We start from the raw sequence: 57,671 nt of genomic DNA, 5'->3' as shown, positions 1-57,671 counted from the left end.
CTTTCAGTATATCTTGCTCTTTATTGCCTCCTATAGCCAAGTTTGATGCTGAAACGACAACTGATATGGAAGATATGTCTCCCATTCCCAGATTACCACTTATATCAACATTCCCATGTTTTCCCTGGCGGAAGGCCAGTTTGTCAATAGACATAATCCCCTCTTTCAAGGCTGATAGTAGGGAAAAGTCCGATATAGTTGCATCCCCAAATAATATCTTTTTTATCTTGATGTTTATGCTACCATCCATTCCTTCGAAACATGACAAATCTATAGGAGACTTTGACCACGTGAATTTCTGAGACTGAGAAGTCTTATCCTTCTTGTTACTCGCGCCCTTAGACTCGTAATTAACAAACTTAGGAATCCACAAAAATTCAGAACTGTATTGCTCGCTGTCCAGATTTAACAACAGCCTTGGTCTAACCCCTTGACTACTCAACGTAAGCGCTGCGTAACCCCTAACTTCCGAAGGGCTATCCTTACTATCTACCGCAGAAAATCTTATTCTTTCTATACCAATCTTTCGATTCGATACATCTGCCACAAAGCTTAACTCTCCTATGCGCCTATTAGCAACGGTGAAATCTCGAAACTTTACAGCCAACTGCATAGGAAAAACTATATTCCTGAGCCATGTAAACTCTTTCATCTTGCTCTTGAAGTCAAAATTTTCGTCAAAGTTGTAGACATCTGCAGTAAAGTTGCTGACAACTACCTTCCCTATTACAGTTCCTCCTCTCCTACCGTATTTGTACTTTAGATCTCCCATCGCATTCGCGCGTCCGGACCTCATTGTTATGTTTCTCAGTGCAATGACGCGTGGAGCTATGTACAAGTCACTATCTAGAACGAAATTGCCTCTTACGCTTCCCACCTTGCTGTACTGTATGGGAAATATCCATTCCAAAATCTCATCTACGTCCTCCCCCTCGGCATTAAATTTCCCCGTGAACCTGGGGACTATGTCTCCTTCTTCCTTATGTGTGCCACCACTTATGTACAACTTGTTGTTTACTCCAGGCAAATCAAGCAACAACCTATCTATCGCCAATTTTCCTTCCTTTATGTATGCATCTGCAACTAGGTTTTTAGAAGTATTACCCTTGTAGCGTATCTCTTTGACATCTAAGCCAAATCTTATATCCAGATTTGATAGAACTCCCGCGACACGCCTACCCGTAGCAGATCCGATAGACGCACGGTATGTGTCCCCACTGTCCACAACCCCTTTGCCGAATAGGTCATCTATGTCTATCAACGAAAAGGCAAGTCTGGCGTCACAGGACAGGCCCTTATCACAGTTTGCATTGGCATTTCCTTCGATACTTGCGCTTTTTACATCAAAGTTACTTATTTCCCACGCGCCATTATCCTTACTTTTCACGTCCGCGGTTAAAGAGAGCCCTTCCCTTGAAGTAATGTACGAAAGTATATCAACATCACCAGCAACACCCAGCGCCTCAGCAAGTTCAGACATGTTACTCGTCTTAGCACTAACTGACCAAGCAAAGCTACTAGGTGTCTGATTATTTTCTCCCTCTGAAAGAGGAAAACTTTGATCCCCATGCAGCACTATACTCGTGTTTGCAGATGTCAGTTCAATATCTGCAACTTTATTCCCAGCATTGGTCTTGAGCTTAGAAACAAATTTGTATTTATTACCCCCTATCATAAGCTCTGCATCAGCAAAGAAATTCCCGCTGTTAGATTTTATTTCTCCACTCCTAATGTAAACAGCATTTCGATTTGAACCACTAATTGCCGAACTATCTGCAACAATTGAAGAATCAAAAACTCGTATCTTATACGCAGCACCCAAAGTACTCGACAGAAGCATATTGCTCAAGCTGTGCACATCAGTACGCACTCCGTGCATGTCCATGGACTTCACTTCCAAAGTGCCAAATATTAGGGATCCCAAGCTCAGATTCAGTTCTAACTTTTCGATAGAAACCGCCCCAGAACAGCTACGAAGTTCTTCTCCACATTCAAAGTACAGGTTGTTAACTGTGAGTTTAGGGGTAAGGAACCGCCCCTCCATCTTCCCTAAAGCTCTAACGGAAGCTCCACTTCCACTGGCAGCAGCTCCTAATTGCTCAAATACATATCCCCCGTATCTGGCATTCCAGTCAATAACATACGGTGCAACCACTATTGCAAGTAACGCAACAAGAGCTACAACAAAACATCCCCGCCAAAGTTTCATTTTACACCACGAACACTTGCCTCACTATATTCAGCAACAATTTAAGAATATATAAAACAGTATTGAAGGGAACGAGAATTATTAAACCATGCAAATCAAGACTCTACCAACATCTCCCCTAATTACAGGGAATTGTATAGCGTAGAAGAAAGCAGCGATAAACTCAGAATATCCGAAACCGAAGCACTCATGTGCACAATCTGCGCTGGTTTACTCATGCCCATGAGCAAGGGACCGACAACCGTTGCGCCACCAACCTCTTTCAGTAACTTGGTTGATATGCTGGCACTATGCAAACCAGGCATCACAAGAATATTGGCAATGCCGCTAAGCCTACAAAATTTGTACAACGCAAGAGATTCAGGTTTTAGCGCAACATCTATAGCCATCTCACCGTCGTACTCAAAGTCTAGGCCCATTTTATCCATAATAGCCATACACTCCTTAATCCTGCCCGACTCTTCGAGAGTCCTGCTGCCGAAATTGGAGAACGAAATGAACGCGACTCTAGGCTCGTGACCCATACGCCTCACGGCTGTGGCAGATTTCACCGCTATATCCGCTAATTGCTTTGCTGTAGGAAATTCGTTCACAGAAGTGTCAGCAACAAAAAGCGTCCTGTCACCTTTTGTAACTATCGATAATCCAAAAACTTCCCCTGTTGCATCTATAGCTTTTCTTATGTCAGAAAGAGATTCTGCATATCCTCTGGTAACCCCCGTGACTAGCGAATCACCGTCTCCACAGGCTAACATGCATGCAGCAAAAACATTCCTATCGGTCTTTACTGCTCTAACACAACCCCTATGTAGATATCCATCACGCTGCAACCTGCCATATAGATGATCTATGTAGACATCGTTACGCGAAGAAATAGCAGCATTCACCACCTCGACGCCATTCAGGCTGTCGACTCCTATGCATTCTAATCCCTCTTTAATTTTGTCAACTCTTCCCACGAGTATAGGGGTACCGTAACCTTGCCTGTGCCATTCAAGAGCTGCTTTTATTACTTTGACTTCTTCTCCCTCAGAAAATATGACTCTCTTTTCTGTGCCCTTTATGGAGCTATACATCAAGTTCAATACATTGGATGTGGGCGAAATACGAGAATTCAACTCTCGTGCATATCCGTCCCAATCATCTATAATCTTCCTAGCAACGCCAGACTCTATAGCTGCCTTCGCTACAGCCGGAGACACGACAGATATTAGCCTTGGATCAAACGGTGTGGGAATAATGTACTCCTTCCCATAACGCATCCTGTTTTTACCATAAGCCTCTAAGACCTCATCACTAACCACCTCACGTGCTAGCATCGCTATTGCTTTAGAAACCGCAAGTTTCATTTCGTTGGTCACGGACCTAGCACGAACATCAAGCGCTCCACGGAAAATATAAGGGAATCCCATAACGTTATTGATCTGATTGCAGTAATCAGACCTACCCGTCGCTATTATAGCGTCAGGACGAACCTCGCGAGCAAATTCCGGATTAACTTCTGGATACGGATTTGCTAAAGCAAATATAATAGGTTCCTTGTTCATAGACAGAAGCATCTCTTTGCTCAATACGTCCCGCACTGACAACCCAATAAATATGTCAGCTCCCTTAATCGCGTCTTTAAGATCCCTGTCCTTGGTTTCTATGGCATGTTTTAACTTCCACTCATTCATGCCGAGTTGCCTACCTTTGTAGATAACTCCATTCTGATCACAGACAACTATATTAGACTCAGGCACACCGAAAAACTTCAGCATCTCAACACACGCTATGCCGGCAGCGCCTGCGCCATTTACAACAATTTTGGTATTTCTTATGACACGACCCGTGATATCCAGGGCATTTATTATCCCCGCGAGAGCTATTATAGCGGTGCCATGCTGATCATCGTGGAATACGGGAATGTCCATCAATTCCCCGAGACGCTTTTCCACTACAAAACACTCAGGTGCTTTTATGTCTTCCAGGTTTATTCCTCCCCAGCTTAGACCTAAGTACCTGACAGCATTGATAAACTCGTCTACATTCTCGGTGTTCACTTCTATATCAACCGCATCGATATCAGCAAAGCGTTTGAAGAGAACTGCTTTACCCTCCATTACAGGCTTCGATGCTAAAGGTCCAATATTCCCCAATCCAAGCACAGCCGTGCCATTTGATATGACAGCAACGTAATTACCTTTAGCGGTGTACTCGTAGACGGCATCTGGATCTGCGGATATTTTCAGACAAGGAGCAGCTACCCCGGGTGAATACGCGAGCGACAAATCACTCTGTGTTACAAGTGGCTTAGTAGGAAGCAGAGAAACTTTTCCAGGTCTTCTTCTACGATGGAACTCAAGCGCTTCCTTGTCATTACCTTCCAAAAAATCACCCATACAAACTCCAGAGCCACACAGAATATACTCATTGTAAAATATCTGCAACCATTTAGAATTGCGCCCTTTTTCGCATCATATGACGGCACTAAAGCTCGACACTTTACAACCTGATAGCTGTGAGTAGTTTACTTTCCGAATATTTACCATGCCTTTTACGGTGTTTGTATGCACTACAACACTCTAGGTTAATCAACAATAAACAAATCGAAATTAAACGTGGATTTTTTCCCGTTCCCGCCTTATCTAAGAACTTATTACCTTACAGTTAGCTGGTTGTGAATTCAGTTCTAGAACTGCAAAACATAGTAAAGCAATATAAGGAAAAAAGAGTTCCCATCTTGGATAACATCAACCTGACAATAGAACGTGGAGAGTTTGTTGCACTAGTAGGTAGTTCAGGTTCAGGTAAAAGCACGTTGTTACACATAGCTGGTTTATTGGATACACCAACTTCTGGCACAGTGCTAATAAACGGAGAAAGATGCTCTCCTGCAAGCGATGCTCAGCGTACTAAGGCACGTAGAAAGTACTTAGGGTTCGTATACCAATTTCATCATTTGCTTCAGGAGCTTTCTGTAGTTGAGAATGTGATGCTTTCTAGGAAAATTTCCGGTTTTGATCTGGAATCTTCGAGGCCTGCAGCAATTTCGCTCCTGCAAGAGATGGGGTTAGGCGACAAAATAACACACAAGATCTCCAGCTTATCAGGGGGAGAACGTCAAAGAGTCGCTATTTCAAGAGCCCTTGTAAAGTGTCCACATCTATTACTTGCAGATGAGCCCACAGGCAGCTTAGATCCAGAAGTATCTCATGCCATTTTTTCAATCATGTACGACGCCATAAAATCCAAAAACTTAGCGGCCTTGATAGCTACCCACAATTACAGTTTAGCAAAAAGAGCTGACAAAATTTACCTACTAAATGACGGGAAGCTCGTAGTCCAATAGCCTACTGTGCAAAATTCGTCATTCATCTTGGTGCAGCTTGGAAAACTGATGAAATTCCTGCAAAACTTCCCGAAATTTGTTATTCGCAACATGCGTGTAGATCTGCGTAGCAGACAAGTTTGTATGCCCTAACATTTTTTGAATGAATACTATGTTAGACCCGTTGTTTAACAAGTGTGTCGCAAAGGAATGTCTGAATTTATGCGGTGAAACTCTCCTATGGTCAATACCCGCAGCCTTGGCAAGCTGTTTGAGCAGTTGCCCCACCCTCTGTCGGGTTATACACTGATCAAACTTTGCCCCGGGAAATAACCATTTAGATTCAGAATCTTCTTTTGCTATGAACTCCTTTCGCACCGAAAGATAAGCTTTAATACTGCCCATAGCAACGCCATTAAACAACACTAGGCGTTCTCTGCTACCCTTACCTTTTATTATAAGGTGCTCTATATCTCGTGTGCGCTCACGTAACATGGATGAAACTTCGTGGAATCCTAGACGCACCAACTCTGATACCCTTATTCCAGATGAGTACAATACATTAGCTATTGCGGCGATCCTTTTACCTTCTGCAGACTCATCTAATCTCGCAGTTTCCAGCATTTTAGACATTTCTTCTACACTTATTACTTTCGGAAGTGCGCGATGCAGCCTACACGTGTCTAGATCAACTGACGGATCAGTATCTAATATGTTATCGTTCCGTAAAAATTTGTATAATCCCCTTATGGATGACACTCTACGAGCTATGGTTGCGGAGCTGTACTTTTTCCAACTCATGTGCCTAACATAATCGCGCAAATCATCGATGGTAGCTTCAAGAATCGTTGACTTTCGCAGTTTTAAGAACTTTTCTAGATCGTACAAATCGTATTTGTAACCCTCGCTCGTATTGGTAGATACCCCTCTTTCCGATATCAATAACTCTAGAAACGCATCTATATTGTCATTGCGAGTCATAATAACAGGTTACCCTACTAGCATTACACATATATACCCTTTATTGAGGTTTTCACTAAAACTTCTAGCAATTATGTATCTACCTTATTAGCAAACTTCTTACTGCGAATGAATAACTGGTAAATGTGCCCTGGCATGCGGAAATTGTTCTTATCAACTGCCTAAAATAACTGCCTGAGCACTTACTATATTGGTAGCAATATGTTGACCTGAGGTGACAAATGTTATAGCCTTGCGGCAGTGTTGTTGGTCTGCTAGCCCCATGTTTCTGATAGTTGCGCAGGTTTTTCTTGCGCTTTTACTGGTGTTATTAGTTTTGATACAGTCTCCGGAGTCCGATGGGCTTAGTGCGCTCGGTGGCTCGCAGTACAACTTGGGATCTGTCTTCGGCAAAGGTTCGCCCTCCAGTTTTGTTGCTAAGCTAACAGCGGTGGTAGCGGCTGTTTTTATAGTGAATACCCTGCTTCTCGTAGGCACGGGGTCGAGGGATATGCGTAGTGTTGACGTTGTGGGCAAGGCGGCGACGACTAGTGAGCTGAGCAACGACTTCAATGGAGTTCCTTCTGAATAGCTAGTTTATGAAAAAAAGCTCCCCTACTCGCTTTATATTCATCACGGGTGGCGTGGTGTCTTCTTTGGGCAAGGGTCTTACCTCTGCTACAATGGGAGCGCTATTGCAGGCGCGTGGATTCAGCGTGCGTCTCAGAAAATTAGACCCATACTTAAATGTAGACCCCGGTACAATGAGCCCAGCTCAGCATGGTGAAGTCTTTGTGACCGAAGATGGAGGAGAAACAGATTTAGACCTTGGGCACTACGAACGTTTTACAGAGGTTTACACTACGCGTTCGGATAACATAACTGCAGGAAGTGTATACCACCAACTTCTTACAAAAGAACGGCGGGGTGACTACTTGGGTCAGACTGTTCAGGTAATACCGCACGTCATAGATTTGATAATTTCCTTTATCATGAATAACAGCGACGCGGTTGACTTTGTTATTTGCGAAATAGGCGGTACTGTGGGTGACATAGAGAGTCAGCCATTTCTAGAGTCAATACGGCAGGTAGGATATAAGTTGGGCAAGGAGCTAGTTATTTTCCTCCACTTAACTTTAGTCCCCTACATAGGCACTGTCGGAGAATTAAAGACTAAGCCTACTCAGCATTCCGTGAAAGAGCTGAGTTCTTTGGGCATTCAACCCGACATCGTACTCTACAGGAGCAAGGCGATGCTGCCTGCATATCAGACTGCAAAGATAGCGAATTTTTGCAACGTACCGGAAGATAACATAATTCCCGCTTTGGATGTGGATAACATATACACCTTGCCGACCATGCACCATGCACACGGGTTGGATATACAGGTGTTAAAACATTTTGGCATACAGAGTGCTGAACCTGACTTGTCCAAGTGGCTTAGAGTGCTAGACATGTTTGCTGAGGTAGGTGAAGAAGTTACCGTGGCGGTAGTTGGTAAGTATGTCACTTCTTTAGATGCCTACACTTCTCTCATGGAAGCGTTGAAGCATGCAGGAATTCATGCGGGAATAAAGGTTAATATTGAACTACTCTCTTCACGTTCCCCAATTTCGGAATTAGATTTATCTTGTGCAGACGGAGTACTTATTCCTGGTGGATTTGGAGATGGGGGAACTCAAACTAAACTTGCAGCAATAACGTACGCACGGGAAAATAACATCCCAATGTTTGGGATTTGCCTAGGAATGCAGCTTGCAGTTATAGAATTTGCGTCAAATGTAGCGCACTTGGATAATCCGGGGTCTACAGAATTTGACCCAAATTGCAAAAACCCAGTAGTTATAGAGCTTGAACGAGACAGTGAAGACTATCAGGTAGGTGGCAGCATGCGCTTGGGTGCTTACACGTGTTCACTGAGAAAAGGCTCAAAAATTTTCGACATATACGGTGTGCCAGAAGCAGCAGAACGTTGTCGCCACAGGTATGGCATTAACCCCATGTTCAGGGATGTCCTTGAACAACACGGCCTATTGGTCACTGGAGTTGCGAAAGCGGACAATCTTTTAGAGGTTGTGGAACTTGCAGATCACCCTTGGTTCATTGGAGTGCAGTTTCATCCTGAATTCAAGTCCAGTCCGTTCAAATCACATCCACTGTTTCTCTCATTCATTAAGGGATGTCTGGCCTCTAAGCATGCAAGACGTCAAACTCAAACTCGTGGCCAGTTCCTGTAATATATCTTGACGTTGGTGCTGTGTTTCATCTCACAACTTGGACTCCACCTTGTTTGGGCACTGAGCCTCCAACTCTTTGCTGCTAGCGCCTCAATGGTAACATGCCTTCACCCATACACTACTCGAAATATGTCTGCGGTATCATCGTGAAATGACATACTATCAGTCTTTATCAGCTTGTACCCCCCTGCCCCATTATTCCCTATATCTAGTATAGAATCTGTGCCAACCGTACCTGAAAGTTTGCCTGCTCGGGTCCATATTAGTCTGTCAACCAACCTTTTTTTCAAAAGCTCAGTGACCAATATACTGCCCCCTTCTACAAACAACCTCGTTATACCAAGTTCGCTAGAGAGGGCACACATTGCATCGTGCAGGAATTGCTCTCCAGCATTTACCTTTACATATTTTACTCCTTCAAGGTCGCACTTACTGGTACTTTCAACAATGACATATGTAGGAATAAGGTTGGAGGTTTGCACAACCTTGTGGCGTTGCTTCAGCTTCCCAGTTCTGTCAATGACTACCCTAACAGGTGAGTATTGACTCAGCCCCGGAAGCCTGCAATCTAGCATTGGGTCATCACATAAAACTGTATTACTTCCTACCATTATTGCATCGTACATGGCACGCTGCCTATGAATCCATCTCCTGGTAAGATCGTTGGTGATCCACCTTTCCTTCTCCTGTGGACCAAACGATATCTTACCGTCCAGCGTAGTTGCTAGTTTTACAGTTATCAATGGTCTAGCTAGCGTCTTACTATTGAAGAAGCCCGCATTAAGTTCCTCACATTCACGTATCATGACTCCATATTTGACGTGAATTCCAGCTTTTTTCAAGATCTCTACCCCCTTGCCAGAAACCCTAGGATCTGGATCCAGAACTCCAATTACAGCCCTTTTTATCCCAGCTTGTATAAGTGCGGCTGTACATGGACCGGTTACCCTTTCATGACAGCATGGTTCCAATGTAACGTACGCGGTTCCGCCATCTGCTGCGCCACGTGCTTGTTCCAGCGCCACGACTTCCGCATGTGGCCTACCTCCTACTCCGGTACATCCACGACCCACAACAACTTTGTTCCGCACTATTACACATCCAACAGCAGGATTCGGGTATACATTGCCTAGGCCCCTACGAGCCAACCTCAAGGCAAGGGACATGAATCTTTCGTCACCAAACATATGAAATGCTTTTACTCTTGAAATCTACCTACAAAATCACTATATATCTAGACGTTCGTGTGTAAAAGTTTTTGAGCTATGGTGGAAGAAAAACACGGGGCCCCACACAAGTCTGGTGGTTCTCCTACAGAAGAAGGTAGTATGCGAGACTGTGGTGTCAAGAGTGAGGGTTCTGGTGCTTCTGACGCTAAAAAGAAATCCTTAGAAGGTGGTGGAAAATTCACCGCAGGCTTGGGAAGAACTCACAGTAAAATTGCTTCAAATCTCGAGGAGCTGGAAAAAGCCAAAGCGGAAGTTGAGCGCTTGAAAAACCAGCTGCGCTTAGCAGTAGCAGACAGCAAAAATCTAGAGCGGCTAATGCAAAAGGAAATCTCAGATGCAAAGGTCTTTTCCATTTCGGGCTTTGCGCGCGACTTGGTTTCCTCTTGCGATAACCTTGAGGCCTCTATAAAGAACTTGAATCCCGAAGATGCTGTGCATGCTGGTGTTAAGATGACATGGGATGGCTTAGTTGCAACGCTAGAAAAACACGGCGTAACAAGGGTCGAACCCATAGGCGAAGTTTTTGATGCAAGGTTTCATGCAGCAGTAACTCAGGTTGTTGATAACAGTAAGCCTGCGGGCACGGTATTGGAAGTAATACAGATTGGATATATGCTGCACGGAAAGGTTCTTAGGCCGGCGTCTGTAGTTGTTTCTAAGCAGTCAGATTCGTGATAACGTCGTGGTTATATTTTCTGCTGCACAACCAAGCAATGCTTCGCTACATTTAGGTAACTATCTTGGTGCTGTACGCAGATGGGTTGCCCTTCAACAGACCGGACAGTGCCTATTTTGCATAGTGGATCTTCACGCACTAACGTCTTTTCGTCCTGAAGCTGGTGAGTCCTTACGTAGTAGATCTGAAAATTTATTAGCGAATTACATAGCCTGCGGCTTAGAGCCTGCAAAAGCTACGTTGTTTTTACAATCCGACATACCTGAGCATACAGAGCTGTGCTGGATACTGGGCTGTCTTACTTCCGTAGGATGGCTGAATAGAATGACGCAGTTTAAGGACAAGATGAGTGAAAAGTCGGCTTCTATGGGACTGTACTGCTACCCAGTACTCATGGCTGCAGACATTTTGCTATATCACGCCGATACCGTTCCCGTGGGAAATGATCAGAAACAGCATGTTGAATTAGCGCAAGCTATAGCTAAAGCCTTTAATGCGGCTTATAATGTTGAGTATTTTCGTGCACCAGTAGTGCAACCCTTCGATACAACTTCAAGGGTGATGAGTCTGAAAAACGCACAGAAAAAAATGAGTAAATCTGATCCGTCTGATTTTTCCAGGATAAATTTAGATGACTCAGACGATTTAATAGTGAAGAAAATTAGAAAAGCTACTACAGATAGCATAATAGGCTTCAATTTTGAAGAACTGTTGGAAAGACCCGAGTTAAATAACTTAGTTAACATATTTGCCTCGTTATCGGCTTCGGATCCAGAAACAGTGTGCAAACAATTCGAAACGAGTACTATAAGTGAATTTAAAACTGCACTGTCGGATTTATTGATAAAAGAAATTGCCCCCATAAGATCTAGAATAAAAGAGTTATCTTCTGAGAAGTCATATATTTCTAGCATTCTTTCAGAAGGGCGTGACGCTGCCCGTGAGATTGCAAGTGCTAATATAAAGGAGATAAGAAAGATTATAGGGCTGACCTAGGAGACGACACCTTGGATGCGCGGACGGAGTGGGATTCGAACCCACGGTACGCGTTAACGTACGTCAGTTTTCAAGACTGGTGCCTTAAACCGCTCGGCCATCCGTCCGGATCACTTCTAGCATAATAATGCGGTATTCGCAATTTGTATGTTCCAGCTTAGCAGAATTTAGGATTTGCTGTGTAATAACAAACCGTATGGATGTATCACAATTGCGTTAACCTTTTCTATCGTATGTTAATCTAAAGTTAATACTACGAACTTTATACTCCAGCGATTTCGGTTTTATAGGCATAACGCAATGACAAATTATGACAAGGTCCGTGTAAGTGTTCAAGTTAGTAGTAACAACATCTTAGAACACTTGGATGTAGATGATGGGTACATAACCATCGAAGACAACAACGGAATGTTGTTCAGGAGTCATATGGGCTGTAAACCTGAGCCATTAATGGAAGAAGAACATCAGTGCTGCCAGTGCCTAACCGTACTGCATGGCCAAGAATCCCTTGGTGAACTGCAGGGATCTTCACTAGAAAGCCTCAACTTGGACTTCGAAGATAATTACATGACGGCACACTTTTATCTCACTCCCGAGCACGCATTGACTTTAGTAGATATGGTAAGCCCGAACATTGGTATAGATATTCTTCATTAAGAATATTGGTATACAGATTCTCTAACTTATAGGTAGCGTGGTGCCTAAGGCTAGGCATCGCGAGAGAGGGAGGGGTGTTGTCCCTGCGGTTTGCGCTCCTCTGTGACACCTTGCCGCACCTATTGTTCTGCAAGTAAAAGACCATTTTGCAACGTATTATGGAGCAACCTATGTTTGATTACAACGACCAGCACAATGACCACCACGATAGCCTTACCGCTGTTATTACTGCATCAAATCTTGATTTTGATACTGACATTAGGTTTGATAACGACACTTTCTCAATAGATAACGGAAATTTGCTCGCTCAGTTCAGTACAATGCATCAGGACGAAGATCTTCGAAATGTTAGCTTTATTAAGTATGACGAGTCTTTTTACGCTAATTTCCCGCAATCTTATGTAAACAAAATTCATGTAGATTTCTTGGAAAATTTTATGAAAGCCTCAGTTGTGATAAAAGCTCCTTCTGCAGAGGAAGAAACACGTCTGATGGATGAAATTACAAAGATATTTGACACAAAAGTAGTGAGTACCGATTCTCAAGTTTCCGAACCGCAAGATGAGCCACAAGAAGTTGATAACGAACCAACCCCTGTAACCAACAAGTTCGTAGATCCTGAAGCTCCCAACCCCACCACTGCAGATGATATAGCAGATGACGTGGCAGATGTTGCTTTTCGCGGTCTGATGACTCTTACCGATGCTGCTCTAGGCATTTTTGATGAGCCAAAAGAAGTTGATGGCGAACCAACTTCTGTGGCTAACAGTTTTGTGGATCCTGAAGCTTTCAAACCCACCGCTGCAGTTGATATAGCAGATGACGTGGCAGATGTTGCTTTTCGTGGCCTGATGACTCTTGCCGATGCTGCCTTAGGCATTTTTGATGAGCCACAAGAAGTTGATGGCGAATCAGCACCTGTAGCTAACAGTTTCGTAGATCCTGAAGCTCCAAGTATCACTATTGCAGACTCTTCAGCTGCAGATGCGGCTTTTCATGATCTGATAACACTTTCCGATTTTAATCCAAGTGCTTCGGATGAAACTGCAGACAAAGCAGCGCAGTATGATCTTCCTGCTCCAGACATAACTGATAAGCCAGCAAATGCAGACGCTCACACTGATAACGTTTCAGCGCAGTATGATCTTCCTGCTCCAGACATAACTGATAAGCCAGCAAACGCAGACGAGTACACTGATAACGTTTCAGCGCAGTATGATCTTCCTGCACCAGACATTAGTGCATCTGATGAGGTGAAGAAGGGCGAAGATGCTAAAACTGAAGACAATAAGGATGAAACAGAAGCCCTCGATGACGACATTCATTTAGACGCTCTGTACGACAGTCTGTTCTTGTGGTAGTCCTCCACAGCGCTTAATGAATAATACGCTACTGCGGCCTATGGAATGGTGAATTTTTCCTGGGCCGTGGTAAGCGGCAGCAAGTGGCTTACCATCCCACCTGGTCGGAATGACGGGATTCGAACCCATGACCTCCAGTCCCCCAGACTGACGCGCTAACCTGGCTGCGCTACATTCCGTCACCCAGTTTCTCGGCAATCATATCACGAATTTCCACCATACCGCCAATCAAATCCGACAGAACGCTCTCCGATTTTGTACTCTGCTCGGGTAACTCTCTGTTGGCGTCGCGCAAAGCCAATTTAGCGCCTTTTATTGTGTATCCCATGTCGTACAGCATGTGCTTAATATGGAAGATTACTTCTATGTCCTTCTTGCTGTACAGCCTCCTACCTCTTCGTTTGACAGGGTTTATTTGAGGAAATTTACTTTCCCAGAACCTCAACACGTACTGCTTGACCCCCACGGTAGCGGCAACATCCCCTATCGTGTAGAACATCTTATCCTTGCATTCCAGAGAGTCAGAATACTGGGAGTCACGCATTATAGCTCTTCTCTATTTATCATCTTTTTTACGGTAACAGACGGGCAAAAAGTGACCGTACTGTGTTCGGCTACAACAAATTTCTCTAAAGTCTTTGGATTTCTACCAATCCTCTCTTTCTTTCTTAGCACTTTGAAAATTCCAAAAGAAGATATTTTCAGTATACCAGACTTCACTAACGCAGACTCCATCTCATCCAATATTTCGCCTACAATTACAAGCGCATCTTCCCTAGACAACCCTATCTCCCTGTTTATCTTGCAGGCTAATCCAGCTTTTGTAAGTGTTTTAACCATAAATACCCCACTCAGCGCGCCAACCAGTACAGTCTACCCAATCACACCAAAGTATCAAGTCTGTATCTCCGGTGCTTCTTGGGCAAGTACTAACACTGAAACGCTACCTGCGTCAACACGTATTGAGCGCATCTACACTTAACGATATTTGTCAGCGTTTCTATCTTTTGTGTGTGTACCGCTAGCATATTAAAGGGAAGCTTACAAAAAATCTTGTGAGTTACTCAATGCACATCCATAATTGCATCATATATATCGGTACCGAGAATGCTTATGGCCTTAAAAGCGTTGTACAACAAATATTTCATAGCCATTTTCTGTATCTTGGCAGTAGCTTCTTTCGCTCTTATAGGTAGTATAGACAATTCAGAACAAGATCTGGAGAAATCAGATATAAGAATCCACGAAATGGATTCAGACGAGTCACTATATAAAGTTGTCTCAACAATCGGCTCTTCTCCCACACTTTTAGTGCTGTATACCTCATGGTGTAGCAATTGCGTAGAAAAAATGCCGAAGATCGTCAAGATTATAAGCAAGTACAAGGATGTAAACCCCGTGATCATATCCCTAGATACTAACAGAAGTAAGTTGATTTCCTTTCTGCTGGATCTTTCCACAGTAAATTTCACACCGTATAGAATTTCTCCTGAGTATCACGGCAAATTAGCTTATGCATTGACAGGTAAGGGCGTATATTTCAACGGGAAAATACCGTTTGTGGCCGTGTTGGGTGGTAGGAATCCACCGGTAACTGGTATAACGAGTACAGGAGCGCTGCTCACCGCTATAGAATCGGCACTAATGGAATAAGAAATGGAACACTCAGACAAAGCACTCCGCGTATCAGTTATAATGGGAAGTAAGTCAGACTTTCCGGTTATGAGCGCTGCAACAGCAATTCTGGATGAGCTTTCTATAAAACATGAGGTAATGGTAGTTTCTGCACATAGGACTCCAGAACGTTTGTACGATTTTGCCAAATCTGCCAACACTCGAGGAATAAAAGTTATTATTGCTGGTGCAGGAGGTGCTGCTCACCTACCTGGTATGGTTGCTTCCCTAACAACTATACCTGTTATTGGCGTGCCCATACCTGGAAAGTGTCTTGACGGTATGGATAGTTTGCTTTCCATATCACAAATGCCAAAAGGCACTCCAGTTGCTACCATGGCTATAGGCGAGCCAGGAGCTGGCAATGCAGCTATCATGGCTGCATCTATACTGGGGCTATTCGACGCTGACATCGCTGATAGGTTACTTGTGTGGAAGCAAAATCTATCCTCCTCTGTACCTTTATCACCAACTCAATAGTGTCTATCGACGCAGCTCGCGCTATATCTCCTGTGTTGCTTCTCTTTCTGTATCTCCCCTTACGGGCTCTACCTCTGCCGTCAGTTCAATATTTGACCCAACCGTTTGCTGCGTTTGCAAAAATGCAGATACCTGCTCAAGATTGCACTGCACACTAGAAAATCCTTCGTACATATCCTGAGAAGATTCATGCATCTGTGCGATATTTTCCGCAATTTGCAGTACGTGAGAAAAAACCATTAGTGAAGGGACGCAAGCCTTTATGGCGTTTATTGCCTCATCAGTTTCTGGTGCTTCAGGAAACTGCAAGGTCATGATCGTTGCCAGCTTAGTTTTCATTGCGCTGTATTTTTTCTTATTGAGTATACCGCTGGAACCAAGCAGTTTTTTACAACAATTCGCAATAACATTTCTGCATTTTTCACCGTGTTGTTCCAGATATGTGCGCGTACTCATTGCCTCCTTCAATTCTGGCACTACGGAGCTTATACTTCTAAGTTCAGTAGCCAGGTTATCGTATAAGATAACTATTGTTTCATTGACTAAGTGCGCATTGAAAAAGTCCATCAGCGCCACACTTGGTGACCCGCTGTATGCCAACTTTTTCTTTATGCCATCATACTTATGGGCAACATGGTAATTTTTGACCTTCTTCATATTTTCACACATATCATACAGTGTTATACACGCTGCAGCTGCTGCTGCATGTCTATTACTAAGCATGTACGAAATAGTTTCCATGTTCTCGCATCTGCGTTTTATCACATCTTCCATAAGTGTTTTTGCATCAGATAGGTTACTCCTCAAAATAGCTTCCACGTTAGAATTTGTATGAGCAGCGTGCGTTTGCATAGCTTCGCAGCCTGCATTAATTTTCTCTAGTGCATCTGAGAGTGCATTACGTATCATATCTAAGTGCGTGCTGGAGCGCTTCATTACTTCCTCATGCGATCGCTTATAGCCCAGCTCATTGGAGTTAATGCGCTCTTCAAGCGCGCCTACAGTGCTTTTTGTTTCATCCACAGTGGCTTGCAATAGTCTCTCCAACTGACCGGCAATATCTCTTACGTGTTGATTGAATTGCGTCAAATGTTTTGCAAAACTTGCATCAAGCATTCCCATTCTCTCCCGGTAGTACCTTTGCATATCTTCAACATCATTAATGGCACTGTCCTGTTCATATTCCCTATTTTCCAAAAAGCTAACCCTTCTATCTAGGTCATGTTGGACCCTTTGGATGTTTGTGTATACGGAAAGCACTCTCTTATCTATGCCAGACATGGTATTTACGCGGTGCATTGCATCTTCTAGCAACCAATGCAATAGCTTACTCTTTCTTTCCCTTTCTGCATTTCTCAATACAATCAAACCCACACCAGCAATGATTCCCAGCGCTATGGCTACTAATAATGTTGTAAGTACTATTCCCTGAATAGTTGGTGTATCAAAGATTTTCGGTAAGCGTCTACGTAATGCATCTACATTACGTCCTAAAACTATGGCGGTGGCCGCTATAACCGCTGCACAAGCCATTGCACTTAGTACATATTCAGTTACTACACTGAACTTATTCCTTTGTGGCGTGCCAAAATGCTCTCCTAGCGCCTCTTGTATCCTGCAAAACTTTCCTATACGATCTGCAAGCTCTACGAATTCACAATCAGCTTCCCGTATGGCACTTGAAGCTATAGACTCTTCTTCTTCAGTAGAGGTACTTCCTTCTTCAGGATCCTCAATTATTGAGGGTTCACGATAATTAGTCTGAGCTTCCCCCTCTATACTTACTTCTTCCTCGTCCTCAGGAAGAACCCTTTGTCTTTCTTCAGTTGTTGAACACTCATGTGCTTGCTGTTGGCTTTCTGCGCGCGGTAGTCTTTCATCGTCGTCCATAAATTACCTCATCTCACAATACGAACCCGTAACCTTGCTATCATTGCCGGACATAACGTCTTTAGCTACTACACACAGGGTGACATACAAAATTATTCGAGCAGCAATCATCCCTTCCTCCCTCCATTGATCTAGCGAGAAAAAGTTTACTAAGAGTCTATAACTTTCTTTACCCCCTTAGTTTTGTTCTGGCTCAAAACTACAGCGTCATGGTATATAAACTTGCTGTCAGTGTAAGTGCCAAGTCTAGAGAAAGGTAAATATTTTAACCCTTTATAATAGTAATATGTTGAAGATATGACAATACCCATTTTCACCGCCTTAGTTGTTGCGGCCGGTGATGGCACAAGAATGGAAAGCTCGTGCGTGCCAAAGCAGTACAATAACATAGGGGGGTATTCCTTGTTGCATCATACGCTCACACGTGTGATTTCTCCTTATAACTGCCCTATCCAAGTTGTTATAAAGCCAGACCATAGCTCTTTCTACAGGGATACCGTACTTTCTCTGCCAAAAAATGTTAGACAGTTACTGAGAGAGCCAACTTTTGGAGGAACACGTAGGCAGGATTCAGTGAGACTTGGATTGCAAAGCCTCAAGGGCATTAATCCTGAATTTGTAATCATCCACGATGCATGCAGACCCTTCGCTGACATCTTTACCAGGGACGCAATATTCTCTCACATGATTGATGCTGTAGGAGTTGTCCCAGTCATGCCACTGTCGGAAACTGTAGGTGTGATAAAGAATAATGTCATTGCCAACGCAATACCAAGAGAGAGTACCTGCATAATTCAGACCCCCCAAATCTTCAGGTATAAGGACATACTGGATTGCCACGAAAAAACTTATAGCCTCACACCAGAGAAACCCTTCACAGATGACTCCACTCTAGCCTTGCATTGCAACTTACGAGTAGCGACTATGCGCGGCAACGTTGATAACATCAAAATAACAACCCAGAATGACCTTATAAGAGCAATGCACTATTTATCTCGCATGGAGCTTGTAAATGCCTCTTCGGAAACTGCATTTGTTGCAGAAACACATTGAGGATGGCTTTAGCATGAGTTACACTTCGCGGTAGTGTCCCAGTTGTTGTTAATGCCCTTCAGAGTAGGAATAGGATATGATGTACATAGCTTCTATCCAGAAGTATGCTCTGATGCATACCTAACTATATGCGGTGTAAAAGTACCCCATACCAAAAGAATACGGGCTCACTCGGATGGAGATGTGGGAATTCATGCCCTGGTAGATGCACTGCTAGGATGCATTGGAGAAGACGGTATAGGTAAGCACTTCTCCGATCTCGATCCGGAGTGGAAGAATGCAAATTCGTCCCACTTTTTGCTACACGCACATAAAAAAGTACTCGAGCTAGGATATAAAGTGTTGAATTTCGATATAGTGTTAGTGTGTGAGTTTCCGAAAATAACCCCACACGTCCCTATAATGAAGCAGTTTCTCGCAGATCTATTGCAACTAGATATATCGCGCACCAATATTAAGGCAGTGACCTCTGAAAAGTTGGGTTTCATAGGAAGAGAAGAGGGTATAGCAGCACACGCGGTGGCCTTGTGTCAACAAGTTTCACATTCTGTCACACGTTGATACCGCTTAGATAATTATCCGGTACATAATGTGGTATCGCTATGTGTTTTTAAGTGTTAGAATCAGGAACTTTGTTGTTTCACATGTATCTACTAGATGGGACTGAATTTTGGAATAGTAGGCTTACCCAATGTGGGGAAATCTACCTTGTTCAACGCACTAACACGCAGTGCGGCTGCTGAGGTGGCAAATTATCCATTTTGTACAATTGAACCTAATGTTGGCACAACTTTTGTGCGAGATAATAGGCTAAAAACCTTGGCCTCTATGGCCAATTCCCAGAAGGTGATCTTCAGCAGTATAGAGTTCGTGGATATTGCAGGATTAGTAAAAGGTGCTAGCAGCGGTGAGGGACTGGGAAACAAGTTTCTGGGACACATAAGAGAAGTTGATGCGATAATGCACGTACTTCGTTGCTTCGAGGACGGTGACATAAGTCATGTAAATCAGACAGTAGACCCTGTGCATGATGCTGAAATAGTGGAAATGGAACTCATGCTGGCTGATATGGAAAGCGTAAAACGACAGATTATAACCACTGAAAAGGCAGTGAAATCTCGAAAGGAGACTCAAAGCAAGTTGGATACCTTAATAAAGGTTTTGGAAACGCTAGAAGGCGGCAAACCAGTGCGAAGCTTGCATAAAAATGAGGACATTGATCAAGGTATATTGAAGCAGTTACACCTATTATCCGGAAAACCAGTAATGTACGTTTGCAATGTTGAGGACATAAATGCTTCAACAGGCAATAAACTTTCTGCATCAGTACAAGAAATGGCCTCAAAACACGATGCGTGCCATTGTACTCTCTCTGCAAAACTTGAAGCAGATATATTGGCGCTAGATACAGAAGAAGAACGGAGTGCTTTCTTGGAGGAAGTGGGTCTAAAGGAGTCCGGTATAGATATAGCAGTACGGACCATTTACAAGTTGTTGAATTTAATAACTTTCTTTACTATAGGTCCGAATGAAGCTCGTGCGTGGCCAATATTAACCAATACTCCGGCATATAAGGCAGCCGGAGTTATTCATACAGACTTTGAAAAAGGTTTCATCAAGGCAGAAACAATAAGCTTTGCTGACTATATCAATTATTCAGGAGAGTCTGGGTGCAAGGAGGCTGGGAAGGTCAGGTTTGAAGGTAAAGACTACATAGTACAAGATGGAGATATAATACATTTTAGGGTCAACAGGTAATACCCCAGGGCGTCACATCTCCGTTCCCCCAACCGTAATGCTGTCTATTTTGAGTGTAGGCTGCCCAACGCAAACTGGTATACTCTGCCCATTTTTCGAGCATGTACCAACGCCACTATCTAGGGCCAAATCATTGCCCACCATAGACACTTTCTGTAAAACATCTGGTCCACTTCCTATGAGCGTAGCCCCTCTGATAGGGAAGCTCATTTTCCCGTTTTCTATCATGTAGCTCTCTGAGGCTGAAAATACAAACTTTCCCGAAGTGATATCAACTTGTCCTCCCGAAAAATCCGCTGCATATACACCTCTTTTGACACTAGATATGATTTCTTCTGGCGTATGTGTTCCAGCTAACATATACGTGTTCGTCATTCTCGGAATAACTACATCACGGTAACTTTCGCGCCTTCCATTGCCCGTAGAAGACATTCCCATCAATCTGGAATTCATATTATCATGCATGTATGACACCAATATACCATCCTCTATAAGTACGTTGTACTTTGAGCTTGTGCCTTCATCATCAATATTGAGAGATCCCCTCATGCCATGCAACGTGCCATCATCAACAACAGTGATTCCCTTCGATGCAACTCGTGTGCCAATAGCCTCAGAAAACGCCGAAACTTTTTTTCTATTGAAATCACTTTCTAGACCGTGTCCAACAGCTTCATGTAGAAGAACGCCAGGAAATCCAGGCCCTAGAACTACTGTTATTTCCCCTGCTGGAGCTGCCCTAGCCTCCATGTTTACAAGAGATTGCCTCAAGGCTTCGTCCGCAAGATTCTTCCACTTATCTTCCCTTACTACTTCAAAACAATTAACTCTGCCGCCTCCACCCGCTCTGCCATGCTCCTTTCTTCCTCCTTTTTCTACAAGGACATGCACATCTAATCTGACCAAAGGCCTAGTGTCCCCTACGCATTTTCCATCACCCTTTATAATCTTCACAACTTGCCACTGCGTACTTATGGATGCCTTTACTTGCACCACATGTTTATTGGCTCCCCTAATATACGCATCAATATCTTGTAAAATGCCGACCTTTTTCTTAAATGAGACCTCACTGACTGGGTTATCCTTTGGGTAAAGAACTTTGCTATCAGGCGTAACACAGAGATCTACGACATTTACAGCTTTATTATTATTTGCACATGTGATCGACTGCTTCACAATAGATGCAGCTTTCTGCACTTCCTCTAGGTTTATCTTCGATGAACATACTATAAAAGTTACATCTTCAGAAAATGCTCTAAATCCAAACCCTTTGCGAAGGGAAAAATCCGCATTCTTTATTATGCCGTTCTCTATACTCACAGATTCTGTATTACAAAACTCCAGAAACAACTCCCCACCGTCTGCCTTATGTAACGTGTTCTTTGTGATTTCACACAATTCCTCCTCACTAACTTGGGGGAAAGGAGTTTCCTCTGTATCTAATTCTTCCATTACGGCTTTTTTGTGTATACACTGCACCAATATACTTTGTGACACTTAATAATCAACTTATGAATTAGATAAACTGGGTGTATCTCAGCTAAAGTGTCCGAATTTAAGTATGCGTCCGAATGGCGGAATTGGTAGACGCGCTAGCTTCAGGTGCTAGTGACCTCTGGTCGTGGAAGTTCGAGTCTTCTTTCGGGCATTTTCGATGCTCTGTATCTTCTCCTTCTTGTAGTTATTTTTTATCTTGTGCCTGATTGCTTTTGGTGACACTATGTTGTATATTAATGGTTAAGATTTTAACTAGATTGTTCCAGGTAGACATGCGCGAAAGTGTTAATCAAGTCCCGCTTTCCGTGCCAAGACCTGTGCTAAGGCCTAAGTTAATCCATAACAATCCATGGTGGTATCAATAATATGAATGACGAAAACTCTGCTAATGAGTCTTCTATAGTAAGGTTGAAGAACTGGATCAGTTCTAGGCACGCTACACCAGAGGTCTCTTCACTGTTGCATATCTTACTTAGTGAGAGCCCACGTTCTTGTCCTCTTGAGGGTCCAATGCGCACCAGGCCGACATTTTCAATGGATAGCACTGTTCAGAATTTCCCTGGCACAGAAACTCCTGGCATGCGTATCACGAGCACTGTGCAGGCTCTTCCTAATGAGGAGTTTAACGAATTCAGGATGCGAAGCGCATTGCTTTTATCGAGCTTCTGCAACGCTTATGCCTTACCTGTTTTTCTTTTACAGGCGCTAATTTATGCGGAGGACAAAGGCATGGATTTGCAGAACCTGGTGAAGGTTTCCTGGGAACTTGACAAGGGTGCAGATCGTGGCGAGGTAGATTTATCAGACTTTTTCCAGCACAGGGCTATTGCCAGCCCGGAACGTCGTATAGACCTTTATCTTGTAACTGGAGGGGTAATCATACAGAAGGTTCTGCAGCAATATTTAGATGCACGTAAGGTGACGCTAAATATTTCGGTGTCGGGTGAACTGTTTACGCGTGAAAATATCAAGTTATTTTCGGAGCAAGAGAAAAGCAAAGCTAAGGCTATAGTGACAATGTCACAAGCTATGCAATTTTTCCCAATATACCGCAGCATTTTGTCACGTAGAAGCGATGACTTCGGCATGACGCTGGCTCCCTACAATTTGGGAGTAGCATGTGGCGTTGTCAGGAACATGGGTGGGGGAAAGAAGAAGGCACGTAAGGTTGAAATGCGTGGGTACATGTTTGTATCCGGTCGTAAGGCAGAGGATATAACCAAAGATACCTTCTTCCTTTCGTCAAACCACATATACTGTGGCATGTTATCACTGCATGAGATAGACTTTCAGAAACCAACTGTAGAGCACTCACTAATACCGCAAGTGCTTCCTTATGCTTGTTCTCAGTTTCAACCTATGGAGTGTTCTTCTCCTCTTTTGCTCAAAGCACTTACATCCCGTAATTTTGCCTTCGAGAGCGTGCCTAATGAGGAAAGCAACTGCACTCTACTGGACGTTATTTTTAATCCTATCCGCCCTAAAGACTCTCCTGCTTCATCCTCGAAACAATTGAGTGCTTATCTAACTTTGCTGGTATCTGCGTGCGAAAAACTCATCGGCAGCAACGCACGTGTAATGGTGTACGTGAGTTTCGAGAAAATCATAGATCAAGAGCCTATTGAGGTAATACATGTGCTTGACGTAGGTACACCTCCTAGATTTTCTGACTCCTTTCTCTATAAGCATTCTGGGTCCAAGTCCATGTTGTGTGATGAAGCATTAGAGAATGTCATTGGTGGGCACACACAGAGTGCTAGCAAGGCCTCTGCTGAGCCTGGAGTTAGTGAACTTGCATTAACTTTACGTAAGCTATTTTCGGGAGCAGACGAAAATTTTAGGTCTCAGTTTAATACGCTATTAAAGGACAGCAAAGTACAGCCACGCATTGATGAGTACCTTGTGGAAAACAAAGTGAAAGTTCGTATTGTCACGCAGGAGTGTCATCCTCAGTTACTGTCCGCCATAGCTTTTTCGAGGCAATCTCCTATTTCCCAGGACAATTCTGCTTCTGTATCATATAGCACACGAGACTATAGCAGCAGCCTTGCCACAGCCCCTCTGCTAAAGCCAGAAGCAGTTAATGTCTCTGTGGCGGAATATTTTGAGCCACCTGTTGCCTGCGATACTGACACTAGAGAAGAGCATTCATCTCCTACAACAGATGTTGGGGATGAGTCTTTAGCTTCTGAATATCCGGCACCTTTGCCTGAAAGTGGAGCAATACCAAAACGTTACACCTCCAGAGATCGTCAAAAAAAAGTGAGTTTCGATACTGTTGAAGCTATACGCATGTATACAGCAGAGGGCGGGAGATTTATTCCTGTTGCTTCTGTAAGACGGAAATCACGCTCAGGCACAAAAAAATTGGCATTTACTCCTACTGAAGAGAAGCTGATCGAAGAGAAGCAAAAAATTTCTGGTGCTAACTCTCCATCCCCAGTCAGACCCAACACTTTACCAATACCTTCTCGTTCTGTATGCATAGCAGCAGCTGCTACTGATGTTCCTAAAGTATCAATAGAAAATCTCTCACTACAGAAGTCTGAGGTATTGCAGACTAGGTTGAGTCCCGATGTGAGGACGGTGACGGAAAGAGTTGCGGGAGCAAAAATCAAGAAACCTACACATTCTCCTGCTGAAGCGCCGAAGCAGACTGAAACAAAGCTGAAGATATCCAATGATGTTTCTTCGTCTCCTGTCGCGCCTAACACTCTACGGGCACCTTTTCACTCCACGCACGCCAGATCTGTTGCTTGTGTGCCTAGAATATCTATAGAAGGCCTGATGTACAGGTCTAAAACATCACCGCATAGGTTTAATTACGATGTTGGAGCGGCAATGCAACAAGGGGCGGACGGCAGCAAAACAGCATGTCCTCCTACAAAAGTGCCGAAGCAGACTGAAACAAAGCTGAAAATATCCAATGATGTTGCTCCTGTAACACCTGACACTCTATCGACATCTCCTCACTACGCGCACGAAAGATCCGCTGCATCCGGTATGAACGGAATGCTGATGAAGAACCCCTCAGTGCGCAGGTCTAGAGTATCTTATCTCGGACACAGAACACAGGAATTCACAATCCCTGCCACTCTTGTAGTGTTAATAGGAGTTTCATTTGTGCTTGCTGCTGTTATTCCTGCGTACGTATTTGCACTAAGGAGAGCGTGCTCTTTATCAGTGCCAGCTTATCAGTGTGATGCTACAGTTGCTGTTTTCTTATTGATGTCCGTCATTCTTATTATCGCAACGACAGCGTTCTGCGAGTTTTACTTGCTTAAGCCTCCTACAGTAGCGCTGGCTCAGGCTGGTAATGACGTACCAGTTGATCCTGATAACCCGCAAAGTGCTTTACTGAGCGAGGTTAAGTGTGAACCACAAACAGCTGAGAGACGCACTGCGCGCTAGGATGAATATATTTGCGCTAATGTACCTTTTGAAATAACATTAGCGGTGCAGTTTTTTACTTTTGGTCGTAAAACGTATGGAATTGATGACCGTAAGGGAGGCGTTGTGTTCTGCTATTGACGAGGAAATGCTGCGAGATCCCGATGTTTTCCTAATCGGAGAGGAAGTTGGGGAATACCAGGGGGCGTACAAGATAACTCAGGGTTTACTACAGAAGTATGGTCCCAGGCGCGTAGTAGACACACCTATTAGTGAGCACGGGTTCGCTGGATTAGCTGTAGGCGCTGCATTTTCCGGATTGAGGCCCATAGTGGAGTTTATGAGTTTTAATTTCTCTATGCAAGCTATGGACCAAATTGTAAATTCAGCTGCCAAGACGAACTACATGTCAGGCGGCCAGATGAGTTGCCCAATAGTGTTTCGTGGCCCGAATGGAGCGGCTGCGGGCGTGGCTGCACAGCATTCTCAGTGTTATGCATCATGGTATTCTCATATTCCGGGACTGAAGGTTATAGCGCCATACTTTGCTGCAGACTATAAGGGCCTGATGAAGTCCGCTATACGTGATCCAAACCCAGTAATCTTCCTAGAGAACGAAATTGTTTATGGACACAAGCACGAAGTAACTCCTGAAGTGTTGGGCAGCGACTATCTTGTAGAAATAGGTAAGGCTTCGGTTGTAAAACAGGGCAAAGACGCGACTATCATATCGTTTTCCTTGCAGTTACGGTACGCGTTGGAAGCTGCAGGTATACTTTCTAATGATGCCATAGATGTAGAAGTGATAGATTTGCGCACTTTGCGCCCACTGGATACGGAAACCATACTACAGTCTGTTCGCAAGACAAATCGAGTAGTAATTGTCGAAGAGGGTTGGCCATATGCCGGCATAGGAGCAGAAATTACTGCACTTATAAATGAGTTGGCATTTGATGATTTGGACTCCCCTGTGTTTCGTGTGACAGGAAAGGACATTCCTTTGCCCTACGCTGAGAATTTGGAGCGCATGGCTTTGCCTCAGGTTGACGACATAGTGTCTTCGGTGCGGCAAGTATGTAATTACAAATTTTAGGTGTGCGCATTCAGGACTTTTCAGCGGCATCCCATAAGTGTTTAGGCATGTATGTGCAGCATGCAACTCTCGTTCTGGTTTGTAATATGTGCTTTGTGTACAACATTTTTATTGCACACGAACGTTGCGACATAGTAGCATTACAAAACGGTTATGATGAATCAAAGTCGTGATGGATTCTTTGTTCCTATGGGTTCTTGCTTGCCGTAGGTGGATTTTGGCGTTTCACATTATCTCAGTTATGATGTGGGTAGCGGGTATGCTGTACTTGCCTAGGCTGTACGTGTATCATGCCGGAGTTCCCAAAGGTTCTGAAAGCAGCACATTGCTTTCTCTAATGGAGTACAGGCTACTCACATATATAATGAACCCATCCATGGTGTCTGCTGTAACGCTTGGTCTCCTCCTCGCCATTTCTGGGAAGGCGTATTTGTTTATCTGGTTTCAGATAAAGGCCGTATTCATAGTCCTTATGTTGTCACTTCATTGTCTGTTCTTGTTTTACAGGCGGAAGCTTTCTCTGGGCACGTGTACGCGTTCTGCGGTGTTCTTTAAGGTCTTGAATGAGGCAGTGACGGTTGCCGTAGTCTGCATGGTTATCATGGCAACAGTAAAACCTTTTCGCTAGTATTCCCTTGTTTCTCTAACACGCTGTGCTAGTCTTTGGCGGCATGCAAAATCACCAAAACTGTTTGACTTTTGCCTGCTCTGGGGCATAGAATTAGGCAAGTTTTGACACGTTGGGGGAATATGGCAAGTGGTAGCTCTTAGCACACCAGCCTTAGACAAGGGTTTTTGCGCCCGCGATTTCTATTTGAAATCTGTTGATGGAAGTTACTATGGTCTTGCTGACTTCACTGGTGGGAAGGCCTTGCTAGTGATGTTTATATGCAATCACTGTCCCTACGTTAAAGCCATCATTGGGCGGCTAGTTAAGCACGTCACTGAGCTCGTTGAGTCGCATGACGTACGCGCTGTTGCTATTATGCCTAATGATACGTCGTCTTATCCTGAAGACTCTTACGACAACATGGTAGTATTTGCCACAAAGCACTCACTGTCGTTTCCCTACCTAATCGATGAGTCACAAGATGTTGCTCGCAGTTACGGGGCTGTGTGCACTCCGGACTTTTTTTGTTTTGATAGTAGCTCGCAGTTAAAATATCGTGGCAGGTTCGACAAGCCGACGAATGATGGTGATTCGGAGAGGGGGTACAGCGAGTTGTACCATGCGGTTAGGTTCATCTCCGAGACAGGTGGGATACCAGAGAATCAGGTACCCAGTATTGGGTGTTCAATAAAGTGGCGCAACGATACCGTTAGAAATTGAGATAGTTATATGCATCATGCTGGCTATTTACTGGATGTAATAATTCTACTGTCGGCTGCTGTGGTCGTTGTAGTTGTATTTTGGAAATTACGCATAAGTCCCGTACTAGGTTATTTCGTGGCTGGCACTGCGATAGGCCCTCACGGATTTGGCCTAGTGGAGTCGTCAGCAATCATAAATAGCATAGCCGAGTTCGGAGTGGTGTTCCTGTTGTTCCTAATTGGGCTGGAGCTGACTTTTGAGCGATTATCCGCTATGCGTATGCACGTGTTCGGTTTCGGCACGCTACAGGTCATAGTTACTGCGGTGCTGATTTGGTGCATATCGAGAATGTTAGGAGTGGGGTCGGAAAGTTCTGTTGTGATAGGTGGCGCCCTCGCATTATCTTCTACTGCCATAGTCTTACAGGTGTTGCAAGAAAAGGGTATGCAGGCTTCACAGGTGGGGCGTCTATCCATAGCGATCCTGCTAATGCAGGATTTTGCTGTTGTACCCCTTATAGTGCTATTGCCATTGCTTGCGGGTGGCGGCTCTCATAGTCTTACTGCCGCTTTGTTGCACGCATTCTTAAAAGCTGGGGTTGCTTTAGCAGTCATATTCGTTGCTGGTAGATTGCTACTTAGGCCTCTCTTTGGGACTATAGCGTCAATGAAGAGCAACGAGGTGTTTATAGCTACTACACTTTTGATAGTGTTGGGATCTGCTTCTATTACGGAAAATTTTAATTTGTCTATGGCATTGGGTGCCTTCGTATCTGGGCTGCTTGTTGCTGAAACTGAGTACAGGTACGATGTAGAACAGGTTGTGCTGCCTTTTAAGAAGCTGCTTCTCGGATTGTTTTTCATGACTGTAGGCATGTCCATAGACATAGAGCTTCTTATCAGGAAGTTGCCTGTAGTGGCGGCATTATCTTTCTCTATTATGTTTTTGAAGGGACTCATTATCTGCGTACTATGCAGGTTTTTCCGTTTTCGTCTTGCTGCTGCTATACAGGCCGGGCTATTGCTTTCTCAGGGGGGTGAGTTTTCCTTTATACTGTTCGGTTTAGCTGCAGAAAAAGGGGTACTTTCCCACGATCTTGCCCAGACTCTTATGGTGGCTACTACTGTTACGATGGCATTTACTCCATTGCTTGCTTCTGTTGGGTCTTTGGTTTCGAGGCTTTCTGGTGGGAACAAGATCTCTTATTTAACGAAAGATTTGGTCCTTGATACGAGTGATTTGGATCAGCATGTGATTTTAGTGGGATTTGGACGCGTAGGACATATAGTCGCAAAAGTTCTGACTGCTGAGCATGTGAACTACATTGCTTGTGATATTCAACCAAGTGTAGTGACGGCAGGTAGGAAGGAGGGATTTCCTGTGTACCTTGGGGATTTGACTAGATTAGAAAATTTAACATCGTTAGGCATAAGTCGGGCAAAAGCTATAGTGATAGCTATCAACAATGAGGTAACGGCAAAGAAGATCATATCGCTGGTTTCAAAAACCTTCCCTCATGTCACTATTTCAGTCAGAACAAAGGATCTTACGAACGCAGAGTTGTACGAACAGCTTGGTGCCCACTACTTAGTGCCTGAAACATATGAAACAGGCTTGCAGTTGGGCGGCGTTGCGCTCAGCATAAGTGGATTTAGCGACAACGCTATCATGTCATTACAACATACCTTCAGGATGGAGGATTATAATATCCACTTGAAGAAGAACTCCAGTGTGTCAGACGATGATGATAACCAATCTTAGCGGTACAGCGTGGCGCAATCGGTAAAGTCGTGGGGTCTTGCAATTCAGGAGTTCGTCTATCTGTCATTTTTCACAAATTAGTAGAAGTATTTTTTCCCTTGGTTTGCGCCAATTGCAGGGCAGTTGTTCAGCGCACTAGTGTACTGTGCAGTGTATGCTGGCAAAACATAAAATTCATGCGCGACGATATGTGCGAACATTGCGGTGTTATGTTGCCGGGAAACACGGTGACATGTGCATCGTGCAGGACATTAAAGCGACATACATTAGAGTCACGATCTGTATTCATATACGACGACGTAAGTAAGCACTTGATTTTACGCTTCAAGTTCCTTGATGACCTGTGTTTCCTGAATACATACGCGCTTTGGATGGCGGAGGCAGGAAGGGAGATCTTGAAAACTGCGTCTCTACTCGTTCCTGTGCCAATACACCGTACACGACTTTTTTTGAGGAAATATAATCAATCATCTCTATTGGCGCATGCTGTGGGGAAGCTCTGCAAATTACCTGTAGACGCACTAAGCTTGAAGAAAGTTATCAATACGAAATCTCAGCATAATCTCGTATTATCGCAACGAGAGACTAATGTTAAGGGCTCTTTCCGCGTAACATCCCCTGCTAAAGTATCCAATAAATCCATAGTACTCATAGATGATATAATTACGACTGGGGCCACTGCTAAAGAATGCGCGACCATGCTCTTGGAGGCAGGTGCAGCAGAAGTAAAAGTCCTTACGCTGGGCAAGACAGTACTTGGTAAATAGTGCTGTCCTCATTGTTGAGCGCTAGCCTCATGCAGGAGACATCAGCTTGTAGATACAGATCTTCCGCATGCAAAATTCGCCAATAGGTGCGGATTTTATCTATCATTGCATCGTCTTGAGAATTTAGGAAATTCTCAAAATCATAAATTTTTCTGTAAAATATGGCTTTATACACCACGCGTATTGTTATATGCTTGTGGCTGTCCTTTTGCGTAAGGTTCCGTTTTTTAGAGGAAGTTCAATATGGATCACGGAGATATGGTGGTGATGAACGCCTCTGTTCGTTCCAAGTGTGGAACAGGCAGTGCGCGTGCACTTAGGTCGGCAGGGCTTATTCCCGCCGTTGTGTATGGAGGGGATCGCGATCCTGTGAGTATATCTTTGTCACATGGAGATTTTCTAAAGCAGTGCCGCATGTTTTCTATTTACTCTAGGATTATTGAGTTACACATAGCAGACAGTAAGCCTGGGAAGGAGTACGTCGTTGTGAAAAGTGTACAGAAGCATCCTGTTAGTGGCGGTGTTTTACATGTGGATTTTCAGTTCGTTGAGCCTAGCGCTGAGGTCAAGATTGAAGTTCCTATAGTGTTCCTCAATGAGCAGAAGTGTGCTGGTGTAAAGCGCGGTGGGGTTTTGAACGTGTTGCATCGCTCCCTTACCGTTATGTGCTCACCACACAATATACCTAAGCCGTTGGAAGTGGACTTAATAGATCTTAGTATAGGCCACTCTTTACACGTAAGCGACTTAACTCTGCCCAAGGAAATCAAGAGTGTCGCAATGAATGAAGACAATCCTGTGATAGTAACTCTGTCAGGTGCAAGTGGCAGCCTTGAAAGTGAAGCTGAGGAGGCTCCTTCCTCGGACGCTCCTGCACAATAACATTTTCAACTCGCTAGTCGTGGTGGCAGGGCATGTTTCTATTTGTGGGGCTTGGTAATCCCGGCAAGAAGTATGAGTCTACGCGACATAATGTTGGGTTCATGGCAGTTGATGCCATAGCCCGGGATTTTGGGTTTCCTACGTTTTCTCAGAAGCATCTATACATGGTTTCTGTTGGAAAAATAGACCAACACAAGCTGGTGCTTATAAAGCCTTGTACATACATGAATAATTCTGGCGTTGCAGTGTTGAGTGCTGTAGGGACTTACAAAATTGCCCTAGATTCTTTAGTGGTCTTTCATGACGATGTAGCATTGTTATTGGGAGCAGTAAAAGTCAAAAAAGGGGGAGGAAGTGCAGGTCATAATGGTATTCGCAGCATAGACAGTAGTGTAGGTAGCGAATATTGGAGGATAAGAGTAGGCATCGGACCACAAAATCCTGAGGGAAGGGACTTATCCAGCTTTGTTCTCTCAAACTTCGACAACATAGAAGAGATGCAAAACATACTGGACAATATTTCTGCAAACGTACACTCCCTGCTAAACGGGGATCCTCGCCAGTTAGGGCAGAAAGTGTCCGAACCTAAAAAATGTACATGAGCATTTCTACATTGTCTCAAGAGTGTACACTCTTTTGTGTATGTATCAGGGGCGGCAGGAGATACTAATCTGATTAATACTAGAGTGATTATCTTCTCGGTGGTAATATGGTTAATTGATAGTGTAGAGTGATACATGCAGTTTGTAAGCATATACGAAGAGTGTGGTGTTTTCGCTATACAAAATCACAAGGATGCAGTTCACAAATCCCTGTTGGGTCTTCATGCACTTCAGCATCGTGGCCAAGAGTCTTTCGGTATCGTTTCTTCAGATTTTAAGGAGCTATATTCCTATCATAGCAAAGGTCATGTGAATAGCGCCTTTTCCGATCAGAGCGCCATCTCGTTATGCGGAAATACAGCTATTGGGCACGTCCGGTACTCTACAAGCGGAGCGACCACTTCAAAAGGATTAGCTGTACAACCCTTCACTGTAGACAGCAAGTTTGGCAAAATTGCTGTTGCGCACAATGGTAACATCACGAATGCCCATCCACTTCGGGATATGCTGCTGGCGCAGGGATGCAAATTTTCTTCAGACATAGATACTGAAGTAATAGCCCACCTGGCGGCAACGCAGTCAGCGGATACCTTTTTTGATAGCGTTGTTTCAGCGGTACAAGAGGTGAAGGGCGCGTATTCGTTGGTATTTTTAGACAACAATTTGCTAATGGGTGTTAGGGATCCTGCGGGAATAAGACCTTTGGTTTTGGGAATGGTCGATGGATCATATGTTTTAGCATCAGAGACATGTGCTTTAGACATAGTGAAGGCAGAATTCGTGCGAAATATACAGCCAGGCGAGTTGATTATTATAGATCGCTCTAACAATTTGACGAGTGTATTTCCATTCAAACAGCCTACAAAGAGCAGTTTTTGTATTTTTGAATATATCTATTTTGCTAGGCCAGACAGCATAGTGGAGGGCATATCCACTTACAATGCGCGCAAAAATATAGGCGCCGAGCTGGCGGTAGAAAGTCCTCCTCCAGAAAATGTGGATATCGTGGTGCCCGTCCCGGACTCTGGTATCCCTGCTGCTATGGGATATGCCACAAAATCTGGTGTACCATTTGAATTTGGAATAATAAGGAACCACTATTCAGGGCGCACATTCATACAGCCAACGCAACAATCGCGCAAGTCTCAAGTAGAATTGAAACACAATGCAAACTCCTCAGTATTGCGGGGGAAAAATATCGTACTTGTTGATGATAGTATAGTGAGAGGAACGACATTACGTGAGGTAATAGCTTTACTAAAGAACGCAGGCACAAAAGACATTCATTTGAAGATATCGAGCCCTCCAACAAAGTACCCTTGCTTCTATGGTATAGATACGCCCTCACAATGTAGTCTGATATCTAACAATTTTTCCCAAGAAGAACTCCCGGGTATACTGGATTGCAGCAGCGTATCTTTCATAAGCATAAACGGCTTGTATAGAGCCATTAGGGGAGAAGATCGCAACAGTGATGCTCCGCAGTATTGTGATGCCTGTTTTACGGGACTCTACCCTGCTGGAGTGATATCGCACTCAGATACGAGATAATATTCTTACAAAGATCAGAGTAACCTAGCTTTTCGCATACATTTTCAAGTGCTCTGTCATGATAGTCTCCATTTCTGTGGACGTATTGTAGATTTTATATAGGCCACTAGCGACTATATCGTGCTTTAATAGCTCTAATTGATTTCTTGTGATTACTGGCTCTGAGCTTCCCGTAAGGGGCTTCAATAAAAACGATATAATCTTAAATTCACAGAACACGGCTATCACTTTTGCGAGAAAATGTGGAACTTTGATTATTATCTTTTTCCGCAATGTTGCATCCAGCACAAATCTCATAAGTGCATGGCTGGAATAGGTTTTAGGGCCACATATCTCACATATGCCCTCCAAATCTGAACAATTTTCTATCAAGTCCACCGTCACATCTGCAAGATCTCCTACATACACAGGCTGCAGGAGTTTATCTCCTTTCCCTATGGTAAATAAAAATGGCGATACTGTGGCTAATCTTGCAAATTTATGGAAGAAATTATCTTCATCTCCAAAAACCAAATTAGGTCTTACGATGATAGCATCTTTGCACATGCTTTGTACTTTTTGTTCCCCTTCCAACTTGGTCTTTGCGTAAGGAGAGCGCGTTGCTAACTCTATGCCCATAGCGGAAAAATGCACATACTTTTTCCCATACTTTGATGCAAGTTTTGCCAGATTGTATGGCACAGCAACGTGTAAGTATCTTAGCGCTGCCTCACGCATCTCATTTATGGTTCCCACCAGATTTACTACAGCATCGCATCCAGATACTAGTTTTTCAATAAGCTTGATATCAGATAGATCACTTTCAACTATTTCAACCTGGCCTAGGTTGCCCAGCAATTTCAGTCTGGCGGCCTTGTCCTTACTGCGTGTAACTACATAAACGTGGTATCCCTTTGCCACTAGGCGACACACAATGTGCCCTCCTATAAACCCGCTACCGCCAAATATAACTGCCTTCTTCACAAAAATATCCTATGCAAAATCATGCCAGTATATCCTATAGTCAGTGTATTGCGAAACTTGCCACAAATCAGTCTTTTAATTTGTGTGAAAAACACCGCCTCTCCGCAAGATATGTGTACACTCCAGTTATATTAAACGCTCATATTGCTTCTCAATAGTTAATATTTGAGAGTTGCCTTCCATATATTTCAACCAGCTCATGAACTAGCTGCACTCCCTTGTCGGTTTTTACCATACTGCGGATATCGGAATATGCGCTTGACATACCGCTAAAGTCTAGCGGGTCTGCAAATCTGAATGACGCAATACCTGATTGCTTATTTCCCAACACATCGCCCCCACCGCGTAATATAAGATCCTGCTCTGCAATAAAAAAACCATCCTGGGAATTACACAAAACACTCAGCTTATGCCAGGAAGTGGTGTTTACATCGCCATGCAGTAGTATACAAAAAGATTTCTTATTGCTCCTTCCAACCCTACCCCTTAACTGGTGAAGTTGGGACAGCCCAAATCTTTCAGGGTTCTCTATAACGATTATCGTAGCATCGGGAACGTTAACGCCCACTTCTATGATAGAAGTCGCGGCAAGTACTTTTAGCTCACCGGAATAAAATTTCATCATCACATTGTCATTGTGTGATTGTGCCAGACCTCCGTGTACCATCCCTACCGTATCGCCGAATGTTTCTTTTAAGTACTGGAACCTGCTTTCCACAGATGAAACATCATGCATCTTAGACTCTTCTATGTGTGGGCATATCCAATAAGCTTTATTCCCCCTCTCAATCATACTATGCAGTCTGGCACACACCTCATCCATTTTACTCACATTTACCATGCTAGTTCTTATTGGTAGCCTACACTTTGGCTTATCTGGCAAAGTTATTCTGTCCATATTCCCATACAATATCTGCTCTAGCGTTCTCGGAATAGGGGTCGCAGTAATGAATAAAATATCTGCTGATATTCCTTTTTCAATGAGTTTCATGCGCTGTAAAACTCCAAATCTTTGTTGTTCATCTATGACAACTAATCGCAGATTGCGAAATTTTACAGATTCTTGAAACAGAGCATGAGTGCCTATGACAATGTGTGCGTCACCATTTATGAGTGACTCCTTGATAGCAGATTTGTTTTTTGAATTGCCCGTGAGCATTTCGACCCGTATGTCCATGCTTGAAAGCATCTCGCGTATCCACGTGCAGTGCTGTTCGGCTAAAATCTCCGTTGGGACCATAAATGCAACCTGCCCCTCACCTTCTACCGCGCTTAGCATAGAAAACAATGCCACTACCGTCTTCCCGCTTCCAACGTCGCCTTGCAAAAGTGCCGTCATTTGTCTATCTGACATCTGAGATTTAGTAATTCGCTGTATGGCCGATTTTTGGCCAGAGGTAAGCTTGAATTGCAACTTTGTCAAAACTTGCTTGTGATACACCCCCTTAACATTTATTGAAACGCCAGCACACTCACCTTGCCGTTTGTACGCAAGGTATGTTGCCGCGTGATATGCCAAAAGTTCGTCATACGCCAGTCTTTGACGACACACACTGACCTCATCTAGACTTTGGGGATTGTGCACTCTGCTGACACTTTCTTTCCAGTTGTACCAAGAATTTTCCTTCATAAGCTGAGGATTTATCCACTCATTAGGTCCCTCTATTAGCCGCAGCGCAGTCTTGATTACCCTGTGAACCATCCTGGAATGCACGCCCTTAGTGACGGAATATACTGGCTCCAGTACGCATATCTCTGGAAATCTGTTAACATTGCTTGTGATGTAGTCAGGGTGAGTAATTTGCAAAGAATCATCCCTGCGCCTTTCCAACTTCCCGCTTACTACGCACACTTTTCCTATCTTGAGAACATTTTCAAGATATGAGTTAGAGTAGTGGAAGAACGCCAACCATACCTCGCCGATTTCCGATCCTAGCAATACTTTGTACGGCAATCCGGTTTTTTTGCCTCTTTTGCCCATAAATGGTGGTAGGTGTTTTTTTACCACTGCCGAGAATGTCACTACCTCCCCAACAGGAATTCTTTCCAAGTCAGTGTTTCTCCTATCCACATAACTATATGGAGCGTATAGTAACAAATCCACAACCCTAGCGCCTCTGCATAACTTCTCCAGCAGTGCACCCTTTTGGTTGTCCACCCCTGGAATATCGTATATGCTGGTGAGCATTCCTATTGCTTTTTGTTGCTTTGCTACCATGTGTATAGAACTGTAATAAGCGTCGCTGTAATAGGGCTGTTTCGCATTTTTGTAGGGTACAAAATGAACATATTGCTCATTATATCTGGCAGTGTAGCAGCGTATAAATCACTTGAAGTTATCAGAGAGTTGAAAAGAAGAAAACACAATTTGCAATGTGTGCTCAGTAAATGTGGTGAAAAATTTATCACTCCTATGTGTGTGTCGTCGCTATCTGGTAATTATACTTACAGCGCCGAAGATGCTTTCAGCCCCCATGATAGCATGAAACATATCACGCTTTCTAGGAAATCTGACCTTATACTAGTCGCTCCAGCAACTGCTAACCTAGTGGCAAAAATAGCACACGGTATATGCGACGATCTTCCCACTTCCATAATACTGGCATCAACTGCCCCTCTTGTTGTAGCTCCAGTAATGAACTCGGTTATGCTACAATCTCCTGCAATGTCGAGAAATCTGGAAATACTACGCAATGATGGAGTCCATATTATAGACCCTGAATTTGGGGAACTGGCATGCGGTGAAGAGGGGTATGGCAAAATGCCACATACCGATACGATAGTCTCATTTGTGGAAAAACTGTTGCTTCCTTGAGCTAACAGCATCGTGGTTACTTACCAACACAAAACTTCCCAAATATACTGGATAAGATATCATCAACATGCACTGCCCCTGTAATTGCACCTAGTTCTTTTGCCGCTAATCTCAAATATTCAGCAATGATTTCTACCGGCATTTCTTCATTTATCTCCAAAATGTTCTTTATTGCATTTTGAACATGTCCTCTATGCCTCTGTGATGTAATTAGGACATCACCGTGCTTTGGAAAACTCTCCTTTGATTTTTCGCTAATCTGCGCCAATAGGTTGTTTACCCCCAAATTGTTATGCACAGAAAGTAGACAAAAGCTCTTTCCTTTTATTTCCAATATGTCGTATTTCGCGTCATCAGCCTTGCTCAACACGTAAATTGTATTTTCATCGTGAAGTTTTTCTAAGATATTGAAATCAAAGCTCTCAATCTCACCATATGGAACCATAACAACTTTTATATCAGCCTCCTGAGCCGCAAGTTTTGCTCTCTTTATCCCCTCACATTCGACAAAGTCTGAGCTTTCTCTAATCCCGGCAGTGTCCACAAATATGAATGGATAGCCACCTATATCCACACATACTTCCAACATATCACGCGTTGTTCCTGGATATTCCGATGTAATGGCAATTTCCCTCTGTGCTATGAAGTTAAATAGAGTGGACTTACCCGCGTTTGGAGCACCTAAAATAACCACTCTTGCCCCATTTTTGAGTCTCTCCCCCCTGTTTTCGTCGTTGATATGTTCTTTAAGCATTTTGTGAAGCTCTTCTATCTCGTGGTGTATACCCAACAAAACATCTGACGAGATGTCTTCTGGAAAATCAATACATGCTTCCAGTCTCGAAATAACACTTATTACCGCATTGCGCCAATTTTTGTACAGCGCCTCAAGTTTACCCGAAGTTTGCGCAAGCGCTTGCCTTAATTGCGCTTCGGTCTCCGCATTGATAAGATCAGCTATTCCCTCAGCTCTTGTTAAATCAATCTTCCCATTTAAAAATGCCCTCAGCGAAAATTCCCCCGGCTCAGCAATCCTGATGAACCCCTGTAGTTCCTCGAAAATGAGCCTTATAACCGCATTACTCCCATGTACTTGTAGCTCTACCACATCTTCTCCAGTAAAACTATTGGGGCCAGGAAAATAAAGTATTACTGCATAATCTATGGGAATACCCTTCCTGTCATAAAGCGTTTTACAATGGGCCATCCGGGGTTCTATCTCTCCCTTGACACCCATGTTCCTTATGGCATCTAAAGACGCTGGTCCTGATATTCTTATGACTGCAACACCGGATTTTCCTCTAGGGGTTGACAACGCGAATATAGTGTCCGCCTTTGGCATCTATCACTTTCTTTATAACAGCTTCCTGCACATTATCCAGCCCCACAACACAAGCGCTGTGTGCACGTGACCAATATAGCACAGTTTATGCTTACATGAACTCGGTAATTCTACGCCACCAGCATTTGCTCCCGATACTGCCCCAGATAGCATTTCTCAGCTCTATAATTCCGAACTCCAACCGCTTGCGGTCATCTGAACATTTTCTAGTTTTTATTATTAATGTGCCTATTCTCATGGTAGATACTGAAAACTCGTCTTACCGAGAGTAGTTTGTTGTTTTAGCGGCATGATACCTGAATTCACAGTAACGGAAATAACTTCAGTACTCAAAAACCTCTTACATGAGGTGTTTTATTCTATACGCGTTCGCGGTGAAATAAGTGGAGTATCACATCCTACCTCTGGGCATGTGTATTTTACACTCAAAGATGATAACTCCGTCCTCAACGCGGTATGCTGGAACCACACGAAAGTTAAAGCCCCCTTTCGCAATGGAGTAGAAGTAACCTGTTCTGGTCACTTGAGCATTTATCAGTCCAAATATCAGTTAATACTGACCGATATGGAGCTTGTTGGGGATGGAAAGTTGGCTGCTATGCTGGCAGAGCTTAAAAAGAAACTCGAAACAGAGGGCCTCTTCGATATAAAACGCAAAAAAAGACTGCCTCTGCTCCCTATGAAAATCGGTGTGATAACTTCCTCCACTGGAACCGTGCTCCAAGATATAATCAATAGGGTTACAGATAGATTTCCTTCCCATCTCATTTTATGGGCCGTACACGTCCAAGGTACACAAGCAAGCTCTATGGTTGCAAATGCCATTAGGGGGTTTCACGCTCTTGAAGACAGCCCTGACGTAATAATAGTTGCACGAGGAGGAGGAAGTGTAGAAGATCTATGGCCATTCAATGATGAAGCGCTCGCGAGAGTGGTGGCATCGTCAGAAATACCTATAGTTTCTGCCATAGGGCATGAAACAGATTTTACTATAATAGATTATGTCGCAGATTTGCGAGCTCCGACACCTACTGCAGCTGTTGAGCTCATACTGCCCGAAAAACACAAGCTTCTGGAAAGCCTAGAAATAAATTTTCTGAGAATGGCGGCCGCATTCAGAAAAGTCATACAAGCATACCAGTATCGTCTATTGAAGTTCCAAAATTCACTGATCGAATGTGGACGCAAAGTATTAAAATACGAAAAAGCCGCTGAGGAGCTACGTCATCGTATGTTTGCCGCGCTTCAAACTACAATTTTTGGGTACAAACAGAATCTAGAGAGTTTAAAACATCGGTTAGACCACTACGATAAACAACATATTCTAAATGTGGGATATGCTGTTATCTATAATAGTAGCGGATTGCAGGTTGTATCCACAGCTACCGTTCTTCCTGATGACGTAGTTACCATTGAACTCAAGGATGGTAAAGTCAGAGCGCTAATCCTTCCATAAACATTTCACGCGCTAAAGAACCTAAACATTACTCAAGAAATGCAACAATGCTCCTCCTCCCGTAGAAACGTATGTAAAATTGCTCTCAGAATATCCTAAAAGTCTCATTGCAAGTATACTTTCCCCTCCTCCAAGTATTACAGCAGCGCCCCTTTCTTTTTTGCAGTCCACCAGCATCCTAACCAAATCAGAAGTTCCACCTATAAAAGAGCTTTTCTCAAAAAGCCCCATAGGCCCGTTCCATAATATCGTTCTACAACCACTGAGCACTTTGGCAATCACTTCAGATGTTTCTTTTCCTATATCAAAAATGCAATCCTCTTCTGAAACACTTCCGTTGTCCTTTGTTGTCGCCATTGCCTCTGCATTTTTTGCAACAACGTGGTCTACTGGCAGGACAATATTGCATCCGCTGGTTTTCGCTTCTTCATAGACTGCATCCACATCGTCTAAACATTTATCACATAGCGAGTTTCCAACGTTCAAACCTTTGTACAACAAGAAAGTGTTTGCGACGCCTCCTCCCAATACGAGATAGTCAACTTTACGCGCCAAGTTTCGAAGTACAGGTATTTTAGTCGACGCTTTTGCTCCGCCTATAATAGCGGCCACCGGATGATCCTTGACTACACTCCCTAAATGCTTAAGTTCCTCTTGCAAACTCAACCCAGCAAATGTGGGCATCATCTTTGTTATGGCATTTACCGATGCGTGTTTTCTGTGATAACAGGAAAATGCGTCATTAACGTAAATGTTTGCGAAACTTGCCAACTTTCTCGCAAAATCAGGATCATTATTTTCCTCCCCTTCGTGAAATCTAAGGTTTTCCAGCAGAATAACGGAGCCCCATGGCAAAGATTCCACAACAGTATTAACCCTTGAGATGTCCTCACTGCCTATGAAGGTAATGCTTTTACCTAAAATATCGCTTATGGCGGGCACTAGAGGTTCGAAGGAAAATTCCATGTCTTTTCCTTTGGGCCTTCCCAGGTGAGATATTATGATGACCTTTGCTCCTTTCTCTATCAAACATTCCACAGTTGGAATAACTCTTCTTATTCTGGTAGTATCCTGTATGCAGCCTCCATCAACAGGGACATTGAAATCCACTCTGAGTAAAATCTTGTTTCTGTAAGCACTACAATTCTGTACTCCAGGCAAAGCTTTAATATCTTTCACGAAACCCACCCTTGATAAAACAACACCTTCACTCTCTAATATACTTTTAACTGTGTCTGCGATAAATATCTAACAAGTTGAGTTATAACCTTATACTTTTCACACAGAACAGTCTTTTCAATATTTTACACGTGCGAAACGCAAAGCCCCGAGAAAATTACTGCACTACTTGAAGCTCCTTACACTGTGAAATTTTAGTCCAGTCTTTTCTGTTGCAAACATGAGTGATTGCTTGGTTCAATGTCCTACTCTGCTACTACTCCCCAAATCTCATTAAAGAATTAGCACAAGTCACACTTCCGCTGCCATAGTGCCACACCTCACAGTTGATATTCAATCTCACAATCTCACTATTATGCCTTATTTAACTACGCGAAGTGTATACTCCTAACAGGTTGGTATTACTAGGTATCATATTATGCAGCAAGTTCCTGAAGAATCCGCTGTAAATGCAAACCCGCAAAAGTTGCTCTGGGAAGTTTCAAGACATCAAAAATACAGTAATGGGTGCCTATCCCATGTTTCCTGTCTATATTCTATTGAAGTATGTAGCATCAAGGGTATGTTGACTTTCAGTGTCGAACCGATAAAAAAGATTTTACTAAGGATAAACCTTTCTGTCGACTGTGTGCTCCTGAACAAAGCTGTTGGCATAGAGATACTGTGTGGCGTATCTTTTATCAAGTTCACGAGTAAGAAAAAGAGCTACAACGCCCGGATGCTCGACCTTTCAAAGTACTTGGAGACTAACCTGGGTATCGTCCTGCCAGATAGCATTAAGAAGAGTTTCGCGGAAGAATTTGATGAAGCTGCAAAGCTGTTGAAGAGTTCATTCAGCATGTAGCTCGATAACGGCCACCAACTACGCGCATATAGGGTACATATGAAGCAGACTGGGGTTCTGACCGCGGGCTAGCGTATTTTCGGGTGGTTTCGGGAGTTGGCAAGTGTGTCCTGCTTGTTATCTTTCCAGAATGCAAAGAATTGCACGCGCAATATTTATGTTCTTAAGAAGGGGTTATTCTAGAATTAAGAACACAAAATCAGGCCACCTTGCCGCATTAAGTAATGCCTTGCAATACACGATATAGATGGTAGTGTATACACCGTGTTACGTTACAATTGTGGTTCGTGTTTATTGGCCGTTCGTATGCCTTCTTGCACCCTGTAAGTAAGAGGACATGTTAATATAATGGCAACAATGGGTTGGTATAGTGCGCGCGACGCGTGGATTGTGCCATTATACGTGTGTCGCATGTACTTGCTTGCTCTGGTGTATGGGGGAATGGAGCTTAGTTATGAGTGGAAGTGTTATCAGCGCAGAATCAAAAGTGTTGTTGGCAAAGGTGTTCATCTGCTTCTTCATGGCCTGTTTTATAGTTACTGTAGGTCTAGTTGTAGGAAATAAGTTTTCGTCGTCTGATGATTCGAGGACAGGGTGGGCTGTGGATGATCCGTTTTTGGGGTTTTCCGTATCGGTAATATGTTGCCTTGCGGTTTTGCTTCTTCTCTCAATGATCACGTTAGTTCTCATGTGGGGCACAGTTCCCAAAAAGCACAGAAAAACCTTCTCTGCCGCTGTTTTGTGGTTGTCTTTGACTATTGCTAAACTGCTGTGGAATACAAAGCTCATGATGGTAGACGGTAAGCTGTATGTACAAGGTAAACCAGTTAATACCAAACCTGGTACAGACCCTAAGAATGACAAAGCTCCAGGAACCGTTCCATGGCTTTTAGACGTTTCTGAATCTATTCGTATACATAGAATGCTTTTCAGACAGCTAGTTTTGGCTTAGAAATGGACTTGTGTGTTAGTATCCTGGGTTTTTCTTACCTGTTAGGGAGATTATGAAAAGGGTTTTTGCTTGTTTTAGTGATGGGATGGGGTTGTTGCTTGCACGGATCTGCAGCGCTATGCCTAGTGTCACTGAGGTAATAAAATTACTGAAAAATGGGAGACTCTCAGCGAGAGAGGGAATTCTGTCTACTAAAGACAAGTTCAAGAGTCTGCTCGCTACCAACATAGATCTGGGTTTGTACCACTTTTATAGGGGAAACATCTCAGATGCAAAAACAAGGTTTTGGCTTATAAGCATAGTAAGGCCAAAGTTACCAGATGTATATTACAACATCGGAAGATGCCATTTTGTTTTGAGAAATTTCGATAAGGCAGCGAAAAATTTCAACAAAGCGCTATCTTTCGACAAAAACAACGAAGAATCCAAATATTATCTGAACAAAATGGCTGCTCCTGACGCCATTCTTGAGGTCCCTGAGAATGTCATCAAGCAACATTTTAACTACACAAGCGAATATTTCGTGGAGCACTGGCTAGTAGCGAAGAACTATCATGGGCACGAGTATGTGCGGTCATTGGTAATGAACTTCTTTGGCGACCGTTCTACAGAACTACATATTTTGGATCTTGGCTGTGGCACAGGCATATGCGGTCAGTTTTTGAAAATGAAAGGCGTGAGTGCCCATATAACTGGGGTTGACATTTCAAGAAGGATGTTGAACATTGCGCGCCAGTGCCTGGTAAATGGTAAACAGACATATAATGAGCTGGTATGCCTGAGTATCCGAGACTTTTTACAAACGAATACCAAGAGGTATGATGTCATCATCTTGACGGAAGTTCTGCATTATTATGGTGATCTTACCAAGATGCTTTCTAGTGTAAGCGCTACCTTGTCGGACGGCGGCATGATATTTGGCCTGGTAAGAGAGGGTGGCAGCAAGGGCTATAAGTTTGTCAAAGAGGGAGATTTTTTCTGTCATTCGTCAAATTACGTTGTAAAGAAAGTAGAAGAGATGGGCCTCCACTTACACTATATGAACCGTTGCAACATATACGGAGATAAGGTTTCTGGATTACTATTTGCCATATCCAATTCCCACGCCAAACAGGATTGATGTAGGATTAGTCCCTGTTGACAAGAGATTTGGCTTTTCGTTATCATGGCGGCGTATGTTTCGCGGTTATGGTGGAAGTGGTAGACACGCAGCGTTGAGGTCGCTGTGGCTGTAGTGGCCTTGGAAGTTCGAGTCTTCTTAACCGCACCACTTTCGTGGGTCTCACAATGGGTTGCTTGATTGGTAGTCGCTTTGGGTTTGGTAACAATATACTGGAGCGTTCTATTTTAGAAATCAGAAGATGTTCGCCAGTATTGCTGTATCGGGACGGAGTTTACGCGCTTGTTTTTGCTGGTGAGCTCCTTGAAGAGTCATCTTTTTCTACATTTGTGTCGTTTTCGGACGAGGTATATTTGCTCTTAACAGCAAATAGAATGTCCTTCCTGTCGGGAAAAGCAGCTCTAACCAGGGTGCGTGTTGACAATCTTTCTCTACATGAGGTACGCAGCATAGTTTTGTCTTGTGACAATATGCCTGATATAAGCAAAATTTGCTATAGCTCTTCTAATGTCCTTGACAGCATTGCTATTGAGATGATCAAGAAGGCGAAACTTATGCCTTCTGCTCTGATCATAGACATGAAGTTCAACACCGTTTCAGAAATGCATACATGGTGTGCAGAGAATAATGTCCTGAGCATTTGTGGAAGCGTTATATCGGATTATTCCTTGAACTACATGCTAGAGGAGATCTGTAGCTCTGACCTTTTCCTGCAGAATTCTTTAAAAGCAAAGATCTTTGTTTACAGGTCCAATGTTGGGGAACCAGAACACTATGCGATAGTGATTGGCGATCCACAAATGGACAATGTTTCCGTACGCATACACTCTTCTTGTTACACAGGAGACCTCTTGGGTAGTCTTTCATGTGATTGCAGGGGCCAATTGCTCTCTGCCGTTAGAACCCTTGCAGATAGTGGTGGTGGTCTAATACTGTACATTTCACAGGAGGGACGAGGTATAGGTCTTGCCAACAAAATACGTACCTATAGTCTGCAACATGAAAACATGTTCGACACCGTTGATGCGAATCGATTCTTAGGGTTCGACGACGATGAGCGAGAATTTCTGCCTGCTGCAATGATCTTGAAGAACCTTGGTGTACACAGGTTGCAATTGCTGACCTGCAATCCTAGCAAAGTTTCTGGACTAGAAACTCACGGACTCGTTGTTACAAAAACCATACCGTTCTCCGTGGAGGACAATAAGTATAACAGAGGATACCTGAAGACAAAACGTGAACGTATGGGACACGTAAATTGATGAGATCTTCTTGTTCCAACTTTTTATGCATTGGGTCAGAACCCCTATAGAACCCCAGAATTTTGGGGAAATTAATTTACTTGTTATTTTGCTGCCAAGTGTGCAAAAAATCATGAGGCATACACTTTCAGAAAAGCCCCAATAAGACGTTGTTTGAGAGTGATTTTTTCGTTAACTTGATGTAAATAAAAGCATAGTAGCTTTCTGATTATGTGATTCAGGGGGCTTATATTGGCAGTTTCTGCAGATTGGTGTTACACATGTTAGGTTTTGGTAAAAACGCTAAAGGAAACAAGAGCAGCGGGAAGAAAGGTTCTATTTCTTCCGGCAATTGGCATAACGACAGGTACAATTCTGTGGTAGTACAACGGAATATTCTGCTCTTTCTAGTCGTGTTGTCGGTGTTTTGCATAGGCGCAAGTACTTTCGTCATCTTCAGGATAGGAAAGACAAGAACGATAGAACCATTCGTCGTGGAGATAGAGAAGAAGTCTGGTATAACGACTTTGGTTAACCCCATGACTGTAAAGCAGTATTCTGCAGACGAGGTGCTCAGCAATTACTTCATCATAGAATACGTGAAAGCAAGGGAGCTCTTTGAGCCTAGTAGTTTTCAGTATAACTACTACACGAAGGTGCGGTTGTTATCCTCACAGGATACCTACAGTAGCTTCAGAAGTTGGATTAGGCCAAGTAACCCTTCTAGTCCTATGACACTCTACGCAGATGTTACCTCAGGACTTCTGAAAGTTCGTTCGTTGCAACATTTGGGAGCTGGAAAAGCACAAATACGTTTCACCTTGGAATTTGTAAGTGGAAATGGGTCTGTGATAAAGAAAGACCGGATAGCTACACTTTCTTTCAAGTATTCTACCTTGGAGATGAATGAACAAGAAAGGCAGGTTAACCCTCTAGGATTTCAAATAACATATTATAGGGCGGATGATGAGTTTCTATAGAAGGTTTTTTACCTCATTTACTGTCGCTTTTGCACTTTGCATTACGAGTGGCACCTCTTTTGCTGAGGCATTGGTCAGTGCTATGCCTATCTCCATTGATAGCAGGATCAAGACCCTGGTCTATAATCCTAATGAGGTGTTTCAGGTAGTATTTAACCACGGATATCACTCTTATATAGAGTTTTCCGTTGGAGAGAGTGTTCGTGTTATTGCTATGGGAGACAATGCGAATTGGAAAGTAAAGCCCGTAGACAATAAGATATTCATCATGCCCCTGGCGAAAGAAGGCCATACAAACATGTTGGTAGAGACATCGAAGGGAAGGAGTTATGCCTTTGATTTAGTATCTAAATCTCTCGCTATCAACGGCGTATCTAATAGTGTAGACGCTCTCATGAGTCCTGATTCCCCCCTATCTGACATAGCGTATGTTGTGCGTTTTTATTACGCGCAGAATAATTTAGAGTCCGACCCAAGAACTCGAAATTTGGAAATTTCTGCACCAAGTTTGGCGCATGGTGGTAGGGCGGATAATGTGGTAATCAGGCCAAATAATACGAGCAGAAATTACGTGTATACTGCTACCTCTACAGAGGATGAACTCATCCCGTTGCAGACCTTTGATGACGGTGCTCTGACGTACTTTCAGTTTCCTGATAAGGATATTCTTCCGAAAATATATTCCGTTCAGGGCGGAGAAAAAGTACCTTGTAAAATGCTTTTTCTGAAGGGCTATGTCGTGATAGAAGGTGTACATAAACAAATGTATCTAGATTACGGAAGTAGCAGCGTTGAGGTATCGAATAGAGCTCTTTAATTATTTTGGGTGGTGTAGAAAATATGGCTGACGAAATAAAGGATTACGAGGAACACGTAGAGGACGACGTCAATATTGTCGGGATACACAAGAGTAAGAAACTCTTCGTTGTTGCAGTAGTCTGTGTAGTGACCGGGCTGGTATACTACACTTTTTTTAGAGGAGATAAAGCCCCCGAACAATTTGAGGAGCCTGGAAAGGTAATAGAGCAGAATCACGTTGAGAAGCTCCTGAAAGAGGCAGAGTCACCTGCACAGGAAACTGCTCCTAGAATTCTCACTACGCCCCCTAGACTTCCTGAACTACCACCTCTGGTTATGCCAAGTGTTCCTGACATTCCGGTGGTTACGAAGCAAGTGCGTACACCGGTAGCTACACAAGAGGAAACAGTAAAGGAGATCCCTGCACCTTATGAAGTACCTAAACCTCAGCAGCCAGCAGAACAGGAGTTACCTATTCCTGCGCCTTATGGGGTTATGTCTCCGGAGCGAATTCCGTCGTTTTTGGGATATGACAAGGAAAGAAGAGGAACTCCCATGCTCGCTTTAGGCGGAGGCGGGGGCTCCGAGGGAGCAAGTGAGGAACCTGGACACACAACAAAAGACTTCTCCTCAGGAAGACTAGAGCCCACTCCTTCTCCTAACGTAAAAGCCACAAGAGTTGGGGATCCTAGGCATATGGTTATGCAGGGACACGTGATAGATGCGGTTTTAGAAACTGCAATAAATTCTGATATTCCAGGAGTGCTTCGCGCAATAGTGTCTAGAGATGTATATGCGAGTGCTGGTCATAAAGTCATGATTCCCAAAGGATCGCGGCTTATAGGAAGCTATTTCTTCGACTCGGGGTCTGGCGGGTTTAGAGTCAATGTTAACTGGTTTAGGGTAATTTTACCTAATGGAGTGGATGTACAGTTGAACTCCGGAGGTACAGATGAATTGGGAAGAAACGGTGTAACAGGAGTTGTGGATACTAAAGTGGGTGCGACTCTTACATCAACAGTGCTCCTTGCAGGTGTATCTCTGGGTACAGCCTTTGCCGCTTCCAAGATACCTTCTTTGAAATCAGACATAGTTAGTACGGAAAGTACAGGCGTTAAAAAAGCGGTCGAAGCTTTAACGGAATCTACGGAGAAGAAAACTTCTACGAATCTTCCGACACAGATTGTTTCTGATGCTATTAGGGACTTCTCTAATTCGGTTAAGAATATCATTAAGAAGTTTTCTGATACTCAACCGACAGTTTATGTTGACCAAGGTACGATTATGAAGGTATTCGTCAATCAGGACTTGGTATTTCCACGGGAGGCCATATTACAATGAGCAACCTTTCTATTTTCTGCACGTTGTCTTGAGGAAGTTATGTCATCAGTAGGATGTGCAGCATTAGAAACATATCTTGAGCCGTTTAAGGACCTTTTTGCTGAGGAAGGTGTAAACGAGATATCGATAAACAAGGAGTGCGAAGTTTGGGTTGAAAACCGTGGTGAAATCAGGCAGGAACGTATAGAAAGCCTGACAATTGCGCATCTCAAGGCTTTAAGTAGATTGATAGCGCAGGCAACAGAACAGAAAATAAGCGAGGAAACTCCTCTTTTGTCTGCTTCTTTGCCCAATGGGTTTAGGGTGCAAATAGTATTTCCTCCTGCATGTGAGGGAGATAAGGTAGCATTGTCTATACGTAAGCCTTCTACTGTCCAATTATCTCTTGAGGACTATGAAAAGATGGGTGCTTTTTCTTTTGTTGCTGAACAAAAGAGTAAAACAGAGGATGTAAATAAGCAGTTGCTGTCTTTGTTAGACAAAGGGGAAATTCGCAAATTCCTTGAGCTTGCAGTGCTGAGTAAGAAGAACATTATTGTTAGCGGTGGTACTTCGACAGGTAAGACCACGTTTACAAATGCTGCATTGCGCGTCATACCCTCACATGAGCGCATAATTACAGTTGAGGACTCTAGGGAAATATCCTTGCATCACCCAAATTGCGTGCACCTTTTGGCATCAAAGGGTGGTCAGGGACGTGCAAAAGTGAGTACTCAGGATTTGATAGAGGCTTGCCTTAGATTGCGTCCTGACAGGATAATTGTGGGAGAATTGAGGGGTGCCGAAGCGTTTAGCTTCCTGAGAGCCATAAATACTGGACACCCTGGCTCTATATCAACTTTACATGCCGATACTCCCCAAATGGCTATTGAGCAGTTAAAGCTCATGGTGCTGCAAGCAAATTTGGGTCTTCCTTCAGACCAGATAGCCACCTACATAACAAACATTGTGGATATAATTATTCAACTGAAGCGAGCAGAGGGAGGTGTTCGTCACATTTCGGAAATCTTGTTCACTAAAAGTTCACGAGACAATGTTTAGGCTATCTATTAACCTATTACAATTTCTGGGTACTGTGGCCGTAAGAGTTTATGCATACTAGCTCCAACCATATACGTAACGTTCTCGTGTTTTTTGCAGGCATGTTTTTCCTGCTTGAATTTTGTTTCTACGTTTCCGGTGCGTTGTTTGTTTTGAGCGTATGGGGGGTAGAGTATCTTGACTTATACTCAATAAACCCGAGCATTGCAGACTTTCCTATGCGTCTATGGCCAACTATCTTTCAGTATATAAGTGGGTGGTGGGCAAATCCAAAATTATACGGGGTTACAAATTCTGTAAAACTTTGGTGCTCTTTCCTTGCTCCTCTAGCTGTGATGGGCACAATCTTCTGGAATATGCGTCATGTCTTATTTGATTGGAGACCATTTAAACGCAAGGAGTCTCTCCATGGGGACTCTAGGTGGGCTTCTGAGCGCGACATACGAAAGATAGGCCTCCGTAGTAGAAAGGGAATTTTATTAGGTAAGGATCAGCGCGGTTATCTAGTGGCGGACGGGTTTCAGCATGCTTTACTCTTTGCGCCTACTGGATCGGGTAAAGGTGTAGGATTTGTTATACCTAATCTCTTGTTTTGGGAAGACTCGCTCATAGTACACGATGTAAAGCTTGAAAACTATGACTTAACGAGCGGCTGGAGAAAGAAAACCGGCCAGGAAGTTTACGTGTGGAATCCTGCTCAGCCAGACGGTATAAGCCACTGCTATAATCCTCTGGACTGGATAAGTAAAAAGCCTGGGCAGATGGTGGATGATGTTCAGAAAATTGCAAACCTTATCATGCCTGAGCAAGATTTCTGGTACAACGAAGCGCGTAGCTTGTTTGTGGGCGTTGTTCTTTACTTGTTGGCCGTGCCAGAAAAGGTAAAGTCTTTTGGGGAAGTTGTTAGGACCATGCGTAGTGATGACGTGGTCTATAATCTGGCGGTCGTGCTCGATACCATAGGGAAGAAAATACACCCTGTTGCGTACATGAACATTGCAGCTTTCCTTCAGAAGGCAGATAAGGAACGGTCTGGTGTAGTATCTACCATGAACTCTTCACTGGAACTGTGGGCAAATCCATTAATTGACACTGCAACTGCGTCAAGTGACTTCAACATACAGGAATTTAAGAAAAAGAAAGTAACGGTTTATGTGGGGGTAACTCCAGATAATTTGACAAGGCTTAGGCCGTTAATGCAGGTATTTTACCAACAGGCCACAGAGTTCTTATGTAGGTCTTTACCTTCTGATGATGAACCGTACGGTGTGTTATTTCTTATGGATGAGTTTCCTACCCTGGGAAAGATGGAGCAGTTTCAGACTGGTATAGCTTATTTTAGAGGGTACCGGGTTAGGCTATTCTTGATAATACAAGATACGGAGCAGCTGAAGGGAATATACGAAGAAGCGGGCATGAATTCGTTTTTGTCTAACTCCACTTACCGTATAACATTTGCTGCGAATAACATTGAAACTGCAAATTTGATATCACAGCTTATTGGTAATAAAACAGTAAGTCAGGAATCTTTGAATAGACCTAAATTTTTGGATCTAAATCCTGCATCTCGTTCTTTGCATATATCCGATACTCAAAGGGCGCTCCTGCTACCACAGGAAGTAATTATGCTTCCAAAAGACGAACAGATTCTCCTTATTGAATCAACTTTTCCTATAAAGTCGAAAAAAATAAAGTACTACGAAGATAAGACATTTACTAGAAGGCTATTAAAGAATACCTTCGTACCTACACAGGATCCTTATGATCCTGAAAAAGCGCGTTATAGAGATGGTGACAATTCAGGTGAAGTGGTTCATGAATCTGATGACAACAATGATACTGGACATTTGTTAAGCGATGAAACAGGATCTGCTGCTCACCATGGTAATGCAAACGAAGATGACAATTTCGTGGATAATGAGGAAATTATGGATCATGAAAGCGATGATGGATACTTAGATAGTGAAGAATACTTGGATGATGATGTTGATGACGAACAGGACGATCCTTCCTTAGATGAGGAAGAGGAAATTGATGGTAGCTGGGACGAAGATGTAGATGACGAAAGCGACGAAGAAGACTGGGATAATTACAAACTCGATGACGACGAAGATCCTGAAGGGGAGCAATAGTTGAGTTTTTTCTGTTTTCTCTCATTGTACCGTGGTGCTACGCGGAGCTTCTCGTAGCTAACCACGGGCCGTTCTGGCTCTCTTTACGGAACATGGTGTTACCACGGGTGGTGCGCGTGCTCGCAACGGACGCGTGATACCTCTGCTTATCTTCATATTCATTTTGTCCTTTTTCGTAAATGGGTTAGTATCAACATAAGTAGTTATTTTATTTAACATTATGACCCACTTTGTGACGGATAGGTGTGTTAAGTGCAAATACACCGACTGCGTAGTGGTTTGTCCGGTGGACTGCTTTTATGAGGGAAATAACATGCTTGTTATCGATCCAGAGCAGTGCATAGACTGCGGTGTGTGCGTTCCAGAGTGTCCTGCTGATGCTATAGTTAGTGATGAGTTCATGGAAGACATACTTTCCTGCGATTATGCGTCCCTAAATCCTGAACAGCAGACTTTAAAGACCTTCCATAAGATAAATGAAATTTTTTCCAAAAAGTGGCCGAATGTTACATGCTCTTCTCCCCATGTTCCAGAGGCAGACTCCTTTAAAAGCGCTCTAAATAAAACTCCTCTGTTCAGGGAAAATGTTCAGGAAGATGAGTTAGAACTCATCACGTGTGAACTGGGGGGACACAACCCCTTTGATCAATCTCAGGAATAATTCCCTAATACGCAAAGCTTTGAAAGGTTTTCACCGCAGGTATAGACATGTTCATCATGGCATCTACGGACTTCCGAGCCTCAACCATTATGTGTTCCTCTAGAGTTATTTCTGGAGACTCCTCCTCTATGCATTTATACAGTTTTTCAAGTGTATTTAGCCTCATATAAGGGCATTTTCCACACAACTCACACCCTGAACCGCTATTACCCACTACATAGAAAGTGCTACCGGGTGAAGCCTTTTTCATCTGATATGTTATACCTTCCTCTGTGAGCACTATAAATTTTTTGCCAGGGTTGTTTGTAACGTACTGCAACAAGTTTTTTGTTGACCCTATGCAGTCAGCGTACCTCAATAAATTTCCAGGACATTCAGGATGGGCAATAACATAGGCGTCACTATGCCTCGTCATGAGATCTATCAATAGTGTTTCAGAAAAGCTCTCGTGTACTATGCAGCTTCCGTGCCACAACAACATGTCCCTTCCGGTTTTTTCTATTAGAAACCTGCCCAAGTGCATGTCGGGGGCGAACAATATCTTTCTGTCTTCAGGTATGTTTTTTATTATCTCCACCGCATTTGAGGAAGTACATATTATGTCTGAATAGCACTTTACCTCAGCAGATGAGTTTATGTATGTAACCGATATATGGTCGCTATGCTCCTGCCTGAACTTTTTAAAGTCTTCCGCTCTGCACGAGCTTGCTAACGAGCAACCTGCATTTATATCGGGGAGTATAACTTTTTTGTGCGGATTCAAAATCTTGGCAACTTCTGCCATAAAAAATACTCCGCAGAATACTATAATATCCGCATCCACCGAAGCAGCTTTCTTAGATAAATCCAGAGAGTCTCCTATGAAATCTGCAACATCCTGGATATCATCATCTTGGTAGTAGTGAGCCAGTATTACTGCGTTTTTCTTTTGTGAAATTCCCCTTATTTCGCACATTAAATCGCGATATTCACAACCCATGTAGATTACTGAATGCGTGTTACAAAAACTTGCTCTGATGATACCAACAAAACTACCTTTTGATAACAAAATAAGCAATATTCCACGAGCTTACTATCTTACTTTGATTAGAAAAAACGCTTCTATAGAGGCTAGACACTTTCTTTATGCTTTCGTCGCCATCTACCTTTGCAGAGGTTCTTGGCACATGGCTGCCTGTTTTTCTTAGAACATTCACAAACTCGAAAAACGTCCTATGTTCGGTGGTACGTTGTTCACACTCTACATACGTGATTTTTACCCCCAAATTTGAGAGCATCTCCTCTATTGCCGAGACGCTGTAAAATTCATGCTTGCTGTTCATTCCCAACATTTCATAACAACCCAGTAGCTCTTTGAATGTCCCCTCCACCGGGATGCTTACGAATATGCCCCTTCCCTCCTTCTTGGAAATTCTAATAATACTTTTGAAGGCACGGGATATGTCTTCCACCCAGTGCATAGCCATAGATGATATTACAGCTGTGAAAAATTCATTTCTGAATGGCATGTAGTTCATGTTGCCATTTACAGTAAGCACAGCCTTATTTTTTTCCCGTGCTATGCAACACATTTTCTCGGATACATCTAGTTGATAGAGACAACACTTTCTTCCGATTGTATTTCCCACAATGCCAGTGCCGCAACCAACATCCAGGACACTCTGATGTTCTTCAATTTTTCCAACAAGTCTACATAACTTTTGTGCTATGTCCTTCTGTAAGGATGCATAGTCGTCATACCCTGCAGACGCTTCATCGAAAGCATGCCGCACATCATAAGCAAACTCACTCTCTAGATGAGTCCTCAACATAAACTAATATCACTTAAAACATTTGCTGACAGCTAGACTACGTGCACACAAATAACTGCTTCCCGTACATCCCCATCACTAGCTACCATACTATTCATTATGCATCCTTCAGGTGCCCATGAAAGATTTTTTTGGCCTTTTCAACAAACCCCAGAGCATATCCTCATTCTTAGAGTGCCCTAGAGACGCCATTTGGGGAGAACGAAATTATTCAAATTTTGCTCGAAATGGCTACATGAAAAATGTCATAGCGTTTAGATGCATACACATGGTAGCTTCGGCCGCAGGTTCAGTGGGCATAACGCTAAATAGGATCACAAAAAAGGGGACGCTACAAATATACAGTCACCCCATAATTTCTCTCCTATCTAATCCCAACCACACCATGACCAGGTCGGAATTAATTGAGGGCATAATAACCTACAAGTTGTTGAGTGGTAATTCCTATATTCTATCCATGGAAGACAGTGAACGCTTTCCCAGGGAGCTCCACTTGTTGCGACCTGATAGAGTTGAAATAATGACAAAACCGCGTACCAGCTCCATAACATATAGGTACACAGTCAATGACCTTATGTATGAGTTTCAGATTGATAAATCTTCAAACAAACACGACTTACTACATATAAAAAATTTCCATCCTATAAATGACTGGTATGGACTGTCTACAGTAGAAACTGCTTTGTGTAGCATAGAGCAACATAATCAAGCTGGCTCATGGAATCAGTCAATGCTTCAAAACGGGGCGCGCCCAAGTGGAGCATTAGTAGTTAATGCAAAAAATGGTGTCACAAATACTCTCACACAGGAACAGTACCAACGACTAAAGTCTCAAATAGAAGACTTCTACATTGGCCATAAAAATACAGGCAGACCTATATTGCTTGAGGGAGGACTTGACTGGAAAGAAATGAGCCTATCTCCAAAGGACATGGACTTCATTGAAGTAAAGAACACCTCTGCTCGAGAAATAGCACTTGCATTTGGAGTTCCACCCCAACTATTAGGAATCCCCGGGGATAACACATACAGCAATTTTTCTGAAGCACGTCTCGCATTGTGGGAACAAACTATTCTCCCGCATCTGGAGAATATACTTGCACACTTCAATGCGTGGCTCATCCCTAAATTCGGTGCTAACTTATTCTTGTCCTATGATAAGGAATCCATAAGCGCCCTCTCAGAAAAGAGACAAAAATTGTGGCAATATGTTCAGAATTCCACATTCATGACACTAAATGAAAAAAGAACAGCCTTCGGATTACCACCAGTAGAAGGTGGAGACACATTTTGAACTATATGAGTTGATTAAAATGCAGATAAACAATCCACATAGTAGCACTATATCTGATAAAGGAGTTTTTCGTGGCTATGCAGGTGTTTTCAATCATCTGGACAGCCAAAAGGACCTAATCCTGCCAGGTGCTTTTTCTGAATCAATAAGAACACGAAATGTTATTCTCCTATGGCAACATGATTACAAAGAACCCGTAGGAAAAGTTATGCATCTAGAAGAAAATTCTTTTGGCTTGCTCGTAATAGCTCAGCTCAATCTTTCACTTTCCAAAGCAAAAGATGTTCACTCGCTGATAAAGGAGAAAATCATCGGCTTCTTATCTATAGGATATAAGTGTGTTTCCTATAGAAAGCATCCACATAATGGCTCTAGAATCTTACAAAAAATAGACCTGTGGGAAATAAGCATAGTTACATTTCCCTCAAACCGTTTATCAAAAATAATCGAGGTATAATACTAACGGCTCCTGTAGATGGAACCACCCTGTATTCAGGAACTTGCTTTCACCTTGCCAAGATCTATTATTACTCTGTGTATGCACCTGTTGTCGGCCTCTTTTATCAAGAATACTGCTCCACTCTTATGATGAAACACTTCATTCACCGCTGGAACTCTCCCCACCATAGCAAAAATAAGCCCTCCAACAGTAACGTATTCTTCCTCCTCCTCCAGATCCCTTAGCACTATACCCAGAGATTGCTCAAGCGTCCTGACAAGAACGCGTGCGCTAACTTCTATTTTCTTTTCTGATACATTAACTATATCTGGAATAGTTGTAACATCGTGCTCATCTTCTAGGTCACCAACTATTCCCTCTATTATATCTGCCATTGTGACTATGCCGTCGGTACTGCCATATTCATCCAAAACCACAGCCATATGTACTCTAGACGACTGCATTTTTATGAAGAGATTCACAACTTTCATTGAATGAGGGACATACATGACGTTATGTATTATGTCTTTCACTTTGAAGTCGGATCCCACATTCAGAATTATGTCTTTTATGTGTATGAAACCAACTATGTTGTCTATGTTATCTTTGTACACTGGTATTCTTGTGTGGTTGCTACTCAGTGCTTTATTTAGTAGGTCCTCATCGTCCATGCCTAGAGCTACAATTCCGGATCTCTGTACCATCACATCCTGAACTGCGCATTCATCGAGACCTATTAGATTATTTATAATGTGAATCCATTCCAACCCATACAGGTTTTCCTCAAAGACTTTCCTTTTTATGAAGTCCTTAAATCCCGCCAATTTATTCAACATAAACGAATAAATCGCTAATTTTATCCTATGGTATATACCCTCCTCAGAAGCCCTGCTTTCCATTCCTAACGCAACCAACAAACCACTCAACCATAGTACAAAATTATACGCGGCAAAACTTTATTTTCCATACAAAGTTGTCTGTATAACTATGTTAATAACAGTGTAACCTATCGGTGAATAAAAGATATTCACATATTACCCACTAACTACACACAGAATTTTACAAATTTTCCCGGTTTTAGCTGATATTTTCCTTCTTTTTTTGACACAGTTATCAACACAATTCACAAACATTTTATACACATAAATTCTACGAGAAAATCAAGAAGTTATAGACTTTACTAACAAATTTATCCACAAAATGAAATCAATTTATCAGATTGATTTTTCGGCCGATAGAAGTTATTAACACAATTCACAGGGATAATATTAATACTATTAGTATAAATGAAGAATTATTATGTTTAACCAAAAAGGAAATATCTCCAAGGTAAAGCTTCAGACTTCTAATTCGACAGGAATACCAATTTGGTTCATGAGACAAGCTGGAAGATACCTTCCAGAATATCAAGTTGCCATGAATCCAATAAAAAACTTCTTTGACGCTTGCTATAACCCCGAACTACTTACGGAACTTACACTCCAGCCCATCAGAAGATTCGATTTCGACGCCGCGATAATCTTCTCCGACATAATGGTGTTGCTAGATTGTATGGGATTTGATGTCGAATTCCTTCGGGGACATGGTCCTGTTATTTCTGAAGAGCGCAAACACACTCGCACTGCTGATGAGTGTTTTCATAGATTATCTCCTGTTTTAGACGGTATAAGGATGGTGCGCCATGCTTTACCACCCAGCAAAGCACTTATAGGCTTTGCAGGTGCTCCATGGACTTTACTCACTTATATTCTGGGTAAAGATAAAAACTTTGCTAGACTTCGCACTGCGTTTCATCTACAGGAGAAATATGTCTTTAACTTGCTCCACGAGCTCACTGAATTAACTTCAAAATACTTGATAAAGCAAATTGAATGTGGGGCTGACTTAATACAGCTCTTCGATAGCAATGCCTATGTT

General features: G+C 43.1%; 50 protein-coding genes, 4 tRNA genes and 1 pseudogene (1 of these 55 running past the window's edge). 38 read left to right on the top strand and 17 right to left on the bottom strand.

What is annotated here, in order from left to right:
* Both R4I06_RS00275 and R4I06_RS00270 read right to left on the bottom strand, forming a co-directional pair.
* On the bottom strand, nt 1-2,209 hold the 5' portion of the coding sequence (locus R4I06_RS00275; protein WP_334413493.1) for an AsmA family protein. It extends 488 nt beyond the left edge of the window; the window shows 2,209 of its 2,697 coding nt (coding positions 1-2,209); its start codon is at nt 2,207-2,209; its stop codon lies off the left edge, out of view.
* A gap of 122 nt (nt 2,210-2,331) precedes the next feature.
* Nucleotides 2,332-4,590 carry an NADP-dependent malic enzyme gene (locus R4I06_RS00270; RefSeq protein WP_334413492.1) on the bottom strand — a complete coding sequence of 753 codons (2,259 nt, stop codon included), beginning with the start codon at nt 4,588-4,590 and terminating at the stop codon, nt 2,332-2,334.
* Between the two features lie 278 nt (nt 4,591-4,868).
* Here R4I06_RS00270 and R4I06_RS00265 point away from each other — a divergent pair, with 278 nt between their 5' ends.
* Entirely contained in the window at nt 4,869-5,540 is a 672-nt protein-coding gene (locus R4I06_RS00265) for an ABC transporter ATP-binding protein (protein WP_334413491.1), read from the top strand.
* An 18-nt stretch (nt 5,541-5,558) separates the two neighbouring features.
* Here R4I06_RS00265 and R4I06_RS00260 read toward each other — a convergent pair whose 3' ends face one another.
* A complete protein-coding gene (locus tag R4I06_RS00260) occupies nt 5,559-6,500 on the bottom strand; it encodes a tyrosine recombinase (protein ID WP_334413490.1) in 942 nt (313 codons plus the stop codon).
* A 262-nt stretch (nt 6,501-6,762) separates the two neighbouring features.
* Between R4I06_RS00260 and secG the strand changes: the two genes are divergently transcribed.
* Both secG and R4I06_RS00250 read left to right on the top strand, forming a co-directional pair.
* Entirely contained in the window at nt 6,763-7,071 is a 309-nt protein-coding gene (secG, locus tag R4I06_RS00255) for a preprotein translocase subunit SecG (RefSeq protein ID WP_334413489.1), read from the top strand.
* Nucleotides 7,072-7,078: 7 nt separating this feature from the next.
* Nucleotides 7,079-8,716, top strand: a complete 1,638-nt coding sequence (locus R4I06_RS00250; RefSeq protein ID WP_334413488.1) for a CTP synthase — start codon at nt 7,079-7,081, stop codon at nt 8,714-8,716.
* 107 nt (nt 8,717-8,823) lie between these two features.
* Here the strand turns inward: R4I06_RS00250 and ribD are convergent, their stop codons facing one another.
* Nucleotides 8,824-9,903, bottom strand: a complete 1,080-nt coding sequence (ribD, locus tag R4I06_RS00245) for a bifunctional diaminohydroxyphosphoribosylaminopyrimidine deaminase/5-amino-6-(5-phosphoribosylamino)uracil reductase RibD (protein ID WP_334413487.1) — start codon at nt 9,901-9,903, stop codon at nt 8,824-8,826.
* A 78-nt stretch (nt 9,904-9,981) separates the two neighbouring features.
* Between ribD and R4I06_RS00240 the strand changes: the two genes are divergently transcribed.
* Both R4I06_RS00240 and trpS read left to right on the top strand, forming a co-directional pair.
* Nucleotides 9,982-10,620, top strand: coding sequence for a nucleotide exchange factor GrpE (locus R4I06_RS00240; protein WP_334413486.1), 639 nt, complete (start codon nt 9,982-9,984; stop codon nt 10,618-10,620).
* A 7-nt stretch (nt 10,621-10,627) separates the two neighbouring features.
* Nucleotides 10,628-11,617 (top strand): tryptophan--tRNA ligase, encoded by a 990-nt coding sequence (trpS, locus tag R4I06_RS00235; RefSeq protein ID WP_334413485.1) that lies wholly within the window; start codon nt 10,628-10,630, stop codon nt 11,615-11,617.
* A 20-nt stretch (nt 11,618-11,637) separates the two neighbouring features.
* Here the strand turns inward: trpS and R4I06_RS00230 are convergent.
* A tRNA-Ser gene (locus tag R4I06_RS00230) sits at nt 11,638-11,724 on the bottom strand.
* A 193-nt stretch (nt 11,725-11,917) separates the two neighbouring features.
* On the opposite strand from R4I06_RS00230, the gene R4I06_RS00225 reads away from it, so the two are divergent.
* On the top strand, nt 11,918-12,274 hold the full coding sequence (locus R4I06_RS00225) for a hypothetical protein (protein ID WP_334413484.1): 357 nt from the start codon (nt 11,918-11,920) through the stop codon (nt 12,272-12,274).
* Nucleotides 12,275-12,444: 170 nt separating this feature from the next.
* Nucleotides 12,445-13,635 carry a hypothetical protein gene (locus R4I06_RS00220; protein ID WP_334413483.1) on the top strand — a complete coding sequence of 397 codons (1,191 nt, stop codon included), beginning with the start codon at nt 12,445-12,447 and terminating at the stop codon, nt 13,633-13,635.
* Between the two features lie 101 nt (nt 13,636-13,736).
* Here the strand turns inward: R4I06_RS00220 and R4I06_RS00215 are convergent.
* The 3 genes from R4I06_RS00215 to R4I06_RS00205 all read right to left on the bottom strand — a co-directional run bounded on the left by R4I06_RS00215 (nt 13,737) and on the right by R4I06_RS00205 (nt 14,475).
* Nucleotides 13,737-13,814 (bottom strand) — tRNA-Pro (locus R4I06_RS00215).
* Nucleotides 13,805-14,179, bottom strand: coding sequence for a MerR family transcriptional regulator (locus tag R4I06_RS00210; RefSeq protein ID WP_334413482.1), 375 nt, complete (start codon nt 14,177-14,179; stop codon nt 13,805-13,807). The genes R4I06_RS00215 and R4I06_RS00210 overlap by 10 nt, the downstream gene beginning before the upstream one ends.
* Nucleotides 14,179-14,475, bottom strand: coding sequence for an HU family DNA-binding protein (locus R4I06_RS00205; RefSeq protein ID WP_334413481.1), 297 nt, complete (start codon nt 14,473-14,475; stop codon nt 14,179-14,181). Before R4I06_RS00205 ends, R4I06_RS00210 begins: the two co-directional genes overlap by 1 nt.
* Before the next feature lie 273 nt (nt 14,476-14,748).
* On the opposite strand from R4I06_RS00205, the gene R4I06_RS00200 reads away from it, so the two are divergent.
* Nucleotides 14,749-15,288 carry a TlpA family protein disulfide reductase gene (locus R4I06_RS00200; protein WP_334413480.1) on the top strand — a complete coding sequence of 180 codons (540 nt, stop codon included), beginning with the start codon at nt 14,749-14,751 and terminating at the stop codon, nt 15,286-15,288.
* A 3-nt stretch (nt 15,289-15,291) separates the two neighbouring features.
* Nucleotides 15,292-15,789 (top strand): 5-(carboxyamino)imidazole ribonucleotide mutase, encoded by a 498-nt coding sequence (purE, locus tag R4I06_RS00195; RefSeq protein ID WP_334413479.1) that lies wholly within the window; start codon nt 15,292-15,294, stop codon nt 15,787-15,789.
* Nucleotides 15,790-15,810: 21 nt separating this feature from the next.
* On the opposite strand, the gene R4I06_RS00190 is transcribed toward purE, so the two are convergent.
* Complete coding sequence (locus R4I06_RS00190; protein ID WP_334413478.1) at nt 15,811-17,679, bottom strand: hypothetical protein; 1,869 nt, start codon at nt 17,677-17,679, stop codon at nt 15,811-15,813.
* 297 nt (nt 17,680-17,976) lie between these two features.
* Here R4I06_RS00190 and R4I06_RS00185 point away from each other — a divergent pair, with 297 nt between their 5' ends.
* The 3 genes from R4I06_RS00185 (at nt 17,977) to ychF (ending at nt 20,490) form a co-directional block, all read left to right on the top strand.
* Complete coding sequence (locus tag R4I06_RS00185) at nt 17,977-18,732, top strand: IspD/TarI family cytidylyltransferase (RefSeq protein WP_334413477.1); 756 nt, start codon at nt 17,977-17,979, stop codon at nt 18,730-18,732.
* 51 nt (nt 18,733-18,783) lie between these two features.
* A complete protein-coding gene (gene ispF, locus R4I06_RS00180; RefSeq protein ID WP_334413476.1) occupies nt 18,784-19,293 on the top strand; it encodes a 2-C-methyl-D-erythritol 2,4-cyclodiphosphate synthase in 510 nt (169 codons plus the stop codon).
* 96 nt (nt 19,294-19,389) lie between these two features.
* Nucleotides 19,390-20,490: a redox-regulated ATPase YchF gene (ychF, locus tag R4I06_RS00175; RefSeq protein ID WP_334413475.1), complete on the top strand. Its 1,101-nt coding sequence runs from the start codon at nt 19,390-19,392 to the stop codon at nt 20,488-20,490.
* Nucleotides 20,491-20,502: 12 nt separating this feature from the next.
* Here ychF and tldD read toward each other — a convergent pair whose 3' ends face one another.
* Entirely contained in the window at nt 20,503-21,942 is a 1,440-nt protein-coding gene (tldD, locus tag R4I06_RS00170) for a metalloprotease TldD (RefSeq protein WP_334413499.1), read from the bottom strand.
* A 113-nt stretch (nt 21,943-22,055) separates the two neighbouring features.
* Here tldD and R4I06_RS00165 point away from each other — a divergent pair.
* From R4I06_RS00165 to purF, 10 genes are all read left to right on the top strand, one after another.
* Nucleotides 22,056-22,138, top strand: a tRNA-Leu gene (locus R4I06_RS00165).
* Nucleotides 22,139-22,353: 215 nt separating this feature from the next.
* Entirely contained in the window at nt 22,354-25,398 is a 3,045-nt protein-coding gene (locus R4I06_RS00160; RefSeq protein ID WP_334413474.1) for a hypothetical protein, read from the top strand.
* Nucleotides 25,399-25,474: 76 nt separating this feature from the next.
* On the top strand, nt 25,475-26,470 hold the full coding sequence (locus R4I06_RS00155; RefSeq protein WP_334413498.1) for a pyruvate dehydrogenase complex E1 component subunit beta: 996 nt from the start codon (nt 25,475-25,477) through the stop codon (nt 26,468-26,470).
* Between the two features lie 172 nt (nt 26,471-26,642).
* Entirely contained in the window at nt 26,643-27,098 is a 456-nt protein-coding gene (locus R4I06_RS00150) for a CopD family protein (protein WP_334413497.1), read from the top strand.
* A gap of 129 nt (nt 27,099-27,227) precedes the next feature.
* Nucleotides 27,228-27,800 (top strand): thioredoxin family protein, encoded by a 573-nt coding sequence (locus tag R4I06_RS00145; protein WP_334413473.1) that lies wholly within the window; start codon nt 27,228-27,230, stop codon nt 27,798-27,800.
* Between the two features lie 9 nt (nt 27,801-27,809).
* Nucleotides 27,810-29,543: a monovalent cation:proton antiporter-2 (CPA2) family protein gene (locus R4I06_RS00140; RefSeq protein ID WP_334413472.1), complete on the top strand. Its 1,734-nt coding sequence runs from the start codon at nt 27,810-27,812 to the stop codon at nt 29,541-29,543.
* Between the two features lie 29 nt (nt 29,544-29,572).
* The gene (locus tag R4I06_RS00135) at nt 29,573-30,310 is read left to right on the top strand and encodes a ComF family protein (protein WP_334413471.1); all 738 of its coding nucleotides are present in this window, start codon (nt 29,573-29,575) and stop codon (nt 30,308-30,310) included.
* Between the two features lie 243 nt (nt 30,311-30,553).
* Nucleotides 30,554-31,192: a 50S ribosomal protein L25/general stress protein Ctc gene (locus R4I06_RS00130; protein WP_334413470.1), complete on the top strand. Its 639-nt coding sequence runs from the start codon at nt 30,554-30,556 to the stop codon at nt 31,190-31,192.
* Nucleotides 31,193-31,224: 32 nt separating this feature from the next.
* Complete coding sequence (pth, locus tag R4I06_RS00125; protein WP_334413469.1) at nt 31,225-31,794, top strand: aminoacyl-tRNA hydrolase; 570 nt, start codon at nt 31,225-31,227, stop codon at nt 31,792-31,794.
* A 135-nt stretch (nt 31,795-31,929) separates the two neighbouring features.
* Complete coding sequence (gene purF / locus R4I06_RS00120; protein WP_334413468.1) at nt 31,930-33,345, top strand: amidophosphoribosyltransferase; 1,416 nt, start codon at nt 31,930-31,932, stop codon at nt 33,343-33,345.
* Nucleotides 33,346-33,369: 24 nt separating this feature from the next.
* Here purF and R4I06_RS00115 read toward each other — a convergent pair whose 3' ends face one another.
* The gene (locus R4I06_RS00115; RefSeq protein WP_334413467.1) at nt 33,370-34,308 is read right to left on the bottom strand and encodes a complex I NDUFA9 subunit family protein; all 939 of its coding nucleotides are present in this window, start codon (nt 34,306-34,308) and stop codon (nt 33,370-33,372) included.
* A 151-nt stretch (nt 34,309-34,459) separates the two neighbouring features.
* The gene (locus R4I06_RS00110; protein ID WP_334413466.1) at nt 34,460-36,526 is read right to left on the bottom strand and encodes an ATP-dependent DNA helicase RecG; all 2,067 of its coding nucleotides are present in this window, start codon (nt 36,524-36,526) and stop codon (nt 34,460-34,462) included.
* A 63-nt stretch (nt 36,527-36,589) separates the two neighbouring features.
* Here R4I06_RS00110 and R4I06_RS00105 point away from each other — a divergent pair, with 63 nt between their 5' ends.
* Nucleotides 36,590-37,123 (top strand): flavoprotein, encoded by a 534-nt coding sequence (locus R4I06_RS00105; RefSeq protein WP_334413465.1) that lies wholly within the window; start codon nt 36,590-36,592, stop codon nt 37,121-37,123.
* A 16-nt stretch (nt 37,124-37,139) separates the two neighbouring features.
* On the opposite strand, the gene mnmE is transcribed toward R4I06_RS00105, so the two are convergent.
* Nucleotides 37,140-38,465: a tRNA uridine-5-carboxymethylaminomethyl(34) synthesis GTPase MnmE gene (gene mnmE, locus R4I06_RS00100; RefSeq protein ID WP_334413464.1), complete on the bottom strand. Its 1,326-nt coding sequence runs from the start codon at nt 38,463-38,465 to the stop codon at nt 37,140-37,142.
* 289 nt (nt 38,466-38,754) lie between these two features.
* Here mnmE and xseA point away from each other — a divergent pair, with 289 nt between their 5' ends.
* Nucleotides 38,755-39,921: an exodeoxyribonuclease VII large subunit gene (gene xseA, locus R4I06_RS00095; RefSeq protein ID WP_334413463.1), complete on the top strand. Its 1,167-nt coding sequence runs from the start codon at nt 38,755-38,757 to the stop codon at nt 39,919-39,921.
* 21 nt (nt 39,922-39,942) lie between these two features.
* Here the strand turns inward: xseA and R4I06_RS00090 are convergent, their stop codons facing one another.
* Nucleotides 39,943-41,100, bottom strand: a complete 1,158-nt coding sequence (locus tag R4I06_RS00090; protein ID WP_334413462.1) for a phosphoglycerate kinase — start codon at nt 41,098-41,100, stop codon at nt 39,943-39,945.
* 418 nt (nt 41,101-41,518) lie between these two features.
* On the opposite strand from R4I06_RS00090, the gene R4I06_RS00085 reads away from it, so the two are divergent.
* The 11 genes and pseudogenes from R4I06_RS00085 to R4I06_RS00035 all read left to right on the top strand — a co-directional run.
* Nucleotides 41,519-41,944, top strand: coding sequence for a hypothetical protein (locus tag R4I06_RS00085; protein WP_334413461.1), 426 nt, complete (start codon nt 41,519-41,521; stop codon nt 41,942-41,944).
* Between the two features lie 454 nt (nt 41,945-42,398).
* Nucleotides 42,399-42,896, top strand: a complete 498-nt coding sequence (locus R4I06_RS00080; protein WP_334413460.1) for a hypothetical protein — start codon at nt 42,399-42,401, stop codon at nt 42,894-42,896.
* Between the two features lie 52 nt (nt 42,897-42,948).
* Entirely contained in the window at nt 42,949-44,016 is a 1,068-nt protein-coding gene (locus R4I06_RS00075; RefSeq protein ID WP_334413459.1) for a class I SAM-dependent DNA methyltransferase, read from the top strand.
* Between the two features lie 62 nt (nt 44,017-44,078).
* Nucleotides 44,079-44,166: transfer RNA gene (locus R4I06_RS00070), tRNA-Leu, on the top strand.
* 17 nt (nt 44,167-44,183) lie between these two features.
* The gene (locus tag R4I06_RS00065) at nt 44,184-45,278 is read left to right on the top strand and encodes a GTP cyclohydrolase II (RefSeq protein ID WP_334413458.1); all 1,095 of its coding nucleotides are present in this window, start codon (nt 44,184-44,186) and stop codon (nt 45,276-45,278) included.
* A 260-nt stretch (nt 45,279-45,538) separates the two neighbouring features.
* A complete protein-coding gene (locus tag R4I06_RS00060) occupies nt 45,539-46,237 on the top strand; it encodes a VirB8 family type IV secretion system protein (protein ID WP_334413457.1) in 699 nt (232 codons plus the stop codon).
* The gene (gene virB9, locus R4I06_RS00055) at nt 46,221-47,054 is read left to right on the top strand and encodes a P-type conjugative transfer protein VirB9 (RefSeq protein WP_334413456.1); all 834 of its coding nucleotides are present in this window, start codon (nt 46,221-46,223) and stop codon (nt 47,052-47,054) included. Before R4I06_RS00060 ends, virB9 begins: the two co-directional genes overlap by 17 nt.
* A 23-nt stretch (nt 47,055-47,077) precedes the next feature.
* The gene (locus R4I06_RS00050; RefSeq protein WP_334413455.1) at nt 47,078-48,376 is read left to right on the top strand and encodes a TraB/TrbI/VirB10 family type IV secretion system protein; all 1,299 of its coding nucleotides are present in this window, start codon (nt 47,078-47,080) and stop codon (nt 48,374-48,376) included.
* Nucleotides 48,377-48,415: 39 nt separating this feature from the next.
* Complete coding sequence (gene virB11 / locus R4I06_RS00045; RefSeq protein ID WP_334413454.1) at nt 48,416-49,417, top strand: P-type DNA transfer ATPase VirB11; 1,002 nt, start codon at nt 48,416-48,418, stop codon at nt 49,415-49,417.
* Nucleotides 49,418-49,467: 50 nt separating this feature from the next.
* On the top strand, nt 49,468-51,549 hold the full coding sequence (locus tag R4I06_RS00040; RefSeq protein ID WP_334413453.1) for a type IV secretory system conjugative DNA transfer family protein: 2,082 nt from the start codon (nt 49,468-49,470) through the stop codon (nt 51,547-51,549).
* Between the two features lie 220 nt (nt 51,550-51,769).
* Nucleotides 51,770-52,138 (top strand): annotated as a pseudogene (locus tag R4I06_RS00035) (4Fe-4S binding protein); the annotation flags it as partial.
* A gap of 76 nt (nt 52,139-52,214) precedes the next feature.
* On the opposite strand, the gene nadA reads toward R4I06_RS00035, so the two are convergent.
* Nucleotides 52,215-53,189 (bottom strand): quinolinate synthase NadA, encoded by a 975-nt coding sequence (nadA, locus tag R4I06_RS00030; protein ID WP_334413496.1) that lies wholly within the window; start codon nt 53,187-53,189, stop codon nt 52,215-52,217.
* 52 nt (nt 53,190-53,241) lie between these two features.
* Entirely contained in the window at nt 53,242-54,021 is a 780-nt protein-coding gene (locus R4I06_RS00025; RefSeq protein ID WP_334413452.1) for a methyltransferase domain-containing protein, read from the bottom strand.
* 118 nt (nt 54,022-54,139) lie between these two features.
* Between R4I06_RS00025 and R4I06_RS00020 the strand changes: the two genes are divergently transcribed.
* Together R4I06_RS00020 and R4I06_RS00015 are read left to right on the top strand one after the other, a co-directional pair.
* Nucleotides 54,140-55,315, top strand: a complete 1,176-nt coding sequence (locus R4I06_RS00020) for a phage portal protein (RefSeq protein ID WP_334413451.1) — start codon at nt 54,140-54,142, stop codon at nt 55,313-55,315.
* A 19-nt stretch (nt 55,316-55,334) separates the two neighbouring features.
* Nucleotides 55,335-55,772 (top strand): HK97 family phage prohead protease, encoded by a 438-nt coding sequence (locus tag R4I06_RS00015; protein WP_334413450.1) that lies wholly within the window; start codon nt 55,335-55,337, stop codon nt 55,770-55,772.
* Nucleotides 55,773-55,807: 35 nt separating this feature from the next.
* Here the strand turns inward: R4I06_RS00015 and R4I06_RS00010 are convergent, their stop codons facing one another.
* Entirely contained in the window at nt 55,808-56,653 is an 846-nt protein-coding gene (locus R4I06_RS00010; RefSeq protein WP_334413495.1) for a transporter associated domain-containing protein, read from the bottom strand.
* 400 nt (nt 56,654-57,053) lie between these two features.
* Between R4I06_RS00010 and R4I06_RS00005 the strand changes: the two genes are divergently transcribed.
* The coding region (locus R4I06_RS00005; RefSeq protein WP_334413449.1) for a uroporphyrinogen decarboxylase family protein at nt 57,054-57,671 on the top strand (618 nt) is incomplete at its 3' end.

Source organism: Anaplasma bovis, assembly GCF_036903315.1.
GTDB lineage: Bacteria > Pseudomonadota > Alphaproteobacteria > Rickettsiales > Anaplasmataceae > Anaplasma > Anaplasma bovis.
Note: the sequence above shows the minus strand (reverse complement) of the source record. Positions and strands in the feature narration are given on the sequence as shown.

Coding starts and splice junctions, on each gene's coding strand:
- R4I06_RS00270 (WP_334413492.1), bottom strand. CDS start 4,590: ATGGGTGATTTTTTGGAAGGTAATGACAAGGAAGCGCTTGAGTTCCAT.
- R4I06_RS00260 (WP_334413490.1), bottom strand. CDS start 6,500: ATGACTCGCAATGACAATATAGATGCGTTTCTAGAGTTATTGATATCG.
- secG (WP_334413489.1), top strand. CDS start 6,763: ATGTTTCTGATAGTTGCGCAGGTTTTTCTTGCGCTTTTACTGGTGTTA.
- R4I06_RS00250 (WP_334413488.1), top strand. CDS start 7,079: ATGAAAAAAAGCTCCCCTACTCGCTTTATATTCATCACGGGTGGCGTG.
- ribD (WP_334413487.1), bottom strand. CDS start 9,903: ATGTTTGGTGACGAAAGATTCATGTCCCTTGCCTTGAGGTTGGCTCGT.
- R4I06_RS00240 (WP_334413486.1), top strand. CDS start 9,982: ATGGTGGAAGAAAAACACGGGGCCCCACACAAGTCTGGTGGTTCTCCT.
- R4I06_RS00225 (WP_334413484.1), top strand. CDS start 11,918: ATGACAAATTATGACAAGGTCCGTGTAAGTGTTCAAGTTAGTAGTAAC.
- R4I06_RS00220 (WP_334413483.1), top strand. CDS start 12,445: ATGTTTGATTACAACGACCAGCACAATGACCACCACGATAGCCTTACC.
- R4I06_RS00210 (WP_334413482.1), bottom strand. CDS start 14,179: ATGCGTGACTCCCAGTATTCTGACTCTCTGGAATGCAAGGATAAGATG.
- R4I06_RS00205 (WP_334413481.1), bottom strand. CDS start 14,475: ATGGTTAAAACACTTACAAAAGCTGGATTAGCCTGCAAGATAAACAGG.
- R4I06_RS00200 (WP_334413480.1), top strand. CDS start 14,749: ATGGCCTTAAAAGCGTTGTACAACAAATATTTCATAGCCATTTTCTGT.
- purE (WP_334413479.1), top strand. CDS start 15,292: ATGGAACACTCAGACAAAGCACTCCGCGTATCAGTTATAATGGGAAGT.
- R4I06_RS00190 (WP_334413478.1), bottom strand. CDS start 17,679: ATGGACGACGATGAAAGACTACCGCGCGCAGAAAGCCAACAGCAAGCA.
- R4I06_RS00185 (WP_334413477.1), top strand. CDS start 17,977: ATGACAATACCCATTTTCACCGCCTTAGTTGTTGCGGCCGGTGATGGC.
- ispF (WP_334413476.1), top strand. CDS start 18,784: ATGCCCTTCAGAGTAGGAATAGGATATGATGTACATAGCTTCTATCCA.
- ychF (WP_334413475.1), top strand. CDS start 19,390: ATGGGACTGAATTTTGGAATAGTAGGCTTACCCAATGTGGGGAAATCT.
- tldD (WP_334413499.1), bottom strand. CDS start 21,942: ATGGAAGAATTAGATACAGAGGAAACTCCTTTCCCCCAAGTTAGTGAG.
- R4I06_RS00160 (WP_334413474.1), top strand. CDS start 22,354: ATGAATGACGAAAACTCTGCTAATGAGTCTTCTATAGTAAGGTTGAAG.
- R4I06_RS00155 (WP_334413498.1), top strand. CDS start 25,475: ATGGAATTGATGACCGTAAGGGAGGCGTTGTGTTCTGCTATTGACGAG.
- R4I06_RS00150 (WP_334413497.1), top strand. CDS start 26,643: ATGGATTCTTTGTTCCTATGGGTTCTTGCTTGCCGTAGGTGGATTTTG.
- R4I06_RS00140 (WP_334413472.1), top strand. CDS start 27,810: ATGCATCATGCTGGCTATTTACTGGATGTAATAATTCTACTGTCGGCT.
- R4I06_RS00130 (WP_334413470.1), top strand. CDS start 30,554: ATGGATCACGGAGATATGGTGGTGATGAACGCCTCTGTTCGTTCCAAG.
- pth (WP_334413469.1), top strand. CDS start 31,225: ATGTTTCTATTTGTGGGGCTTGGTAATCCCGGCAAGAAGTATGAGTCT.
- purF (WP_334413468.1), top strand. CDS start 31,930: ATGCAGTTTGTAAGCATATACGAAGAGTGTGGTGTTTTCGCTATACAA.
- R4I06_RS00110 (WP_334413466.1), bottom strand. CDS start 36,526: ATGGTAGCAAAGCAACAAAAAGCAATAGGAATGCTCACCAGCATATAC.
- R4I06_RS00105 (WP_334413465.1), top strand. CDS start 36,590: ATGAACATATTGCTCATTATATCTGGCAGTGTAGCAGCGTATAAATCA.
- mnmE (WP_334413464.1), bottom strand. CDS start 38,465: ATGCCAAAGGCGGACACTATATTCGCGTTGTCAACCCCTAGAGGAAAA.
- xseA (WP_334413463.1), top strand. CDS start 38,755: ATGATACCTGAATTCACAGTAACGGAAATAACTTCAGTACTCAAAAAC.
- R4I06_RS00085 (WP_334413461.1), top strand. CDS start 41,519: ATGCAGCAAGTTCCTGAAGAATCCGCTGTAAATGCAAACCCGCAAAAG.
- R4I06_RS00080 (WP_334413460.1), top strand. CDS start 42,399: ATGAGTGGAAGTGTTATCAGCGCAGAATCAAAAGTGTTGTTGGCAAAG.
- R4I06_RS00075 (WP_334413459.1), top strand. CDS start 42,949: ATGAAAAGGGTTTTTGCTTGTTTTAGTGATGGGATGGGGTTGTTGCTT.
- R4I06_RS00065 (WP_334413458.1), top strand. CDS start 44,184: ATGGGTTGCTTGATTGGTAGTCGCTTTGGGTTTGGTAACAATATACTG.
- R4I06_RS00060 (WP_334413457.1), top strand. CDS start 45,539: ATGTTAGGTTTTGGTAAAAACGCTAAAGGAAACAAGAGCAGCGGGAAG.
- virB9 (WP_334413456.1), top strand. CDS start 46,221: ATGATGAGTTTCTATAGAAGGTTTTTTACCTCATTTACTGTCGCTTTT.
- R4I06_RS00050 (WP_334413455.1), top strand. CDS start 47,078: ATGGCTGACGAAATAAAGGATTACGAGGAACACGTAGAGGACGACGTC.
- virB11 (WP_334413454.1), top strand. CDS start 48,416: ATGTCATCAGTAGGATGTGCAGCATTAGAAACATATCTTGAGCCGTTT.
- R4I06_RS00040 (WP_334413453.1), top strand. CDS start 49,468: ATGCATACTAGCTCCAACCATATACGTAACGTTCTCGTGTTTTTTGCA.
- nadA (WP_334413496.1), bottom strand. CDS start 53,189: ATGGGTTGTGAATATCGCGATTTAATGTGCGAAATAAGGGGAATTTCA.
- R4I06_RS00025 (WP_334413452.1), bottom strand. CDS start 54,021: ATGTTGAGGACTCATCTAGAGAGTGAGTTTGCTTATGATGTGCGGCAT.
- R4I06_RS00020 (WP_334413451.1), top strand. CDS start 54,140: ATGAAAGATTTTTTTGGCCTTTTCAACAAACCCCAGAGCATATCCTCA.
- R4I06_RS00015 (WP_334413450.1), top strand. CDS start 55,335: ATGCAGATAAACAATCCACATAGTAGCACTATATCTGATAAAGGAGTT.
- R4I06_RS00010 (WP_334413495.1), bottom strand. CDS start 56,653: ATGGAAAGCAGGGCTTCTGAGGAGGGTATATACCATAGGATAAAATTA.